At 33.4% G+C, this 40,461-nt stretch carries 32 protein-coding genes and 2 pseudogenes (1 of these 34 cut by a window edge); 1 reads left to right on the top strand and 33 read right to left on the bottom strand.

Features of this window, described 5'->3' with window-relative positions; translation table 11 throughout:
• The 10 genes and pseudogenes from yfmF to rbfA all read right to left on the bottom strand — a co-directional run.
• A protein-coding gene (gene yfmF, locus BJS11_RS08630) for an EF-P 5-aminopentanol modification-associated protein YfmF (RefSeq protein WP_069995786.1) crosses the window boundary here: on the bottom strand, positions 1–91 show its start. Its footprint begins 1,199 nt before the window's first position; the window shows 91 of its 1,290 coding nt (coding positions 1–91); it begins with the start codon at positions 89–91; its stop codon lies beyond the left edge, outside the window.
• Positions 92–101: 10 nt separating this feature from the next.
• Complete coding sequence (locus BJS11_RS08635; RefSeq protein WP_070014081.1) at positions 102–815, bottom strand: GntR family transcriptional regulator; 714 nt, start codon at positions 813–815, stop codon at positions 102–104.
• 2 nt (positions 816–817) lie between these two features.
• A pseudogene (locus BJS11_RS14165) lies at positions 818–2,272 on the bottom strand (DNA translocase FtsK); the annotation flags it as partial.
• A 332-nt stretch (positions 2,273–2,604) separates the two neighbouring features.
• Positions 2,605–3,283 (bottom strand): annotated as a pseudogene (locus BJS11_RS14170) (cell division protein FtsK); the annotation flags it as partial.
• 310 nt (positions 3,284–3,593) lie between these two features.
• Positions 3,594–5,267, bottom strand: a complete 1,674-nt coding sequence (gene rnjB / locus BJS11_RS08645) for a ribonuclease J2 (RefSeq protein WP_069995783.1) — start codon at positions 5,265–5,267, stop codon at positions 3,594–3,596.
• A 326-nt stretch (positions 5,268–5,593) separates the two neighbouring features.
• A complete protein-coding gene (gene pnp, locus BJS11_RS08650) occupies positions 5,594–7,687 on the bottom strand; it encodes a polyribonucleotide nucleotidyltransferase (protein WP_069995782.1) in 2,094 nt (697 codons plus the stop codon).
• Between the two features lie 269 nt (positions 7,688–7,956).
• Positions 7,957–8,226, bottom strand: coding sequence for a 30S ribosomal protein S15 (rpsO, locus tag BJS11_RS08655; protein ID WP_002483448.1), 270 nt, complete (start codon positions 8,224–8,226; stop codon positions 7,957–7,959).
• Positions 8,227–8,329: 103 nt separating this feature from the next.
• The gene (locus tag BJS11_RS08660; protein ID WP_069995781.1) at positions 8,330–9,301 is read right to left on the bottom strand and encodes a bifunctional riboflavin kinase/FAD synthetase; all 972 of its coding nucleotides are present in this window, start codon (positions 9,299–9,301) and stop codon (positions 8,330–8,332) included.
• Between the two features lie 13 nt (positions 9,302–9,314).
• Positions 9,315–10,232 carry a tRNA pseudouridine(55) synthase TruB gene (truB, locus tag BJS11_RS08665; protein WP_069995780.1) on the bottom strand — a complete coding sequence of 306 codons (918 nt, stop codon included), beginning with the start codon at positions 10,230–10,232 and terminating at the stop codon, positions 9,315–9,317.
• Between the two features lie 228 nt (positions 10,233–10,460).
• Entirely contained in the window at positions 10,461–10,805 is a 345-nt protein-coding gene (gene rbfA / locus BJS11_RS08670) for a 30S ribosome-binding factor RbfA (RefSeq protein ID WP_069995779.1), read from the bottom strand.
• 406 nt (positions 10,806–11,211) lie between these two features.
• On the opposite strand from rbfA, the gene BJS11_RS08675 reads away from it, so the two are divergent.
• Positions 11,212–12,084, top strand: a complete 873-nt coding sequence (locus BJS11_RS08675; RefSeq protein WP_069995778.1) for an HTH domain-containing protein — start codon at positions 11,212–11,214, stop codon at positions 12,082–12,084.
• A 134-nt stretch (positions 12,085–12,218) separates the two neighbouring features.
• On the opposite strand, the gene BJS11_RS08680 is transcribed toward BJS11_RS08675, so the two are convergent.
• From BJS11_RS08680 to dprA, 23 genes are all read right to left on the bottom strand, one after another.
• Positions 12,219–13,019 carry a hypothetical protein gene (locus BJS11_RS08680; protein WP_245167120.1) on the bottom strand — a complete coding sequence of 267 codons (801 nt, stop codon included), beginning with the start codon at positions 13,017–13,019 and terminating at the stop codon, positions 12,219–12,221.
• A complete protein-coding gene (locus BJS11_RS13930) occupies positions 13,016–13,216 on the bottom strand; it encodes a hypothetical protein (protein ID WP_245167122.1) in 201 nt (66 codons plus the stop codon). The genes BJS11_RS08680 and BJS11_RS13930 overlap by 4 nt, the downstream gene beginning before the upstream one ends.
• Positions 13,217–13,610: 394 nt before the next feature.
• Positions 13,611–15,746: a translation initiation factor IF-2 gene (gene infB / locus BJS11_RS08685; protein ID WP_069995777.1), complete on the bottom strand. Its 2,136-nt coding sequence runs from the start codon at positions 15,744–15,746 to the stop codon at positions 13,611–13,613.
• Between the two features lie 4 nt (positions 15,747–15,750).
• Positions 15,751–16,068, bottom strand: a complete 318-nt coding sequence (locus tag BJS11_RS08690; protein ID WP_069995776.1) for a L7Ae/L30e/S12e/Gadd45 family ribosomal protein — start codon at positions 16,066–16,068, stop codon at positions 15,751–15,753.
• Positions 16,065–16,349, bottom strand: a complete 285-nt coding sequence (gene rnpM, locus BJS11_RS08695) for an RNase P modulator RnpM (protein ID WP_069995775.1) — start codon at positions 16,347–16,349, stop codon at positions 16,065–16,067. The genes BJS11_RS08690 and rnpM overlap by 4 nt, the downstream gene beginning before the upstream one ends.
• A 17-nt stretch (positions 16,350–16,366) precedes the next feature.
• A complete protein-coding gene (nusA, locus tag BJS11_RS08700) occupies positions 16,367–17,554 on the bottom strand; it encodes a transcription termination factor NusA (protein ID WP_069995774.1) in 1,188 nt (395 codons plus the stop codon).
• A 23-nt stretch (positions 17,555–17,577) separates the two neighbouring features.
• On the bottom strand, positions 17,578–18,045 hold the full coding sequence (gene rimP / locus BJS11_RS08705; protein WP_069995773.1) for a ribosome maturation factor RimP: 468 nt from the start codon (positions 18,043–18,045) through the stop codon (positions 17,578–17,580).
• A gap of 343 nt (positions 18,046–18,388) precedes the next feature.
• Positions 18,389–22,705 carry a PolC-type DNA polymerase III gene (locus tag BJS11_RS08710; RefSeq protein WP_069995772.1) on the bottom strand — a complete coding sequence of 1,439 codons (4,317 nt, stop codon included), beginning with the start codon at positions 22,703–22,705 and terminating at the stop codon, positions 18,389–18,391.
• A 335-nt stretch (positions 22,706–23,040) separates the two neighbouring features.
• Positions 23,041–24,741: a proline--tRNA ligase gene (locus tag BJS11_RS08715; RefSeq protein ID WP_069995771.1), complete on the bottom strand. Its 1,701-nt coding sequence runs from the start codon at positions 24,739–24,741 to the stop codon at positions 23,041–23,043.
• 19 nt (positions 24,742–24,760) lie between these two features.
• Positions 24,761–26,047 carry an RIP metalloprotease RseP gene (gene rseP / locus BJS11_RS08720; protein WP_069995770.1) on the bottom strand — a complete coding sequence of 429 codons (1,287 nt, stop codon included), beginning with the start codon at positions 26,045–26,047 and terminating at the stop codon, positions 24,761–24,763.
• A 304-nt stretch (positions 26,048–26,351) separates the two neighbouring features.
• Positions 26,352–27,134, bottom strand: a complete 783-nt coding sequence (locus BJS11_RS08725; protein WP_069995769.1) for a phosphatidate cytidylyltransferase — start codon at positions 27,132–27,134, stop codon at positions 26,352–26,354.
• A 16-nt stretch (positions 27,135–27,150) separates the two neighbouring features.
• Positions 27,151–27,915 carry an undecaprenyl pyrophosphate synthase gene (gene uppS / locus BJS11_RS08730; protein ID WP_069995768.1) on the bottom strand — a complete coding sequence of 255 codons (765 nt, stop codon included), beginning with the start codon at positions 27,913–27,915 and terminating at the stop codon, positions 27,151–27,153.
• A 226-nt stretch (positions 27,916–28,141) separates the two neighbouring features.
• Positions 28,142–28,696, bottom strand: coding sequence for a ribosome recycling factor (frr, locus tag BJS11_RS08735; protein WP_069995767.1), 555 nt, complete (start codon positions 28,694–28,696; stop codon positions 28,142–28,144).
• Between the two features lie 16 nt (positions 28,697–28,712).
• Positions 28,713–29,435 (bottom strand): UMP kinase, encoded by a 723-nt coding sequence (gene pyrH, locus BJS11_RS08740; RefSeq protein ID WP_069995766.1) that lies wholly within the window; start codon positions 29,433–29,435, stop codon positions 28,713–28,715.
• 133 nt (positions 29,436–29,568) lie between these two features.
• Positions 29,569–30,447, bottom strand: coding sequence for a translation elongation factor Ts (tsf, locus tag BJS11_RS08745; RefSeq protein ID WP_069995765.1), 879 nt, complete (start codon positions 30,445–30,447; stop codon positions 29,569–29,571).
• A 93-nt stretch (positions 30,448–30,540) separates the two neighbouring features.
• Entirely contained in the window at positions 30,541–31,329 is a 789-nt protein-coding gene (gene rpsB, locus BJS11_RS08750; protein WP_069995764.1) for a 30S ribosomal protein S2, read from the bottom strand.
• Between the two features lie 333 nt (positions 31,330–31,662).
• Entirely contained in the window at positions 31,663–32,436 is a 774-nt protein-coding gene (gene codY, locus BJS11_RS08755) for a GTP-sensing pleiotropic transcriptional regulator CodY (RefSeq protein ID WP_069995763.1), read from the bottom strand.
• 23 nt (positions 32,437–32,459) lie between these two features.
• Positions 32,460–33,872 (bottom strand): ATP-dependent protease ATPase subunit HslU, encoded by a 1,413-nt coding sequence (gene hslU / locus BJS11_RS08760; protein ID WP_069995762.1) that lies wholly within the window; start codon positions 33,870–33,872, stop codon positions 32,460–32,462.
• Positions 33,873–34,010: 138 nt separating this feature from the next.
• Complete coding sequence (hslV, locus tag BJS11_RS08765) at positions 34,011–34,553, bottom strand: ATP-dependent protease subunit HslV (protein ID WP_069995761.1); 543 nt, start codon at positions 34,551–34,553, stop codon at positions 34,011–34,013.
• A 3-nt stretch (positions 34,554–34,556) separates the two neighbouring features.
• A complete protein-coding gene (xerC, locus tag BJS11_RS08770; RefSeq protein WP_069995760.1) occupies positions 34,557–35,447 on the bottom strand; it encodes a tyrosine recombinase XerC in 891 nt (296 codons plus the stop codon).
• A 118-nt stretch (positions 35,448–35,565) separates the two neighbouring features.
• Complete coding sequence (gene trmFO / locus BJS11_RS08775) at positions 35,566–36,873, bottom strand: FADH(2)-oxidizing methylenetetrahydrofolate--tRNA-(uracil(54)-C(5))-methyltransferase TrmFO (protein WP_069995759.1); 1,308 nt, start codon at positions 36,871–36,873, stop codon at positions 35,566–35,568.
• 145 nt (positions 36,874–37,018) lie between these two features.
• Positions 37,019–39,085 (bottom strand): type I DNA topoisomerase, encoded by a 2,067-nt coding sequence (topA, locus tag BJS11_RS08780; RefSeq protein ID WP_069995758.1) that lies wholly within the window; start codon positions 39,083–39,085, stop codon positions 37,019–37,021.
• A 206-nt stretch (positions 39,086–39,291) separates the two neighbouring features.
• Positions 39,292–40,161, bottom strand: a complete 870-nt coding sequence (dprA, locus tag BJS11_RS08785) for a DNA-processing protein DprA (protein ID WP_069995757.1) — start codon at positions 40,159–40,161, stop codon at positions 39,292–39,294.
• Positions 40,162–40,461 lie beyond the last annotated feature (300 nt).

The raw sequence follows: 40,461 nt of genomic DNA on the forward strand, positions 1-40,461 counted from the left end.
TTGTTGTTTTAAATTTTGTAGTTGGTAATACATTAATATGTATATCATCTTGTAAATGCTCAGTTTTCAAAATATCATGCCTCACTTCCATAAAATTATTATTATAATCTGTTTTTAACCGTTTTAAATTTTACTAAACTACTTTTGAAATAATTAAAAGAATAAAGTACTGGTTGGTTATCTTTATCATAGTGTACTAATTTCAAAAGCATTAACCCTTCATGTGGCGAAGCCCCAAGTACATTCGAAATATGGGGCTCATAACTAATTGCTTCCATTTCTGTATCAGCAAAAGCAACCTTTTTATTAGTATATGCTTCTATTGCATCTAATAATGATTCATCACTATTTTGATATTCTGCGCAAGTTAAAGATTCAGTAGGTAATTTATCTAAGCAGTAGACAACTGGATTGTTATCAGCTGTACGCACACGTTCAATGATTGTCACATAGGCTTTATCTGCAATATTTAATCGCATAGCGTCTAATGACGTAGCTGGTTTTTCATCAAAACTAATATATTCCGTACCTGCCTTATAACCTTGATCCTCTATCATTTTACTAATACTAACAACCTCACCTAAAGGATAGTAGAATGGATGCAGTGATTTAACACTTGCACCTTCTTCTAAATTATTCGATAGGACTTGTTCCGTAATTAATTCATCTACTGCGTCATAGACATCGTCTGTTTTGACATTTAATGTTCTCGCAATAGCTAAATTGCTAGGCAGTGGTTCTCCGTGTTGTAATATACCTGCTTTAATCTGTTGAATCATCCACTCTTTTACTTTATAAACAGAAGTCAGTTCCATTTTTACACCTCATCACTATCTAAATCCACTAATATTTGTCTAGGTTTACTACCTTTTTGTGGTCCAATTACTTGGTTACGTTCTAAATCATCCATTAAACGTGATGCACGATTATAGCCAATTCTAAACTGTCTTTGTAATAATGACGTACTTGCCTTTTGTTGTTCAAGGACAAATAAATATGCTTCATCATATAACGCATCTTCACTCTTCATTTCTGATTTTTCAACGGGAGCATCTGGTTCCATTTCTTTTACATAATTTGCCTTTTGCTGTTCAACGACATAATTAACTACATCTTGCACTTCTTGATCACTTAAAAATGCCCCTTGCACTCGTGTTCTCGTAGAACCGCCATTTGCTACGTAAAGCATATCACCTTTTCCTAACAATTTATCAGCACCACTACTATCAATTATTGTTCTAGAATCAATTTGTGAACTTACCGCGAACGCAATTCTACTAGGGATATTGTTTTTAATTAATCCAGTAATAACGTCTACAGAAGGTCTTTGTGTTGCAATTATCAAGTGAATACCCGCAGCACGTGCCATCTGTGTAATACGTTGAATTGCATTTTCAACTTCTTTACCTGCCACCATCATTAAATCAGCTAATTCATCTACAATAACAACAATATAAGGCAATTCTGATTGTTTTTCTTCTAGTTCCATATTTTGACGTCTAATTGCTTCATTATATCCTTCAATATTTCTCGTTGAAGAATGTTGGAATAAATCGTAACGGCGTTCCATCTCAGCAACAACTTTCTCCAAGGCTTGCGATGCTTTGTGAGGATTCGTTACCACTGGAATAAGTAAGTGCGGAATGCCATTATATACGTTCAATTCTACCATTTTCGGGTCTATTAACATAAGTTTTACTTCGTGTGGCTTTGCATTCAACAATATACTTGTAATAATACCATTAATACAAACAGACTTACCGCTACCTGTCGAGCCAGCTACTAATAAATGCGGCATTTTATTTAATTCTACCGTTATTGGATCACCTGAAATATCTCTCCCCAAACCTACTTCCAACTTGTTTTTAGCTGGGAATTTTTCATCTAATACTTCTTTCAACGATACTAGTGAAATTTTATCATTCGGAACTTCAATTCCAACTGCTGAACGCCCGGGAATTGGCGCTTCTATTCTTATATCTTTCGCTGCTAGCGCTAAAGCAATATCATTATGCAAGTTTACTATCTTACTTACTTTAACACCTTGTGCAGGCTGTATTTCATATTGTGTAACTGCAGGTCCAATTTTAATTTGCGTTACTCTTGCATCCACTCCGAAATTTTTAAGCGTTGTCTCTAAAAGTTGTCCCTTCTTCTGAACTTCAGCTTTGGACGTTGCCTTTTGTTTAGCCGGTTGGTTTAATAATGACAACGGTGGTACAGTGTACGCTTCATTTTCAACTTCACCTGCTTCTGAAATTGAATTTACCGCTTCTCCTTGTGCGGAATTTTCATCTTGATTATTATCCATGGCTTGATCTAAAGACGTTAAATCGGCATCTGACATTTGTTGTGCAGTATTGCGATCAGCGGTATCCTCATGATCAAACATACGTTTACGATTTGAACGTTTACTTTTTGGAGAAGTGTTCGTTTGTGCTGCATCTTCTTCATTGTCACTATGACCATAAATTGGAATTGATGACTGCATCTCAGTATTAGGGTTAGAAACCTCTTGTAAATCACTAACATCTTTTAATGTATCATCACTAGCATTTGCACTAGTTGCTTCTAAATGCTGTGCTTTTTCAGCTTTTTTCTCTGCTTTCACGCGTGCCTTGGCATCTTTCTTGACTTTGTTTTGTTGTCTCTTCTCTTTATAATTTGCTGAAGCATCTTGGCTTTTTATTTTTAGCTTTTCAAAAAATAATTTAGAAACATCACGATGTTTTTGCTTTAACAATAAAATAACACTTGATGCAATCAGTAAGATAGTCACAATAATGATACCCACGATTGAAATGAGTGGGATGAATAAGGCTAGTAAGTAATGTCCTATTAATCCACCACCAAAATTAGGAAAATGCGTATGTTCATATGATCTATAAACAAAAGACAACACCGGTTCACGTTGTGCTTGTACCTTATTTGTAAAATAAAATACGATTTGTGTTACTAATAATAGTGAAATTTGTAATACAAATGCTCCTAGCGTACGTCTAGTCTTCGGTAATGCCTTGTAATATGTAATAAAAACGGTACCAATTAAAATGAGGATATATGTTAAAAATCTGCTTGAACCAAATAAATAGTTAAAGAAACTATCAATCATTGTGCCTACAATACCCAATTGAAAAGCACCTAATACAACAAGTATAAATACAGCAATTGCTATGATATACCTTAGTGGGCTATCGCCTTGTTGTTTCTTTTTATTCGTTGTTTTCTTTCTTGTAGTGGTAGGCTTCCGTTTAGTAGTTGTTCTCTTTTTTGCCTGTGCCAATCTTTACACCTTCTTCTCGACTCTGTTTTCTCGATTTATCTCATGTACATATGATTCAATTCCCTTTAGTTAGAATTGGATTGTACTATTAAGTCAATTATAATTTAGCATAATGATATACAAATATTATATATAAACTAACAATTATAACTCATACATAATAACACAAAAGAGGTAAGACAATTACCGCTCTCAGTGAATTTAAAGGTTACATCTCTCGTTCAACATGTACAACATGTTAATGTAATCAACTTTTAAATATAATTAACCTTAGCGTTTGTCTTAACCTCTTTGTTTAGTACAGAAATAATTATATTTCTGATATAACTGGAATGATCATTGGACGACGTTTCGTATTCTCAAATAACAATTTACTTATTTGATCACGCATACTTTGTTTGATTTCTGACCATTCAATACGTTTTTCTTGTAATCCTAATTCTACGATTTCACGTACTTTTTCTTCGGCTTCGTTTAATAATGCTTCACTTTCTCTCACATATACGAAACCTCTTGATTGTATTTCCGGTCCTGCAGCAATCCTTCTATTTTTAGGATCAAGTGTCACTACAGCAATGAAAATACCATCTTCAGCTAACAAATGACGATCTCTAAGGACGATATTTCCTACGTCTCCTACACCGATACCGTCGATAAGTATATTTCCAGAATTGACTTTTTCATTTAAAATCATTTCTTCGCCGTCGTAGTTAACAACATCGCCTTTTTCTACTAAAAAGATTTTTTCAGGTTGTACGCCTGATTCATTTGCTAATTTAGCATGTGCAATCTGCATTTTAAATTCACCATTTACAGGAATAAAGTATTCTGGTTTCATGATATTAATCATCATCTTCAACTCTTCCATACAACCATGGCTTGAAGCATGAATTTTTTTGCTGTTTGGAATAATTTCTGCACCAGCACGTACGAGTTCATTTAACGTATTGCCAACAATAACTTCCATATTCGCAGAAGCTGTAATGGCTAAAAATACTGAATCTCCTGGTTCAATATTCATTATTTTGTGTTTCTGTTGAGCCATTTGATTCAATGCCTCTACAGGTTCGCCTTGCATACCTGTTGCAATAATAATCACTTCATTTTTAGGATAATTTTCAACTTCATTAATTGGAATTAACAAATCTTTTGAAATATCAAAATACCCCATTTTTCTAGCAATATTAAACGAACTTTCTAATGAACGTCCTAAGAATGACACTTTACGGTTCAATCTTTGTGCTAAATTTAAAACTTGCTGAATACGTATAAAATTCGATGCATAGCAAGATACAATCAATCTGCCTTTAACTTTTGTAAATGCATCATACATATGTGATTCAATCACATTTTCCGGTGTATTATAGCCTGGTTTTTCAGCCTCAGTAGAATCACTGATTAATGCAAACACGCCTTCTTCGCCAATTTCAGTCATTTTCTTCAAATCTGGTGCATAATGACCATGTAAGCTTTGATCGAATTTGAATTCACCTGTGTAAACAATTGCACCGTAAGAAGTATGAATACAAACACCTAAGCTATCTGGAATACTATGTGTCGTGTTAAAGAATGTGATATTAACACCTTTGAATCGCATAACAGATTCATTATTAACTGTATAATATCTCACTTTTTTATTCACATTACGTGCTTTCATATTTTCTTTAATTAACGCAATTGTTAATTTAGAACCATAAACTGGTGCATCCACTTGTTCTAATACATACGTAACTGCACCAATCGCGTGTTCATGACCATGTGTTAAAAAGATACCTTTTAATTTTTCTTTGTTTTCAATGACATATTGGATATCTGGAATTACAATATCTACCCCAAGCATTTCATCTTCAGGAAACATCAAGCCAGCATCTAGCATGAACATTTCATCGTCTACTTCAACGATATACATATTTTTCGCAATTTCTCCTACTCCGCCGAGTGGTATGATGCGAATATTTTTATTTTTTTTCTTTATTAAACTCAAAATGTTACCTCCTATTAAATTTCCCCGTCCATATATAAACTCATAATTTATTATAAGTTAAAATAGGCTTTATGTACACTATTAAAGTAATGTGATATAACCTTTAGAAGCGTTTTTATGTATAAACTCATATTTCATAGTGATTCAATTATATTCATTAGGACATATATTTTCATCGTATTTTCATATGTAAAAAAAGAAACTAGTTATTCTGAAATACACGCATATCAACAAATGCACTTATTTCATGCATTTGCTGATTGCAAGCATTCATTTAGCTAGTCTCTTCATATATAAATCACTATAAATTAATTATTAGCGCTAAACTATAGCAATGCTTTATGTGACGCATTAACGCGACCTTGTTTATCAATTTCAGTCACTTTGATTTTAAATGTGTCGCCCACTTTTAACACATCTTCTACTTTTTCAATACGTTCATTAGCAATTTGAGAAATATGAACAAGTGCATCTTTACCAGGGAATAATTCTACAAACGCACCATATTTTTCAATACGTTTAACTTTTCCTTCATAAACTTGTCCTACTTCAGCTTCTCTAGTGAGATCTTCAATGATTGAACGTGCACGTGCAATGGCATCTTTGTCAACAGCACCAATAAAGATTGTACCATCTTGTTCAATATCTAATTTAACACCTGTTTCATCAATAATTTCATTGATCTTCTTACCACCAGGTCCAATGACATCTCTAATTTTTTCAGGTTTAATCGTCATTGTAACTACTTTAGGTGCAAAGGCACTTAACTCGCTACGAGGTGTATCGATTGTTTGTAACATGTGATCTAAAATAGCAAGTCTACCTTCACGTGCTTGCTCTAGCGCTTCTTTGATAATTTCTTTTGTCAGTCCATCAATTTTAATATCCATTTGAATTGCAGTAATACCTTCTGATGTACCTGCAACTTTGAAATCCATATCGCCAAGCGCATCTTCCATACCTTGGATATCAGTTAATATCGTATAGCTATCATCACGTGTAACAAGGCCCATAGCAATACCTGCAACGGGTGCTTTAATTGGCACACCTGCATCCATTAATGCTAAAGTAGACCCACAAATTGAAGCTTGGGATGAAGAACCATTTGATTCTAATACTTCACTGACAATTCTTACAGTATATGGGAAGTCTTTTAAATCTGGAATGATATAACTAAGTGCGCGTTCACCAAGTGCCCCATGTCCAATTTCACGACGTCCTGGAGAACGAACAGGACCAGTTTCACCTACTGAATAATTAGGGAAGTTATAATGATGCATGAAACGTTTTTGCTCTTCTTCAGCTAAACCATCAAGTATTTGATATTCGCTCATCGAACCTAATGTTAATACTGACAGCGCTTGTGTCTGTCCACGCGTGAATAAACCAGAACCATGAACTCTTGGAAGAATACCCACTTCAGATTCAAGTGGACGAATTTCATCAGTTTTACGCCCATCTGGTCTAATTTTTTCTTCAGCAATAAGTCGTCTAACTTCTTCTTTGACCAAATCATTTAGAATGCCATTCACTTCTTTAATAAGTGTTTCGTTATCTGCATCTTCCTCATCGATAAATTCAGCAGCAACTTTTTCTTTCAAAGCATCTAAATTAATATCACGTTGTTGCTTATCAAAAGTTAAGACAGCATTTTTTAAACCATGTTCTTCAGTCAATTGCTTGACTCTCGCTTCAAGCGTTTCATCTTTTTCAACTGGAATAAACTCTTTTTTCACAGGTTTAATATAATCAACAATTTCTTGTTGGAAGTTTACTAAACGTTGAATTTCACTATGACCAAAGAAAATTGCATCTAGCATCTCAGTCTCAGTTATTTCGCTCGCACCTGCTTCAACCATGTTCACTGCATCTTTGTGACCTGCAACCTCTAGGTCAAGACGTGATACTTCTTTTTGAGCGACAGTTGGATTAATTACATATTCGCCATCTACATATCCAACATTTACACCTGCGATAGGTCCTTGGAATGGTATATCAGACACACTCAAAGCCATTGATGAACCGATCATCGCTGCCATTTCTGGCGAACAATCAGGATCTGCACTTAAAACTGTATTCATTATTTGTACATCATATTTATAACCTTTAGGGAATAATGGACGGATAGGTCTGTCAATTAAACGTGCTGTTAATGTTGCTTCATCGCTTGGACGCCCTTCACGTTTTTTAAATCCACCAGGAATTTTACCTGCTGCATACATTTTTTCTTCATAATTAACCATCAATGGGAAAAAGTCACCGTCGCGTGGTTCTTTTGATGCAACCGCAGTAGATAATACGACTGTATCACCATAACGAACTAATACTGCACCATTTGCTTGTTTAGCAAGCTGGCCCGTTTCAATCGTTAGTGAACGGTTTGCCCATTCCGTTTTAAAAACCTTTTTTTCTTGAGACATTTCGAATCTCCTCTCATATATCTAATAAGTACTATCATATCATTTCTTAGAATATTTTTATATTAGTATATTACTTTTTAAAAATTGACTTGTCTAAATTTATAAAAAGAAGTGGGAAGAAATCTATAAATCAATAAGACTTCATTGTCCACTCCGACAAAATGATATTAATTGAACAGATACTTAATTAAGTGTTTGTGTTATTCATAATAATAGTTAAGGCTGAGACATGTAATATGCCTCAGCCTCATCTATATACGTCTTAAAAATTAACGACGGATACCTAATGATTTAATTAATTCACGGTAACGTTGAACATCTTTATCACGTAAGTAGTTAAGTAAGTGTCTACGACGGCCTACCATTTTTAATAATCCACGACGTGAATGGTGATCTTTCTTGTGCTCACGTAAGTGTTCGTTTAATGCAGTGATTTCTGCAGTTAAAACAGCGATTTGAACTTCTGGAGATCCAGTGTCCGCTTCGTGTGTACGATATTCTTTAATTAGTTCATTTTTACGTTCTTGTGAAATTGCCATTGTCAATTTCCTCCTTTAAATTTTATTCGCCTTTATCCGAGCAAATCGTCGGAGTCTCGAACTGCCAAGGTAAAGGTGCTAAAATGTGCATTACACATTCTACTTAAATATTATATGATACTTCGTCACCAAAATCAATAGATAATAGGTATTTCGCTTTTTCTTTATCTTTAATCATTTGTTCAACTAAAGGGTCTATCCCATCAAATTTAATTTCTGGTCTCAAGTAATGATGCCAAAATACAGTTACACGTTCACCATAAATATTTTCACTAAAATCAAACAAATTTACTTCAATCACAATTTGCGCTTTAGTTGGGTCATGAAAAGTCGGTTTGACACCTACATTAGCAACACCACGATAAATTTCTTTATTTGCACCTATTTCCATGCTTACGGCATAAACACCTTTTTTAGGTAACACATAGTCTCCATTTGGTTGCACATTTGCAGTAGGAAAACCTATAGTTCTACCGCGCTTCTCGCCTTGAACAACTGTACCTTTAATACGATAACGGTAGCCTAATTCCTCATTAGCTTTTTGCAAATCACCAATTTTTAGTGATTTTCTAATGTCTGTAGTAGAAATTTTTTCTGATTCTATCTCTTGTTTACTAACAACAGTTGTATTAAAGTCAGTCATTTCATCAAGTATCATCATATTTCCTTTGCCAAATTTACCAAAAGTAAAGTCAAATCCTGCAATGACTTCTTTCACGCGATTTTTGATAATATACTCTTGAATAAATTCTTCTGCTGTTACATTAGCAAACTTCGAAGAGAAATTAATGATAATACAATAATCAATGCCATAAGATTCCAAAATTTCTACTTTATCTTGAATTGGCGTTAAATAATCTGTACGTTTTAGTTTAGGATTGAGTACCACGGAAGGATGCGGGTCAAACGTCATGACTGCTTTCTTAAGATTTGTATCCTTGGCTTTTTGTTCTAAAGTTTCAAATACCTTCGCATGACCTTTATGCATACCATCAAAAAATCCAAATGCCATGGCTACATCTTCCGTAATATATTGTTCTGGTTGAATTGGGTGCGCTATTTCTATTACTTTCATGCGTAAGACTCCTTTAGTTAAATACCTTTTTAGGTTTAATTTCATGATTTTTTTCGGGATGTGGTTCATAGATTGCTAACACTTTTTGTGTTGCATCATCTACCATTATAACGATTTCTTCAATGTTTTGCTCGAACTGAGCTTTATTAAACTTCTGACCGTTCAATATTTTCCCTTTAACCATGTCATCAGTTATGGTGATTTTCTTTAAACCTTTCAAACCATATTCTATAGGAAACAATTTTTCTTGTAACGTGTCTTGCTCATGCAACATTTTTATGTCTTCTAAAGTCAAACTTGCATCCAAATCAAAGCCACCACTCTGCGTGCGTGTTAGCTTAGACATATGTGCAGGTAAACCCAATGCTTTTCCAATATCTGTTGCTAACGTTCTAATATATGTTCCTTTGCCACAAGAAACAATCATGTCAAATTCACAATTGTTATGCTCAAAACGTAAATCAGAAGTACGAGAAATCTGCTTAATCTTTACTTGCCTTTTCGGTCGTTCAACAACTTGATTATTCCTTGCATACTCGTATAATTTTTTACCGTTAACTTTCACTGAAGAATACATCGGTGGAATTTGTGTGATTACACCTTGAAACTGTGTTAACACATGATCAATTTGCGCTTTGGTAATAGTGTTTTCACCAATAGTCAAACGTTCTATTACATCACCTGTTTGGTCTTCAGTCGTCGTAGTAGTTCCTAAGCTAACTGTAGCTTCATAAACTTTACCCATGTTCATGATATAATCACTTACTTTAGTTGCATCGCCAATACAAATAGGGAGTACGCCAGACACTTCTGGGTCTAAAGTACCGGTATGACCAACTTTTTTAGTTTTTAAAATTTTTCTCAATTTAAATACTACATCATGACTCGTTAATCCACGTTCTTTATAAACGGGCAATATACCATTATACATTTCACGTTCACCTTCAACTGTTCTATTTTTCACCTTTTAATCATATGACAAAGCAATGACAAATATGAAATTATGTAAAAAGGAGCGGCACAGAAACCAAATCTTATAATTTGATTTCATATTCCACTCCTCACAATATCAACAACAAGTTAACAATCTCTCATTGTTTACGCTACTTAATACCTAACTACTAACAAGACATTGTGTACTTTCTTAGCCCACAAACAATTAGTCTTTCTTATGCAAATCCTGAATCATACGTTCAATTTTATTACCATAATCAATTGACTCATCATATTCGAAGTTTAGTTCTGGAATAATACGTAATCTCATTCTTGAACCTAGTTCAGATTTTATAAAGCCTTTAGCTTTTTCTAACCCTTTAAAAGTATCTGCTTTTTCTTTATCATTACCTAAAACAGTTAAATAAACTGTTGCAATTGATAAGTCATTTGTTAATTGTACATCTGTAATAGTTAAAAATCCGATTCTTGGATCTTTTACTTTATTGTTAGCGATGTCCATGATTTCTTGCTTCATTTGTTCGCCTACACGTTCTGCTCTCATATTCATATTCTTTCACCTCGCATATTTAATTTTTCGACTTTAATCCTTACTAAAAGATTATATGACAGTTTATTTCCTATCGTCAAACATATATTGTTACGTTTATTGATTACTTTATAAAAATTAGCAATTCATTAACACTTCTCAATAATTCTAACACTTAAGCACACTTATATTTCCTAGCTGTCCTAATCTTGAAACAAAATTTCAAAAAATAAGTTATAAAATTACTTTTAAATTGCCTAAATGTTTAAAAACCATGCCTAGGTGAAAATATTTACTGATTTTAAATTGCATTTTTATTTTGTATTTAAATCTTTCTAATAAGTTATACATATATTATATTAAAATGTTATACTGTAGTACGATCCAAAAATTGCATGTCATATTTAAAATTTAGGAGCGTAAGTTATTGGAAAAACCAGAACGCCTTTTATACATTTACACAAGACTTTTAAATGGAAAAACCTTAAGCAAAGATATTCTTGCACAACAACTTAATGTTAATGCGCGATCGATTCAACGAGATATTAGTGATATAAATAATTTTATTTACGAAGATCATGAATGGCGTGGTCTAGATGGTAAAATTATTTATGATACCTCAATTGAACGACATCGTTTAAAAATAGATAGATATAAATTTAAAAATAATAGACTGTTAAACTTAATATTTCGTATGAAAAATTTCACACCGATGATTCATGAGGATACTTATAATCTTATAAGAGGTTTAAATGCAAATTCAAATTTAGCTGAAAAATTATTATCAAATAAACTTCTAAGCCAGTTTAAGGTTCATAAAGAGTTAAATGAATCTAGCCTAATATATAAAATTCAATTAGCTATTGAAAATAGTAACGAAATTTTAATTAAATATGAAAACCACGCTGACACAAATGTTATCCCACTATATACAAGATATTTCGCAAATAAATATTGGTTTACTTACTTACAAAAAAATAAAATTCTCACTCTTGAATTATCATCAATTTCTGATATTGAACAATTGACTACAGTTTTTGATAGAACTGTATTTAATGAAATTCAATATGTCGTTATGTTAGTAACAGAACAATTTTGGTCAGAAATCAAACGTCAATTTATTATACTTGATACACAAAAAACTAAGACTGGTTATAAGGTTAAAATGATTATCTCCAAGCAAGAAACTATGCAATTAGCATATGAATATCCAGTCGATATAACATTATTATATCCCGAAAAATATGTTGAAAGTTTTAAACATAAAATCAAGTCTCTTTTTGATAAATATAATGTTTAAAATACTATCACATAGGCAATCATTCTCATCACATTGCTAATCGTATTTGCAAAACAGCTGTTTATATCTATAAATTATCAAAAAAGCTGAGGTAGAGACAAAATAGTTGTTGTCATTACCTCAGCTTTTAACGATTAATTTTGGTGCGATATCTCATAACGCATATCATTCATTTTCCTATGAAAATCTGAGTCACCATTTTCACGTGCTATTTTTTGTGCTTGGTTCCATTTATAATACTCAGTTTTAGATAATTCTAATTTCTTTTTCAATCGTCTACGATGCTCTTTATAACTCAAGACATTACACATCGTTAAATGTCTATTTTGTTTAGAGGAAAGTACAAACAATTGGTCAATTAAGTATTCACAAATTTCATTTTCCGCAAAATTTTTGAAAATGGAGATATACAATTCTTCTTCACTAACAATATAAATACGTTCTTTATCATCTTTTAACATTTTAATCAGTAATTCAAAGTTCATACATTGGGATGGCAAGTTATATTTAAATGACAGAAAATCTCTAGGAATACCTGCAGAATGACCTGTTTGATAAGGAAAAAAGTTTATTACCATTAAACGGTTCGGATCTATATTAAAATGTCTTAGTGTAGAAGCGTTACTATATAGATATTTTACAAACCATCTGTGTCGATCAATGTATGGTAGAAATCGTTTTTCCCCTTCAAAAGTAAGTTTACCTTGAATGTCTAAGAGTATTCTCTTCCTAAATTCAATCGCATCTGTTTCAGGCAATTCATCACCATATGTTTTAAAATCATTTTCTGGCTGTTTCTTTAAAATAACAATATCTGCAATTTCAGGGTTACCAAAATAAGGTCTTGCAATTGCAGGGTTAATGTCTGCATTTTCAAATGTGATTTTTTGTCTGTTTTTATTAACTCTAACTTTACCATTAGCAAAATCGATCATTTTTTAAAACGTGGTATTTCTTTAAAATTTTCACCAAAATGTGTTTCAATATATTCTAAATCTTTTGGATGTAGAAACGCAGTTGTATCATTATTTTCAACCATTGTTTTTAATGTTGTTTCATCATAAATAGAGTTATATTGATTTAAGTATTGCTGCCAAAATTCATTTATCTCTTTTAAATATTCACCCATCATTTATACGCCCCCTACTTAATTTCATTTTAATTTAGCACATAGACAATCACTGTCCACCAATATCTCAAAGAGTAAATTTACGATAATTTTTAAATCAAATTTAAGGCTATAAAAAAATATTATATTTATATAAAATTATATAATAAAATATACATAACTTATGTTTTCAACTTGAAAATTTTTGAGAAATACTATTAATTCAAATTGCGCAATTAAATTAGACCACCACTACTTAACGTATATTTTTGCGTATATATTGTATTATATTGAATTGTTAAAAATCAAATTTTTTATATTTAACATTTCATTTATTTTTTTGTTTTAAAAAGTTTATAACAAATAAAAACACGCATTTTCAAAATTGAAAATGCGTGTTTTTATTAATTTTTCTTATCTATCTTTTAATTTCAACCATTTCGAATGCTTCAATAATGTCGCCTTCTTTTAAGTCATTGTATTTTTCGATTGTAATACCACACTCATAACCTTGTGCAACTTCTTTAGCATCATCTTTAAAACGTTTCAATGTATCAAGTTCACCTTCGAATTGAACGATACCGTCTCTAATAACACGAACACCTGCATTACGTGTGATTTTACCTTCAATCACATAACTACCTGCAATAGTTCCCACTTTAGAAACTTTGAATGTTTGACGAACTTCAGCTTGTCCAATAACTTTTTCTTCAAACTCAGGATCAAGCATACCTTTCATTGCTGATTCAATTTCTTCTATAACATTATAGATTACTCTGTGTAAACGCATATCTACGCCTTCTGTGTCAGCAGCACGTTTAGCACCTGTATCTGGACGTACATTGAAACCAATTATAATACCGTTTGAAGCATTAGCTAATGTAACATCTGATTCATTGATTGCTCCTACGGCAGTATGAATGATACGTACATTTACACCTTCAACATCAATTTTCATTAATGATGCTGCAAGTGCCTCTACAGAACCTTGAACATCACCTTTAATAATCACATTAAGGTCTTTCATTTCACCTTGTTTCATTTGTTCAAACAAGTTATCTAATGAAACACTCTTACTTTCTTGACGTTGTTGCATAACACTTGCTTCATGACGCGCTTCACCTATACGTCTTGCTTGTTTTTCATCTTTAAATACAACAAATCTATCACCAGCTTGAGGCACATCATTAATACCTGTAATTTCTACAGGTGTAGAAGGACCAGCTGTTTTAATACGTTGACCTAAATCATTGACCATAGCACGAATTCTACCATAAGTATTACCGACTACGATTGAGTCACCAACATTCAATGTACCATTTTGTACTAATAATGATGCTGATGGCCCACGTGATTTATCTAATTCTGCTTCAATTACTGTACCAACAGCGTTTTTCTCAGGATTTGCTTTTAATTCTTGAACTTCTGAAGTCAACACAATCATTTCTAATAAATCTTCAATTCCATCACCACTTAATGCTGAAAGTGGAACAAAGATTGTGTCGCCGCCCCAATCTTCAGGAATCAGACCATATTCTGTTAATTCTTGCATCACACGATCTGGATTCGCTGTAGGTTTATCAATTTTGTTTACAGCTACAATTGTAGGTACTTCTGCTTCTTTAGCATGGTTAATCGCTTCAATTGTTTGTGGCATTACACCGTCATCCGCTGCAACTACTAATATTGTAATATCAGTTACTTGTGCACCACGCGCACGCATTGTCGTGAATGCAGCATGTCCTGGTGTATCTAAGAAAGTTATTTTTTTGCCATCATTTTCAATTTGATATGCACCAATATGCTGTGTGATACCACCTGCTTCTCCAGCAGTAACTTTAGTGTGGCGAATTGAGTCTAATAATGTTGTTTTACCATGGTCAACGTGTCCCATAATTGTTACAACAGCTGGACGCTCAATCGCATCTTCATCTTCAGTTTCATTATCAAAATAAATCGCTAAGTCTTCTTCGTCAATAACGACTTCTTTTTCTAATTCTACACCGTAGTCATCTACGATTAATTCTAAAGACTCTTCATCTAATGATTGATTAATATTTGCCATAATACCTAAAAGGAATAATTTTTTTATGATACCTGAAGAATCAATATTTAATTTTTCAGCAAGTTCGCCTACTGTAATGCCCTCTTGATATGTGATTTTTGATGGCATTTCTTTTGGTTCTTCTTGTTTAGGTTGACTGTTATTTTTGTTATTGTTCTTGTTTTGTTTATTATTCTTTTTATTGTTCGGCTTGTTGTTTTGTTTGCCTTTGTTACCTTGATTGTTATTGTTTGGCTTATTATTTTGACTACCTTTTTGGTTTGTAGACTTTTGTTTATTTTGAGCAGCTTTTTGTGGTGCTTTCTCTACTTTTTGCTCTTTTTGCGCTTTTTCAGGCTTATAGATTTTGTCTAAAGCTTTAATTTGGTCGTCTTCTAACGTTTGCATGTGACTCGTTACCTCGACGTCCATTTTGTTTAATTCATCTATAATTTCTTTACTTTTAATTTTCAAATCTTTGGCGTATTCATAAATTCTTTGTTTACTCATATAGTCACTCCTTACGATATTCATCAATCATTGACAATAACTTTTTAGCAAAGCCTTGATCAGTGATTCCAATGTTTACACGTTCTGCTTTACCCAAAGCCTGTCCTAATTCAGCTCTCGTTCCAAATATACGTAATGATATATGGTAACTCTCACATTTGTTCTGTATCACTTTAGTTGTGTTTTCAGAAGCATCTGTTGCAATGATGACGAGCTTTAACTTGTTCTTTTTTAAGTCATTTAAAATGACTGATTCACCTGTTTTCACTTTACCAGCACGCATTGCCAATCCTAAAAAGTTTACAATTTTTTCTTTTGTCATTTAGGAATCTCTTCACGATAAATCAGTCTTATAATTTCTTTATAAACAGGGTCTAATGTTTCCGCATCTGCTTTAAAATATTTTTCTAATGTTCCTTTTTCTTGCGCTGCTTCTACTAATTTCACATCTTTTGAAACGTATGCGCCACGACCTTGTTGTTTACCCGTTGCATCAGCAAAAATTTGATTTTCTTTATTGATAACAACTCTAATCATGTCATTTTTAGGACGCATTTCATTTGAAAGTATACATTTACGCATTGGAATTTTTTTCTTTTTCATAAAGTAATCACTCCAATTTATTTTTCAGCGTCTACTTCATCTTCTTCAACAGTTTCTGTTTCTAAAGGTTCAGTAGTAGTTGCTTCCATATCTTTATCTTCAAATTCTATTTCATCGTCTGAAGTTAATTCTACCTCATCAGTTTCTGCTACTGGATATACACCAGCTGCTCTTGCGTCAGTTTCTGATTTTATATCAATCTTCCAACCTGTTAATTTTGCTGCTAAACGCGCATTTTGGCCACGTTTACCGATTGCTAATGAAAGTTGGTAATCAGGTACAACTACAACAGTTGATTGATTTGCTTCATCTACAATAACTTGTAAAACTTGAGAAGGACTTAAAGCATTTTTTACAAATACTTTTGGATCTTCATTCCATTGTACGATGTCGATTTTTTCGCCGCCAAGTTCTTCAACAACTGCTTCAACACGTGCACCTTTCGCACCTACACATGCGCCAACTGCATCGATATCAGGATTATCTGAATGTACACTTATTTTTGAACGATCTCCCGCTTCACGAGCAACAGATTTAACGATCACTGTACCATCAAAAATTTCAGGTACTTCTTGTTCAAATAAACGTTTTAACAAGCCTGGATGACTTCTTGAAACATAAATTTGAGGCCCTTTCGTTGTTTGCTCAACTTTGTTTACATAGACTCTGATTCTTTCGTTCGGAACATAGCTTTCGTTCGGACTTCTCTCAGCTTCAGATAATACTGCTTCAGTACGGCCTAAATTCACATAAACATAACGGTGATCCACTCTGTCTATTAAACCAGTAACAATATCGTCCTCTTTATCAATAAATTCATCGTAAAGAATTTCACGTTCAGCATCACGTAAACGTTGCATAACAGCTTGTTTAGCTGCTTGTGCACCTACACGACCAAAGTCACTTGGTGTCACATCTTCTTCGTAAATATCTCCAATTTCATATGCTGGATTTTTAACTAGTGCAGTATCTAAGCTAATTTCTTCTCTATCATCCATAGATTCTTCAACCACTTCTTTACGAGCGATTACTTTAAAACTACCTTGATCCATGTTTAACTCAACACGAACTGTTCTTGCACTATCATAATTCTTTTTATATGCAGTGATTAATGCTGCTTCAATTGCATCAATTAATACTTCTCTAGGAATTTTCTTTTCTTTTTCTAAGTACTCAGTAGCTAATAATAATTCATTACTTGACACGACTTATCATCCTCCTCAACACGTTATATCATTACAGCATGGCGTGCTTTTGCGATTTTATCTCTTGGAATTTCAATTTGCTTTGTTTTGGCTTTTTCTTTTACTTCCATAGTAATCTTTTCATCATCAACAGATTGTAAAATACCTAACCATTCTTTAGCGCCTTCTATAGGTGCATATAAAGACACAAATATAGGTTTTGTTATTGCATTTTGGAAATCTTTTTCTTTTTTAATTGGTCTTTCTGCACCTGGAGATGCTACATCTAAATAATACATTTCTTGAATTGGATCTTCTGCATCCATGACTTCACTAATCTTTTCAGATGCCAACGCGCAATCGTTCAAATCGACGCCGCCTTCTTTATCAATAGATACTCTTAAAAAATGGTCTTTACCTTCTTTTGTAAACTCAACTTCTACTAATTCAAAATTCAAGTCGTTAAGGACAGGTTGAATGATTGTTTCAACTTGCTCAGTTATTTTACTCATGCTGACCTCCTTTTTTGGCAAATAGAAAAGAGCGGGTAATATGCCCACTCTTTCTGCCTGAGTCTAATTTTTTAAGCACTATTATTATACCATAGGTTCATTTTCTATACAAATAACTATATTTCTGTATCCCTTCGATGACACGCAATCACAGATTTATTATTTAATTATTAAAAAATTAAGTCGTAACTTCACTAATGATAACTTTACAAGCGATAACTAAATCCTATGAAAATATTGTAAAATTTATATAAAAAACTGCCAACGAAGTTAGCAACTTCGCCGACAGCCTACACATTTATAATGATTAATAATCTTTCCCATTCTTTAATTATTAAAAAGATTACATGTCAAATATCGATAACTGCGCTTTATCTGGTAAGTTTGGTAAGGAACCCAATTCATCAAGATATTCGATTACTTTTTGAGAAAGGCCAGCTTTTTTATTTAAATCTTCTTTAGATAAAAATGGACCTTCATCGCGTGCATCAACAATTCTTTGTGCAACGTTTTCACCTAAACCTGGCACAGAAATAAATGGCGGTATTAAACTATCGCCTTCAATTACGAATTCAAATGCTTTACTCTTCTCTAAACTAATTGGTTGCATACGGTAACCACGTTGCGCCATTTCATTCATAATTTCAAGTACTGTTAATGTGTCTTTTTCTTTTTTAGCTAAATCCATATATCTACTGTACATTTCACTTACAGTATTACGTATACTTTCTTTGTCTTTAATCATCGTGATTAAATCAAAGTCGGATGCACGTACCGTGAAATAACTTGCATAATAATATAATGGATAATGGACTTTAAAGTAAGCGATACGTACTGCCATTAATACATAGGCAGCGGCATGGGCTTTAGGGAACATGTATTTTATTTTTCTACATGAATCTAAATACCAATCTGGTACTTCATTATCAACCATTGCCTCAACCATATCATCAGTTAACCCTTTACCTTTACGCACAAACTCCATAGTTTTAAAGGCTAGCGAAGGCTCTAAACCGTTATACATCAAATAAACCATAATATCGTCACGACAACATATAACACTTGATAAATCACATTTTCCTGAACGAATTAAGTCTTGTGCATTACCTAACCACACATCCGTACCATGAGATAGTCCGGAAATTCTTACTAATTCTGAAAATGTTGTTGGTTTCGTATCTTCTAACATTTGTCTAACGAAGCCTGTACCAAATTCTGGTACACCAAACGTTCCTGTTTTACATAAAATGGCTTCTGCTGTTACACTTAAAGGATCAGGTGAACTGAAAATACCCATCGTATCTTTATCGTCGACTGGAATCGTCTTCGGATCAATGCCAGATAAATCTTGGAGCATACGAATCATTGTTGGATCATCGTGACCAAGAATATCAAGTTTCAACACGTTATCATGTATTGAATGGAAATCAAAATGCGTGGTCATCCATGAAGACCCTTGATCATCAGCTGGGAATTGTACAGGTGTAAAGTCATAGATATCCATATAATCAGGTACAACAATGATACCACCTGGATGCTGACCTGTAGTACGTTTCACACCAGTACAACCTTTTACTAAGCGATCAATTTCTGCGCCTCTTTTATGTATCCCTTGATCATTTAAAAAGCCTTTCACATATCCAAATGCTGTTTTTTCTGCTACCGTACCAATCGTACCTGCACGGAATACTTTATCTTCGCCAAATAATTCTTTCGTGTAATTATGCGCTTCTGGTTGGTATTCACCACTAAAGTTCAAGTCAATATCGGGAACTTTATCTCCTTTAAATCCTAAGAACGTTTCGAAAGGAATATCTTGTCCTTCTTTAATCAAATCACAACCACATGCGTCACATTTTTTATCCGGCAAATCAAAACCTGAACCTACTGACCCATCATCAAAGAATTCACTATTTTTACATTCTGGACAAATGTAATGTGGTGGCAGTGGATTAACTTCTGTGATTTCTGTCATAGTGGCAACAAAACTGGAACCTACAGAACCACGAGAACCAACTAAATAACCATCATTTAGTGATTTTTTAACTAGTCTTTGCGAAATTAAATAGATAACGGAGAAACCATTACCAATGATACTCGCTAATTCTTTTTCTAATCGATCAATTACAATTTGTGGCAAATCATCACCATAAAGTGCTTTAGCATTGTCATAGCTCATTTGACGAATTTCATCATTGGCGCCTTCCATTCTCGGTGTATATAATTCATCTTTAATCGGTACAACACGTTCAATGCGGTCTGCTAATTCATTCGTATTTTTAATAACTAATTCGTAAGCTTTTTCTTCACCTAGAAAATGTAATTCATCCAACATTTCGTCCGTCGTTCTAAAATGTGCTTGCGGCAAAGTTGAACGATTAAGTGGATTACCAGGTTGTGAAGCAATTAAGATTTTACGAGCAATTGCATCATGTTCATTTAAATAGTGTGCATTGCCTGTAGCAATGACAGGCAGGTTATTAACTTCAGCGGCACGAATCAATCGATTATATATTTCATGTAATGTTTCGTTATCTCTAATTAATTCTCTATCAATCAAATCTTGATATAACGCTGGTGGTTGAACTTCAATAAAATCATAATACTTAGCGATGCGTTCGACTTGTGATTGGTCTTTTTGCATAACTGCCGTAAATACTTCACCTTCATCACATGCTGAACCAACTAAGATACCTTCACGATACTCATCCAATAGCGAGCGAGGAATTCTTGGTGTTCGATAATAGTATTGAACAAGTGAGGCACTTACAATTTTAAACAGATTTTTTAGACCTTGTTGATTCTGTACAATAAGTGTAACGTGATTCGGTCTAGCACGTTTATATGCATCTTCATTTGATAGCGATGTATTAATATCTTTATGATTATGTACATCTAATTCTTCTAATTGCTTAAGCATTTTTATAAACATATACGCAGTAGCTTCAGTGTCATAAATCGCTCTATGGTGCTGTGTTAATTCGACGCCATATTTTTTAGCTAAGAAATTCAGTCCATGTTTACCATATTCGGTATTAATCGTTCTAGACAATTCCAATGTATCAATAACACCGTTTGTAGATGCACCAATACCAACATGCTCGTATCCAGTATCTATGAAGCCCATATCAAATGAAGCATTATGGGCAACAAAGATTGCATCTCCAACCCATTCTTTAAACTCAGTTAATACTTCTTCTATTTCTGGGGCATCGACAAGCATATCATCGGATATATGCGTTAAGTTTTTAATCGTTTCTGATAACCGTTCATGTGGATTACTGAAACGTTCAAATTTATCAACAATCTCCCCATCTACGACTTTTACAGCTGCAAGTTCAATAATTTTATCATATTGGTTTGACAATCCTGTTGTCTCAACGTCAAATACAACATATGTTGCTGTCTTTAAATTTCTGTCTTGAGGCTTGTATGCAATCGGTACACCATCATCAACTAGCATGCCTTCCATGCCATAAATCATCTTGATGCCATGCTTTTCTGCTGCGCTATGTGCATCTGGGAATGCTTGCACAACATTATGATCTGTTACAGCAATTGCTTTATGTCCCCATTTAGCAGCTTGATCTACGTATGATGCAATGTTAGGGATACCATCCATCTGACTCATGGATGTATGCAAATGAAATTCAACACGTTTCTCTTCAGCCTTGTCTTGTTTTGTCGCCTTTTTAATTTCTTCGATATCAGACATCATCATCACTAAATCACGAACGAAAGTATCTTCTTCGATTCGGCCTTGTGCACGCACCCATTTTCCAACACTTAACGCTTTAAAATGAGCTAAATCATCTTTATTTTTACGCGTGAACATTTTTAATACGAGCGAGTCCGTATAGTCAGTTACTTTTAATTCAACGATATGTCGGCCACTCTTCAGTTCTTTTAGATTAATATCAAAAATAACACCTTCAACAGCAACCTTGAACTCTTCTTCAATAATAGAATCGATTGGACGTACATTTTCAACTTGAATAGGCTTACCAATCTGACATTTTGATACTGAACTTTCGTTGTTATCTTGTTGTTTAGCTTTTTCAGCTTTCATTTTTTCTAATTTTTCTGTTGCTTCACGCGCACTTTTTTCATCTTCTTCTTGGATATGCGCTTCTAGAGATGCAAGATCTCCTTCGTTGTCGGCACTGTCTGTTTCAAATACCACTTTATTCAAATCAAAGCCACATTGTTTAAATGCCGCAATTAAGCTCCCATTACAAGCTTTATCAAAATGATTACGTTCAACGTCATTTTGACACATTACTTTTAGTACATCACCTGACATAATTAATTTTTTTTGCTTTAGTTGTCCTTTTACTTTTGGAGATAATTTAGTCTGTTCGATACAATGACTAAAATATTTTAACGCAAACTCATCTTGATTTGCTTTATTTTTAACAGTGATATTACATTGCACATCAGCAATTGTTTTAAATTCTTCTGTAATCGCTCCTGTAAAAAGTAAATAATCTTCTATGGATAAAAAATGTGGAAACGTGATTTGAAACACCCAAGAACGGTCTGATGTTTTGACGTCAACTCGTGTTAATTCACTTTGTGCTAATATATCTGGATCCAAATGATCTGTGATTTTTATTTGGTCTGCTAGGATTTTAAATTTTTCCTCGTTTGTCATTGTCATGACGATAACCACCTTACTTTTCATTACACTGCTTTTCTTTTATACCTATTACTGGATTGACGGTGTATGTATTTTTCTACATATTTAATAATACAATGAAAACTAGTTAAAATTCTATTAGAAAATCTTAAGACTTATTATTTGAACATATCAGTAAACATAAATAAAAGAGAGCGGGAAAGTAATCAAAAATACTATTTTGATTTCTATTCCTCGCCCTCCACATTCATTAGTAGAGTACTCAAATAATTAATAATATGTAGTCTATATCTGGGACAAAATATAGAAGTATCAAATTTTATTTCTATTCCATTCCCTAAATCTTTAGTTTTAAATTACAGTTTTGTATATAGTTCATTTACATAATTACCTAAATCGTCAACATGTACATCTTCACTATCACCTGTATCACGACGTTTCACTTCAACAATACCTTCTGAAGCATTTTTACCAACTACTACACGAATTGGTAACCCTATTAAATCAGCATCATTAAATTTAACTCCAGCGCGTTCTTTACGATCATCATACAATACATCGAAACTTTCTTTAAGTTGTGCATATAACTGATCTGCTAGTTCACGTTGATCATCTTTTTTAGGATTAATTGTAATTAAGTGTAAATCGAATGGTGTTACTGATTTAGGCCAAATAATACCATTTTCGTCATTGTTCTGTTCAACAATCGCACTTAATGTTCTTGATACTCCGATACCATAACAACCCATCAATAATGGTTGTGCTTTACCTTGATTATCTAAAAATGTTGCATTCATAGATTCAGAGTATTTCGTACCTAATTTAAATACTTGTCCAACTTCAATACCTTCAGCAAATCTTGCAACACCAGAACCATCTGCTAATGGCTCACCTTCTAATATAAATCTAAAATCTCCAAATGCTTCTACGTCAAAATCGCGACCAATATTAGCATTGAGTAAGTGATATCCATCTTCATTGGCACCTACTACAATGTTATTTAAATCTTGGATATAATTATCGGCATATACTTTAATATCTTTGTCGAAAACAGGGCCTAATGAACCTGGCTTCGCCCCCAATAAATTAACGACTTCATCTTCTGTTGCTAGTTCAATATTATCCGTTTCAAAGTATGCTTTTAATTTAATATCATTGAGTTCATGGTGACCACGCACAAGTACCATGATAAATTCTCCATCAACTTTAAAGACCATAGATTTTGTGATTTCATCTAAAGGTTTTTCTAAAAATGTGGCTAATTCTTGTGCCGTATGGATGTTTGGTGTTTCGATTTTAGTTAATGATTGTAGTTCACTATGTTTTTCGTTTGGTTGATATACGACTTCTGCTTTTTCAATATTAGCGGCATAGTCACTTTGTTCACTATAAACGATTGTATCCTCACCAATTTCACTCAAAGCCATAAATTCATGTGTATGGCTACCTCCAATTGCACCAGAATCAGCAACAACTGGACGTGCATTAATACCTACACGTTTAAAAATACGACCATATGCGTTATACATATCTTGGTATGATTCATCTAAAGATGCTTCATCTGCGTGGAATGAATACGCATCTTTCATAATAAATTCTCTTCCACGTAATAAACCAAATCGTGGACGCTTTTCATCTCTAAATTTAGATTGGATTTGGAATAATGTCATCGGTAATTGTTTATATGATTTTAGTTCATCACGTACGATTGATGTTACAACTTCTTCATGTGTTGGGCCCAAAGCAAATTCACGACCATTGCGATCTTTCAAACGCATAAGTTCTGGACCATATGCATTCCAACGACCTGATTCTTCCCATAATTCTGCTTGTTGTAATGCTGGCATTAAAATTTCAACAGCATCAATGCGTTCCATTTCTTCTCGTACAATGGCTTCAATGTTGTTGAGCACGCGTGCTGCTAATGGTAAATAACTGTAAATGCCACTCGTGCTTTGTTTAATTAATCCCGCTTTAAGTAAAAGGCGATGACTAAGCGCTTCTGCACCCGCTGGTACTTCTTTCATAGTTGGTATAAATACTTTTGATTGTTTCATTGAACTACCTCTCTCCCATTTATAAGAAATAACGTTGTATATCGTTCCACGTTACTAAGACCATAATGATTAATACAAATACTGCTCCGATTGCTACAATCGTTGTTTCTGCTTTTTTATTTACTGGTTTTCTAAAAATCGCTTCGTAAATTACAAATAAAATACGTCCGCCATCTAATGCTGGTATAGGTAATAGATTCATTAAACCTAAGTTGACACTTAATAATGCCGTCCATGAAATTAAGTTAATAATGCCCGTTTTGACGACTGAATCTACAGTATGGTATATACCAACTGGTCCATTCAACATATCAAATGAGAAATGACCTGTGAATATACTTGCAATCATACTTACAATTGCAGTAAATATAAGTTTACCTGCAACTAATGTACGTTCAATACCAGAGGCAATCGGTTTAAACAGTGTATGCTCTGTACTTGATTCATAACCTAATATGTAGCGTGTTTGAGTTTTAGTTTTTGTTACTTTTTGTTCTACTTTTTTAGGTTTGATATTCATAGTTTGTTTTTTGCCATCACGCTCAACTGTAATCTTCGTAGATTTATTGGCAATTTTTTCTACTGCATCGTCAATGTCTTTTCGACTAGAGATATTATTATTATCAATCTTTACGATTGTGTCTCCAGCTTTAAGCCCTGCATGAGCTGCTGGTGAATCTTTCATAACTTTTTCTATTGAATTCGTTGGGGTACCTTGATAATATGCAAGCCCAATAAACAATACAAGTGTAAGTAAAAAGTTGAATAACGGTCCCGCAAACAAAGTTAAAAACTTTTGATACGGTTTTTTATACGTAAATTGTCTATCTCTAGGTGCAATTTGAATTAAACTTCCATTTTCAACAAAATAAGACTCTTTTGCAATTGTGTATCTATGGCGTTCTTGATCATAAGGTGTAACACCTTCTATAAACAATCCATCTTTAAAATCACATTGTTTTACTTCAATTGCTTCAATTTGTTGGAATTTGTGTTGATCATCTAATATTATATGCGTAATTTCTTCTTGTTCATTTAATTTGATTTTCACATGCATGCCTGGTTGTACAGGGGGTTCTTCTAAGCCGTCTCCAGCCATTCGCACGTACCCGCCAACAGGTAATAAACGAATCGTATATAGGGTTTCATTTTTTCTGAAGCTAAAAATTTTCGGTCCCATACCAATTGCAAATTCGGGACACATGATTCCTGCTCGTTTTGCAAAAAACATATGACCATACTCATGCACGGTTACGAGGACACCAAAGACAATAATAAAAGAAATAATTGTTACTAGAAAACTCAATTTGATACACCTCATATTTTCTAAATAAATTGACTGCGATTGCCACATAAAAATAGCATGTTAATTTATCGCACTTTAGGTTATAAAAGTATAACATACCTCTACGCTATGACACACGTAACTTTAATAATTAGCCTTATCATTAAACTAAAATGAACTTAGTTACTACAAAACACACGCAGCTCAATATATGCTCACCTTGTCAAAAGGAGTTAAGAACTGCAGAACTGCTATACACACAGTGACTACATTCATTAACTCCTTACAATTTTATATCCAATTGTTTAATACTTCGCTATGTTTTTTAAATTTGTATTAACAAGATATTTAATAATGGTAATACAAACATAAAACTATCGAATCGATCCAGTATACCACCATGTCCTGGCAATATTCTACCTGAATCTTTAACACCGAAATGACGTTTGAAGCCTGACTCAACTAAGTCTCCTAATTGACCAAACATACTCAATATAATGGTAATGATGAGTAATAGCCACATTGCTGTATTAAAGTCCACAAACAACATCATAACAAGTGGGACAATAAGACTACAAATCAATCCACCGACAAAGCCCTCAACCGTTTTATTAGGGCTAATAACTGGCCAAAGTTTGTGTTTACCCATTAATCTACCAAAGATATAAGCACCTGTATCCGTTAACCATACGACTAGAAAAGCAAATAATATGTAATGTAAACCTTCTGAACGTGTTTCATACAAATACATAAAGCCAATACCGACATACGCGATAGACATGAGACAGAATGCTGCATCCATAAAACTAAATCTATTTTTCGAAAGTACGGTATAACTTAATAATATAAAACTCATTGCTATTAAAGATTTCAACTGAAGATCATTTACCCAGCTACCCGCATCTTGAGGTAACATTATAATTAAAATACCTAATGCACTTATTAATCCTGGAATGGATAAGAACTTAATCATATTCATATTGAGCAATTCTTTTAAAGCTATGAACGCTAATAAATATGAAAATAGCATTAGTATAAAGCCGCCCTTTAATAATACTGGGAGGAACACGATAAGTGCTATAATTGCCGTTAAAGTTCTAACTTTCATACTATTCTCCTAACTATTATAATCCACCGAATCGACGTTGTCGTGATTGATAAATTTTAATACAATTTATTAATTCTTCTTTATCGAAATCTGGCCATAATTTATCGTTGAAAATAAATTCACTATACGATACTTGCCAAATTAGGAAATTACTTATTCTTTGTTCACCAGAAGTTCTTATCAGTAAATCCGGGTCTGGATAAGCATGAGTCATCAGATGATCATCAATCATTTGTTCTGTAATTTCATCACTCGTCAGACCTTCAGCAGTTAATTGGTCATAGATTGACTTCACACTGTTTACAATTTCTGCGCGGCCACCATAATTAATTGCAAAAATTAATTTTAAACCTGTATTATCTTTTGTGTCTTCTTTCGCTTTAGCAATTGCATTAAGTGTAGAAGTTGGTAAATTTTCCATAAATCCTATTGTCTCAACTTTTACGTTATTTTCTATCAACTCTGGTAGAAATGTTTTTAAAAAGTTAACTGGTAAGTTCATGATATAATTGACTTCACTTTCAGGTCGCGTCCAATTTTCTGTAGAAAATGCATATAATGTTAAATATTTTATTCCTAAATCACTGGCAACTTTAGTGATTTTTTTTACGGTTTGCATACCTTGATAGTGACCTTTAATTCTAGGCAGTTTTCTTTGTTTAGCCCAACGACCATTACCGTCCATAATGATAGCCACATGTTCAGGTATGTTATGTAATTCCAATTCGAAGTTGGATATGGTTGGTAGATTTTTTTTCTTCTTCATTAACTTTTTAAACATGGTATTTCCTCCGAGCGTGATCATCTATGTTTATTATAATTGGTTCTAGATGCAATTATCTACCATTTTATCATAATAGATAGATGCATTGAATAAACAAATAAAAAAACTGTACCAAAGTCTGATTTGATACAGTTCAGATAAAATATGATGAGCTTCTTTTAGGACAATATATAGTTTAGCGCTTTCGAAGTCACTATATTGAAGCTTATCATTATTACCATGATTATACTGACATTATATCTTGTTCTTTTTCTTCTAACAATTTATCAATTTCTTTAATTGAATCGTCAGTTAATTTTTGTACATCATCTGTTTGAGATCTTAAGTCATCTTCAGTGATGTCGCCATTTTTTTGTTGTTTTTTAAGTTCATCGTTTGTGTCACGACGTACATTTCTAACTGCAACTTTCGCATCTTCACCTGTTTTTTTAACTTCTTTAACTAGCTCTTTACGACGTTCTTCAGTCAAAGCAGGAACACTAATACGAATAACTTCGCCATCACTTGAAGGATTAACACCTAAGTTCGCAGCATTGATAGCTTTTTCAATATTTCCAAGTGATGTTTTATCATATGGAGAAATAACTAGTAAACGTGCTTCTGGTACATTGATACTTGCAAGTTGTTGAACTGGTGTTGGTGCACCATAATAATCAACATTAACACCATTCAGTAAGTTAGAGTTTGCTCTACCAGCACTGATGTTAGCTAATTCTCTTGAAAGGTTATCTATAGATTTTTGCATTTTTGATTTTGTTACATTAATAATGTCACTCATAGTCATACACCTCTAATTATTTTGTAATTAATGTTCCTATTTTTTCTCCCATAACAGCACGTTTAATATTTCCTTCTTCTGTTATAGAGAAGACATTCAATGGGATATTATTATCCATACAGAATGATGAAGCTGTTGAATCCATGACTTGTAAACCTTCTTGCAACATTTGAATATGCGTTAAGTGTTCATATTTAATCGCATTAGAATCGACTTTAGGATCTGCTGAATAAACACCATCAACATTATTTTTACCCATTAGAATGACATCGGCTTCTACCTCAGCAGCACGTAAAGCTGCAGTAGTATCTGTAGAGAAGTAAGGGTTACCTATACCAGCTGCAAAAATAACAACACGTTTTTTTTCTAAATGTCTAATTGCACGACGGCGAATGTAAGGTTCTGCTACTTGTTTCATTTCTATTGAAGTTAAAACACGTGTATCGCATTCTAATTGTTCAAGGCTATCTTGTAATGCCAAAGCATTCATAACCGTAGCAAGCATACCCATATAGTCTGCAGTACCACGATCCATACCTAAGTCACTACCTGTTTTACCTCTCCAAATGTTACCTCCACCAACAATAACAGCAATTTCGCAATCCATTTTTGCTACTTCAGCAACTTGTTCTGCAACACTTTTTATTATAATTGGGTTGATTCCAAATCCATCTTCACCTGCGAGTGCTTCGCCACTTAATTTTAATACAACACGTTCGTATTTAGAAGTTTGAGCCATTGTCTTATCCTCTCTATTGTAAAAATATGTGAATTATACAAGTAAAGAAGACACAATAGGTCTTCCAATACAAAAGTGAATCTTTCATACGGAGCACAAAAGGTGTCTTCTTACTTGTCTAAACTATGAAAAATTATTTCATTTGTCCTTTAACTTCGTCAGCAAAGTTTTCTTCACGTTTTTCCATACCTTCGCCTACTTCATAACGTACGAAGTCAACTAGTTTACCACCTTTAGATTTTAAGAAAGCTTCAACTGTTTGATCAGGATCTTTTACAAAGTTTTGGTCAACTGCACAAATTTCTTGTAAATATTTACGTAAACGACCTTCTACCATCTTTTCTACGATGTTTTCTGGTTTACCTTCATTAAGTGCTTGTTGTTTTAATACTTCTCTTTCATGTGCAATTTCTTCTTCGCTTACTTGTTCAGAAGAAACATATTTAGGGTTAATCGCTGCAATGTGCATTGCTACATCTTTAGCTGCTTCACCATCAGTTGAACCTTCAACGACAGTTAATACACCGATACGACCGCCCATGTGTAAGTAAGCACCGAACGCATCATTGTCAGTTTTAGTTCTGATAGCAAAACGACGAATGCTTAATTTTTCTCCAATTGTTGAAATTGCTTCTTTTACGCGTTGATCCACTGTTTTACCATCTGGTAAGTTAGTTTCCAATAACGCTTCAACTGTGTCTACTTTAGTGTCTAATACTTGAATAGCAATTTCTTTCACTAATTGTTGGAAACCTTCGTTACGTGCTACGAAGTCAGTTTCAGAATTGATTTCTACAATTGCTGCTTCGTTGCCTCTTTCTTCAACATGTACTAAACCTTCTGCCGCAATACGGTCAGATTTTTTAGCAGCTTTAGCGATACCTTTTTCACGTAAGAAATCAATTGCTTTGTCGATGTCACCATCAGTTTCTGTTAACGCTTTTTTACAATCCATCATACCAGCGCCAGTTTTTTCACGTAATTCTTTTACAAGTTTAGCTGAAATTGCCATTTCAAATTCCTCCATTATTTAATGAATTTTATTATATTTATTTTAAAAAAAGGTGATAAGCTTAAATATCTTATCACCCATTTTACATTATTCTTAGTTTGATTCAACAGAAGTGTTTTCTTCAGTTGTTTCTGCTTCAGTAGCTTCTTTTGATTCGTTTAAATCAATGTTTTGTTCAGCTGCTACTTCTTCATTTGATACACCTTGTTGACCTTCTAAGATTGCATCTGCCATTTTACCAGTTAATAATTTAACGGCACGGATAGCATCATCGTTTGCAGGGATAACGTAATCAATTTCATCTGGGTCGCAGTTTGTATCTACAATACCTACGATTGGGATGTGTAATTTACGTGCTTCAGCAATTGCGTTGCGCTCTTTACGAGGATCAACAACAAATAATGCTTGAGGCATAGATTTCATATCACGAATTCCGCCTAAGAATTTAATTAAACGGTCATATTCTTTTTTAAGTTCTACAACTTCTTTTTTAGGTAATACTTCGAATAAGCCATCTTCTTCCATTTTTTCAATTTCAGAAATACGTTTGATACGTTTAGAAATTGTTTTATAGTTAGTTAAAATTCCACCTAACCATCTTTGGTTTACGTAGAATTGACCAGCACGTTCTGCTTCAGCTTTAACTGATTCTTGTGCTTGTTTTTTAGTACCAACGAATAAAACTTTTCCGCCATCTTCTGATACTTGTTTGATGAAGTTATATGCTTCTTCTACTTTTTTCACTGTTTTTTGTAAATCGATAATATAGATACCGTTTCTTTCAGTGAAAATATATCTCTTCATTTTTGGGTTCCAACGGCGTGTTTGGTGACCGAAGTGAACACCTGCTTCTAGCAATTGTTTCATTGAAATTACTGCCATAATAAAAATCCTCCTATTGGTTTATTACCTCCATAAAAAGCTCATATAAACACGACAATTAAATGTCGCACCCTTTATACTTTCACTTTTTATGTGTGTATTGGCTTCATAGCCGACAATAAATATATCATATTTGTAGTTAGAAATCAACACTTTCAAATCAGTAATTTATACATTTATTTTGTCTTATAGAGATTACTATATGAAAGTATTTAAAGTGAAAATAAACACATTTGTAACTGAGTTGATTTTTGATATTTTTCAGAGATTAAGCCCAAGATACAGGCGTATCCTAGGTTCAACTTTTAACTGTATATGAAATTCATCCGTCTCTTATTTAATTCTTTCTAATTCATCTAAGAATTTTTCTTTTTTAACTTTAATAAAAGTACCTTTCATACCAAGTGAACGTGATTCGATTACACCAGCACTTTCAAGTTTACGTAAAGCGTTTACGATAACAGAACGCGTAATACCAACTCTATCAGCTACTTTAGATGCGATTAATAAGCCTTCTTTCCCACCTAATTCTTCAAAAATGTGTTCGATTGCTTCGCTTTCAGAGTAAGATAATGAATTAATTGCCATACTTATCGCTGCTTTGTCTCTTGCTTCTTGCTCAACTTCATTATGTTTTTCACGTAATATTTCCATACCAATGACTGTTGCTGCATATTCACCAAGAACTAAATCATTTTCTGAAAAATCTTCAGTCACACGGCCCAGTACCAAAGTACCTAATCTTTCACCGCCACCTAAAATAGGAAAAATTGTCGTTCTACTGTCTTTAAATAAATCTTTGTTCTCAGGCGGGAATACTGTAAGTACATTATCAATATCGATATTAGATTGTGTTTCTCTAACATCCATTAATTGATCCGTATACGCTACAGGAATATGTCTATTTTCAAGCATTTGAATAATACGTTCATTTTTCAATAATTCATTCAAATTAGAACCTAAAATTTTCCCTTTTCTAGATACGATAAATACATTTGTAACTGTTACATTACTGATTGTTTGTGCAACATCTTTAAAATCTACAGCAATACCTTTATGTTTTTGCAAAAGTGTATTTAATTCTCTCGTTTTCGATAATAAGCTCATATTTCTGCTCCTTTATATTTATATTATAAAATAAATGCACTTAAATCTTTATTTATTGAAATTGACTTCAACTTATCATCAACATACTGTGGTGTAATATCTACAACCGCATTAGGCATATTAGGTGCTTCAAATGATAAATCTTCCAGCATTTTTTCTAGTATAGTATGCAGTCTTCGTGCACCAATGTCATCTGTATCTTGGTTTACTTTGAAAGCAATTTCTGCTAATCGCTTAATTGATTCATCAGTGAAATTGACTGTGACATGTTCTGTATCAAGTAACGCCTCGTATTGCTTGATAAGTGATAACTTAGGCTCAGTTAAAATGCGAACAAAATCTTCCACTGAAAGACTCTCCAATTCTACACGAATTGGGAAACGCCCTTGTAATTCAGGAATTAAATCACTTGGTTTAGATACGTGAAATGCACCCGCACCAATAAACAGCATATGTTCAGTATTAACAGTACCATACTTTGTTTGGACCATGCTACCTTCTAGAATTGGTAAGATATCTCTTTGAACACCTTGTCGTGAAACATCTTGACCAGAGTTTTGATTGTTAGTTGCAACTTTATCTATTTCATCAATAAAAATAATACCCATTTGCTCTGCAAGTTCAATTGCTTCTTGATTTGCTGTCTCTTGATCAATTAATTCATCCGCATATTCATCTGTTAATATTTTGCGAGCTGTTTTAACCGGCAATTCTCGTTCAACTTTTTTCTTCGGCATAAGTTGATTCATCATATCTTGCATCTGTTGGTTTTGATTTGTACCTAACATTCCCATTGCAGCAGGGTCTTGTTCAACTTTTAATCTCACTTTTTCTTCTTCAAGTGCGCCATTTAATAATTGTTGTTTAATTTCAGAACGTTTTGTTTTCACTTCTTCAGTTGGCGCTTCATCTTCCTCTTCATTGTTTTGACCAAAATTAGGAATCGCACCTCCAAAAAGTGATTCAAGCGGATTATTCGTATTGCTATTATTATTTGCTTTTTTCTTCATGCTAGGCACAAGTAGTTTTACTAATTTTTCATTAGCTTTAGCTTCTGCTTCATCTTTAACAAGCGCTTTTTTCTGTTCTTTTACAAGCCTTACCGCAACATCTACAAGATCTCTGACCATACTTTCTACGTCACGACCTACATAACCTACTTCAGTAAATTTGGTAGCTTCAACTTTTATAAAAGGTGCACCGACAACTTTCGCCATACGTCTCGCAATTTCTGTTTTACCTACACCTGTTGGTCCAATCATTAATATATTTTTAGGTGCAATTTCTTGTTTCTCTTCATCAGTTAATAAACTTCTTCTATAACGATTTCTTAATGCAATCGCAACTTTTCTTTTAGCATCATCTTGACCGACGATATACTCATTCAATTTCGAAACAATATCTTTAGGCGTAAGCTTTATACCATTTGTCTCCATGCGTTGCTATACCTCCATTATTTTGAATTCTTAAAATTTTCATCTTAATTTTATTTTTCAGTGAATAGTTCATATAATTTAGCGGTCCTCAATCAAATAGGATGACACATAGTAACCTGCCTCATTTTATAATTTTCACTATAACTTTTCAACGATGATTTGATCATTTGTAAATACACATATATCGGAAGCTACTTTTAAACTTTCGTATGCCATTTCACTGGCTGATAAATGCGTTGCGTTACGCTTTAACGCTCTACCTGCGCTTAAAGCATAATTTCCACCTGAACCAATAGCAATAAGATTGTCATCTGGGGCAATAACTTCACCTGTACCGCTTACTACTAGTAAAGACGATTCATCCATAACAATTAGCATGGCTTCTAATTGCCTTAGTTGTTTGTCGCCACGCCATTCTTGTGCTAACTCCACTGCAGCACGCTCTAAATTTCCACCAAATTGCTGTAGCTTAGTTTCGAATTTTTCAAATAAAGTAAATGCATCTGCCACACTCCCTGCAAATCCAGCTAAGACTTTGTCATTATATAATCGTCTCACTTTTCTTGCAGTTTGTTTCATGATGACTTGTTCACCTAAAGTTACTTGTCCATCACCCGCCATCGCTGCGTGGCCATTATGTTGTACTGCAAAAATTGTTGTTGCATGAATAGATGTACTCATTAATCAATTCTCCTTTTTTGCACGTGGATGTGCATTTAAATATACTTTTCTTAATTGCTCATTTGTTACATGTGTATAGCGACCAGTTGTAGATAAATTAACATGACCTAATAAAGATTGCACAGTTCTTAAATCTGCACCTTGATTTAGCATATGTGTTGCAAACGTATGCCTTAATTTATGTGGGTGGATTTCCGTGACACCAGCTGTACGTTTAACAACATCATTTAATACATAACGTATTCCACGTTCAGTAATAGGTTCACCTTTCATATTAACCAATAAAAATTCATGGTTAGCATTCAATTTAGGCTTAAAAGTCGTCACATACCTTTCAATACTTTGTTTACAAAATTCTCCAAAAGGAATGAAACGTTCTTTGCCACCTTTCCCCAGCACTTTTACACCTGGAGCATTCATATCAATATCTAATGTTTTTATATGAACTAATTCGGACACTCTTATACCAGTAGCATAAAGTAATTCCAAAATCACTCTATCTCTCAACCCTTTTTTCAAATCATTTTCAACTGTATTGAATAAAGCTTCCATTTCTTCTTCGTAAAAAAAGTGAGGTAAGTAATGTTCTTTTTTTGGATGTACGAGTTGTATAAAAGGATTAATAACACTTTCATCTTGCGTCATCCAATACTCATAAAAACTTCTTAGCGTTGAAATTTTACGGGATACTGATGTTCTTTTCAAGTTTTTTGAATATAGATAACTTAGGTAGTTTCTAGCATCTTTATATTCAAAACCTTCCAATGATAAATGTTCTTGTGCCAAAAAAGTATTGAATTGTGCTAAATCATCATGATACGACTTCAAGGTATGCTCTGAAAACTGTCGTTCTACTTTCAACATAAACAAATAAGCCTCTTGGATTTTTTCCAATAAAAACCCCTCCATCAATATGAATTGTAGCATATTGATAGAGGGGACTGCGAAAAATATCTATTAAATTAAGGCGAACTTTCGAAATTTTCGGAAAGTATTGCCATCGAATACAATTTTACAATGTCTGTTTATAATTACCTAAATATGTTAGTGCACGATTTGCTAATGTTTCATAACGCTCTTTTTTATCTTTAATTCTATTTTCCAATGTTGGTAATAAACCAAAGTTGGCATTCATTGGTTGGAAATTCTTCTCATTTTTAGCATGCGAAATATAATATGCCATACTTCCAATCATTGTTTCTCGTGGGAAAATAACTTCACCCTTATTTAACACTTTATGTGCAACATTGATACCTGCAACTAAACCACTTGCTGCACTTTCAACATATCCCTCAACACCCGTCATTTGACCTGCAAAGTATAATGTCTCTCTACCTTTTAGTTCATATGTTTCAGATAAAACATCCGGTGAGTTGATAAAAGTATTTCTATGCATCACACCATATCTTACGATTTCTACATTTTCTAAACCTGGAATAAGACGAATAACATCTTTTTGTGCGCCCCATTTTAAATGTGTTTGAAACCCAACAATGTTATACAGTGTACCAGCAGCATCGTCTTGACGTAACTGTACAACTGCATATGGTCTTTTACCAGTCTTAGGATCTTCTAACCCTACAGGTTTCATAGGTCCGAATAACAATGTTTTTCTACCACGTTCAGCCATAACTTCAAATGGCATACACCCTTCAAAGTATTTTTCTTTTTCAAATTCATTGACAGGTGCTACTTCTGCTTCCATCAATGCATCATAAAAAGTATTAAATTCCTCTTCTGTCATTGGACAATTTAAATAGGCTGCTTCACCTTTATCGTAACGTGATTTTAAATATACTTTATTCATATCGATACTATCTTTTTCTACAATTGGTGCAGCTGCATCATAAAAATACAATTGATCTTTACCAGTAGCTTCGACTATCTCATTCGCAAGGTTATCTGTCGTTAACGGACCAGTTGCGATAATGGTATAGCCTTCTGGTATTGAATGGATTTCTTCATTTAACACTGTGACATTGGGGTGATTTTTAAGTGTATCAGTGATATAACCGGCAAAATCATGGCGATCTACAGCTAACGCACCACCTGCAGGTACGCGTGCTTTATCAGCCGCACGTATGATTAATGAATCTAATCGTCTCATCTCTTCTTTTAAAACACCGACTGCGTTTGTTAACGCATTACCTCTTAATGAATTTGAACATACAAGTTCTGCAAATTTATCTGTATGGTGCGCTGGCGTTTGTTTTACAGGCCTCATTTCAATTAAATTCACTTTTATTCCTCTTTGTGCCAATTGATATGCCGCTTCAGAACCTGCTAACCCAGCCCCAACTACATTTACAACTTGAGCCATATTATTTCCTCCTATACAAAAACGCAACTTAGACATCGTATCATAATTATAAATACAATTTTATTATAAATATGTGTCATAAGTTGCGCTTATTTATTACTAACGTAATTGTTAATCATTTAAATCTCAGTTTAAAGTTACTTGCTTATTTCTGTTCTGCTTCTTTATAATCACAATTTGAACATACTACCTGGCTCTTACGACCTTGTTTTTTCTCAACTAGGTAGTCTTCACATTTAGGACATGCACGACCTATTGGTTTATCCCAACTAACAAAATCACATTCTGGGTATTTTGAACAACCATAGAATATGCGATTTTTCTTAGATTTACGCTCTACTACATCGCCCTCTTTACATTTAGGACAAGTAACGCCAATTGTTTTAACAATTGCTTTAGTATTTCGACAATCTGGGAAATTAGAACAAGCCATAAATTTACCATAACGTCCCATTTTAATAACCATTGGTGAACCACATAACTCGCAGTCCTCTCCGGCCGGTTCGTCTTTAATTTCGATTTTTTCCATTTCTTCCTCAGCACGTTCAACATCTTGTTTAAAACTGCTATAAAAATCAGAGATTACTTTTTTCCATCCAATTTCTCCATCAGCAACTTTATCCAACAATGTTTCCATGTTTACAGTAAAATCGACATCAATAATTTCAGGGAAGTAATCTTTTACCTGCTCATGCACAATTTCGCCTAATTCAGTAGGTACAAATCGTTTACTTTCATTCTTAACATAATTTCGTTTCTGGATTGTATCAATAGTTGGTGCATATGTTGATGGCCGACCAATTTTCAGCTCTTCCATTGTTTTTACCAGTCGTGCTTCAGTATAACGTGGTGGTGGCTGAGTAAAGTGTTGCGAAGGTTCAATTTTAGTAGCAGTTACCATTTCGCCTTCATTAATATTAGGTAATTTATTATCCTTACCGTCTTCACTATCATCTTTTGTTTCAACATATAAAGTCATAAATCCTTTAAATTTAATTGTTTGGCCATTAGCACGGAATTTTATGTCATTTTGAGTTAAATCCATTGCTACTGTGTCCAAAATCGCTGGCGCCATTTGACTTGCTACAAATCTTTCCCATATTAATTTATACAATCTATGTTGATCACGCGTTAGATATGGTTTCATATCACTCGGTGTACGTAATGTACTTGATGGTCTGATTGCTTCATGGGCATCTTGATCCCCTTGACCTTTTGCTTTACGCTTCGAAGTATAATTTTTACCATATGTTTCTTCGATATAGTTTTGAGCCTCAGATTTCGCTTGCTCAGAAATTCTAGTTGAGTCTGTACGCATATATGTGATTAAACCTACAGTCCCCTGTCTTTTCAAGTCAATACCTTCATACAGTTGCTGAGCCAACATCATTGTTTTACGTGCTTTAAAATTCAATTTTCTTGCTGCTTCTTGTTGTAATGTTGATGTTGTAAAAGGATTAGCAGGATAACGAGTCTTTTCCTTTTTCGTCACTTTAGTAACTTCAAATTGATCGCCATCCAATTGCGTAGTCACTTTTTCAACATCTGCTTTTTCAGTAAGTTTAAATGGTTTATCTTTTAAATGTAAAAATTTAGCTGTGAATTTTGATTTTTTATATCTAAACTCACCTTCTATTTTCCAATATTCTTCAGGTTTAAAGTTTCTAATCTCATTTTCACGATCAATGACTAATCTTAATGCAACGGATTGCACACGACCTGCAGAAAGACCTTTTTTAACTTTTTTCCAAAGTACTGGTGAAATATTGTAACCAACAAGACGATCGAGAATACGTCGTGCTTGTTGCGCGTCAACTAGTTCCATTTCAATACCGCGTGGATGTTTAAAGCTATCTTTTACAGCATCTTTTGTTATTTCATTGAATACTACTCTATTTTCATTTGAGTCTTCTAAATCTAATATATTTGCTAAATGCCAAGCAATCGCTTCACCTTCACGGTCAGGGTCACTCGCTAAGAATATTTTTTTTGCTTTCTTAGCATGTTTTTTTAACTCTTTAACAACTGGCCCTTTACCACGTATCGTAATATATTTGGGTTCATAATCATTCTCAGCATCTACGCCCATTTGACTACGAGGCAAATCTCTAACGTGCCCCATAGATGCTACGACTTTGTATTTTTTCCCTAAATATTTTTCAATGGTTTTTGCTTTTGCAGGCGATTCAACTATGACTAAATTCTCTGCCAAAGTAGTTACCCCCTTGCATTTTCTAATTACAAAGATAAATGATAAACGGTGTATTTTGTTTTTGTCAATGTTTTTAATTTTAAGTCGAATTAATTTGAAGCCGCTTATCACATAATATTTATAAATATTGACAGTTTCTGCACAGTTTTAACAACTAAATTTTTCACTCTTTCGCATTTTATTAAATATTATTATTAATGAATGCACTAAATATAATCTTCTAATATATCTTCGACTGATCTAATAATTTTGGCTCCTTCCTGTGCGCTACGTAAATTCCCTTCAGTCATTTTATTAAAAATTGGTCCAGGTAAAACATAAACTTCTCTATTTTGTTCAAGTGCACAATTCGTCGTAATACATGTACCACTTTTTTCTGTTGCTTCTGTTATAAACACCCCTCTAGATAAACCACTTATAATTCGATTACGCTCAGGAAAATGATATTTATATGGCTTTGCATTTGGGATGTATTCACTAATTACAATACCCGTTGCCTCAATTTTATTTCTTACGTTCTGCGTAGATTGTGGGTAATGATTTAAATGCCCAAATCCTAAAACAGCAATTGTCGGCATTTTATAAAATAAAGCAAATTGATGTGCCATTTTATCAGCACCATATGCTAAACCTGATACGATTGTTAGATTATGCTTTTTAAATGAAGGAAAAAATTGTTGAAGTGTATGCCAAGTGTAATCGGTAGCTTTTCTTGAGCCAATAATAGCAAGTGTTTGAGGTGATTTTATTACATTTAAATTCCCTCTGTAAAATAGTATAAAGGGAGGATTATGAATTTCTCGTAATAATGGAGGATAAGTATGTTGGTCTATAGTTATATAATTGATATGCCACGCTTGCAATTGTTGCTGCAATTGCACCAAATCAAATTTTTCAAATAATTGGTAAATGTTCTCTTTGTTTTTAGATTTTAAAGTAGTTAAAAATTGTTGAAGTATAGAGCGTTGTTCTAATTCATTGGCCAACATAAAGGTGGGAGCAAAATTGAGTAGTTGATAAATTTGTGTTGTAGAAAGTCCTGAAAATCGAAGTCTTAAATAGTGTTTGTCATTCATTAACATTGCACTCCTTTATAAGCATTATTATAAAGGAAATCACACTAAATTCACTTTACAATTCAACATCAATTCACGTTAAAAAGTAATGGTCTTTTAAAGAGTAATTTCATAAAATCATTTTCTAATCACTTTATTGTTATTTTAATAAAAGGCTGTACACTTTTAACGGTTGGTGAGTAAAATCATCAATCGTTTTTTTTATGTTTGAATACAAAAAAAGCACAAATATCTCTATAATTATAAGCGACGAAACCATAATTAAGGAGAGATATCTGTGCCGTATACTTATAATAAAAC

Source organism: Staphylococcus caeli (assembly GCF_900097965.1).
Classification (GTDB): Bacteria; Bacillota; Bacilli; order Staphylococcales; family Staphylococcaceae; genus Staphylococcus; species Staphylococcus caeli.

Bases quoted from the DNA above. Each gene is read 5' to 3' on its own strand.
- tsf (WP_069995765.1), bottom strand. From the start codon at position 30,447: ATGGCAATTTCAGCTAAACTTGTAAAAGAATTACGTGAAAAAACTGGC.
- frr (WP_069995767.1), bottom strand. From the start codon at position 28,696: ATGAGTGACATTATTAATGTAACAAAATCAAAAATGCAAAAATCTATA.
- BJS11_RS13930 (WP_245167122.1), bottom strand. From the start codon at position 13,216: ATGATGGGTGAATATTTAAAAGAGATAAATGAATTTTGGCAGCAATAC.
- rpsO (WP_002483448.1), bottom strand. From the start codon at position 8,226: ATGGCAATTTCACAAGAACGTAAAAATGAACTAATTAAAGAATATCGT.
- rimP (WP_069995773.1), bottom strand. From the start codon at position 18,045: ATGAGTAAAATAACTGAGCAAGTTGAAACAATCATTCAACCTGTCCTT.
- BJS11_RS08725 (WP_069995769.1), bottom strand. From the start codon at position 27,134: ATGAAAGTTAGAACTTTAACGGCAATTATAGCACTTATCGTGTTCCTC.
- infB (WP_069995777.1), bottom strand. From the start codon at position 15,746: ATGAGTAAACAAAGAATTTATGAATACGCCAAAGATTTGAAAATTAAA.
- pyrH (WP_069995766.1), bottom strand. From the start codon at position 29,435: ATGGCTCAAACTTCTAAATACGAACGTGTTGTATTAAAATTAAGTGGC.
- dprA (WP_069995757.1), bottom strand. From the start codon at position 40,161: ATGAATGACAAACACTATTTAAGACTTCGATTTTCAGGACTTTCTACA.
- BJS11_RS08680 (WP_245167120.1), bottom strand. From the start codon at position 13,019: ATGATCGATTTTGCTAATGGTAAAGTTAGAGTTAATAAAAACAGACAA.
- BJS11_RS08715 (WP_069995771.1), bottom strand. From the start codon at position 24,741: ATGAAACAATCAAAAGTATTTATACCAACTATGAAAGAAGTACCAGCG.
- hslV (WP_069995761.1), bottom strand. From the start codon at position 34,553: ATGAGTACATCTATTCATGCAACAACAATTTTTGCAGTACAACATAAT.
- uppS (WP_069995768.1), bottom strand. From the start codon at position 27,915: ATGTTTAAAAAGTTAATGAAGAAGAAAAAAAATCTACCAACCATATCC.
- BJS11_RS08710 (WP_069995772.1), bottom strand. From the start codon at position 22,705: ATGACAATGACAAACGAGGAAAAATTTAAAATCCTAGCAGACCAAATA.
- truB (WP_069995780.1), bottom strand. From the start codon at position 10,232: ATGTATAATGGTATATTGCCCGTTTATAAAGAACGTGGATTAACGAGT.
- BJS11_RS08660 (WP_069995781.1), bottom strand. From the start codon at position 9,301: ATGAAAGTAATAGAAATAGCGCACCCAATTCAACCAGAACAATATATT.
- BJS11_RS08690 (WP_069995776.1), bottom strand. From the start codon at position 16,068: ATGACAAAAGAAAAAATTGTAAACTTTTTAGGATTGGCAATGCGTGCT.
- rbfA (WP_069995779.1), bottom strand. From the start codon at position 10,805: ATGAATATGAGAGCAGAACGTGTAGGCGAACAAATGAAGCAAGAAATC.
- rnpM (WP_069995775.1), bottom strand. From the start codon at position 16,349: ATGAAAAAGAAAAAAATTCCAATGCGTAAATGTATACTTTCAAATGAA.
- hslU (WP_069995762.1), bottom strand. From the start codon at position 33,872: ATGGAGACAAATGGTATAAAGCTTACGCCTAAAGATATTGTTTCGAAA.
- codY (WP_069995763.1), bottom strand. From the start codon at position 32,436: ATGAGCTTATTATCGAAAACGAGAGAATTAAATACACTTTTGCAAAAA.
- BJS11_RS08635 (WP_070014081.1), bottom strand. From the start codon at position 815: ATGGAACTGACTTCTGTTTATAAAGTAAAAGAGTGGATGATTCAACAG.
- pnp (WP_069995782.1), bottom strand. From the start codon at position 7,687: ATGTCTCAAGAAAAAAAGGTTTTTAAAACGGAATGGGCAAACCGTTCA.
- rpsB (WP_069995764.1), bottom strand. From the start codon at position 31,329: ATGGCAGTAATTTCAATGAAACAATTGCTAGAAGCAGGTGTTCACTTC.
- trmFO (WP_069995759.1), bottom strand. From the start codon at position 36,873: ATGGCTCAAGTTGTAAATGTAGTTGGGGCTGGGTTAGCAGGTTCTGAA.